Origin of the sequence: Bacillus sp. CD3-5 (assembly GCF_006349665.1) — a bacterium.
GTDB classification, from domain to species: domain Bacteria; phylum Bacillota; class Bacilli; order Bacillales; family Bacillaceae_G; genus Bacillus_A; species Bacillus_A paranthracis.
The window spans coordinates 115,343-173,013 of the sequence record NZ_VEPX01000012.1 but is presented as its reverse complement, the minus strand read 5'-3'; the positions used below and the strand labels follow the sequence as shown (position 1 = coordinate 173,013).

General features: G+C 37.0%; 57 protein-coding genes, 1 tRNA gene, 1 other RNA gene, 1 riboswitch and 1 other annotated feature (2 of these 61 running past the window's edge). Of the genes, 17 read left to right on the top strand and 42 right to left on the bottom strand.

The features are described from left to right. Both FH036_RS21080 and FH036_RS21075 read right to left on the bottom strand, forming a co-directional pair. Positions 1–941, bottom strand: the 5' portion of a protein-coding gene (locus tag FH036_RS21080; protein ID WP_000346385.1) for an alanine/glycine:cation symporter family protein. Its footprint begins 499 nt before the window's first position; 941 of the gene's 1,440 nt are visible here — the first part of the coding sequence; its start codon is at positions 939–941; its stop codon lies off the left edge, out of view. Between the two features lie 333 nt (positions 942–1,274). Next, complete coding sequence (locus FH036_RS21075) at positions 1,275–2,705, bottom strand: alanine/glycine:cation symporter family protein (RefSeq protein WP_001022920.1); 1,431 nt, start codon at positions 2,703–2,705, stop codon at positions 1,275–1,277. Between the two features lie 300 nt (positions 2,706–3,005). On the opposite strand from FH036_RS21075, the gene FH036_RS21070 reads away from it, so the two are divergent. Beyond that, positions 3,006–3,644, top strand: coding sequence for an NAD(P)-dependent oxidoreductase (locus FH036_RS21070; protein WP_139896197.1), 639 nt, complete (start codon positions 3,006–3,008; stop codon positions 3,642–3,644). A gap of 42 nt (positions 3,645–3,686) precedes the next feature. On the opposite strand, the gene FH036_RS21065 is transcribed toward FH036_RS21070, so the two are convergent. The 4 genes from FH036_RS21065 to FH036_RS21050 all read right to left on the bottom strand — a co-directional run bounded on the left by FH036_RS21065 (position 3,687) and on the right by FH036_RS21050 (position 10,494). Beyond that, on the bottom strand, positions 3,687–6,884 hold the full coding sequence (locus FH036_RS21065) for a putative mucin/carbohydrate-binding domain-containing protein (RefSeq protein ID WP_139896196.1): 3,198 nt from the start codon (positions 6,882–6,884) through the stop codon (positions 3,687–3,689). 568 nt (positions 6,885–7,452) lie between these two features. Beyond that, positions 7,453–8,370 (bottom strand): thioester domain-containing protein, encoded by a 918-nt coding sequence (locus FH036_RS21060; RefSeq protein ID WP_001022521.1) that lies wholly within the window; start codon positions 8,368–8,370, stop codon positions 7,453–7,455. 105 nt (positions 8,371–8,475) lie between these two features. Beyond that, the gene (locus FH036_RS21055) at positions 8,476–9,315 is read right to left on the bottom strand and encodes an aldo/keto reductase (RefSeq protein WP_044791157.1); all 840 of its coding nucleotides are present in this window, start codon (positions 9,313–9,315) and stop codon (positions 8,476–8,478) included. Between the two features lie 15 nt (positions 9,316–9,330). Beyond that, positions 9,331–10,494, bottom strand: coding sequence for an MFS transporter (locus tag FH036_RS21050; protein ID WP_180358390.1), 1,164 nt, complete (start codon positions 10,492–10,494; stop codon positions 9,331–9,333). A gap of 372 nt (positions 10,495–10,866) precedes the next feature. On the opposite strand from FH036_RS21050, the gene FH036_RS21045 reads away from it, so the two are divergent. The 3 genes from FH036_RS21045 to FH036_RS21035 all read left to right on the top strand — a co-directional run bounded on the left by FH036_RS21045 (position 10,867) and on the right by FH036_RS21035 (position 13,309). Beyond that, the gene (locus tag FH036_RS21045; protein ID WP_000760470.1) at positions 10,867–11,214 is read left to right on the top strand and encodes a winged helix-turn-helix transcriptional regulator; all 348 of its coding nucleotides are present in this window, start codon (positions 10,867–10,869) and stop codon (positions 11,212–11,214) included. 431 nt (positions 11,215–11,645) lie between these two features. Then, positions 11,646–12,086 (top strand): DUF1641 domain-containing protein, encoded by a 441-nt coding sequence (locus tag FH036_RS21040; RefSeq protein WP_001115309.1) that lies wholly within the window; start codon positions 11,646–11,648, stop codon positions 12,084–12,086. A 44-nt stretch (positions 12,087–12,130) separates the two neighbouring features. Next, entirely contained in the window at positions 12,131–13,309 is a 1,179-nt protein-coding gene (locus FH036_RS21035; RefSeq protein WP_000043204.1) for an NAD(P)/FAD-dependent oxidoreductase, read from the top strand. Positions 13,310–13,597: 288 nt separating this feature from the next. Here FH036_RS21035 and tyrS read toward each other — a convergent pair whose 3' ends face one another. The 5 genes from tyrS to FH036_RS21010 form a co-directional block, all read right to left on the bottom strand. Continuing rightward, positions 13,598–14,857, bottom strand: coding sequence for a tyrosine--tRNA ligase (gene tyrS, locus FH036_RS21030; protein ID WP_001021109.1), 1,260 nt, complete (start codon positions 14,855–14,857; stop codon positions 13,598–13,600). A gap of 52 nt (positions 14,858–14,909) precedes the next feature. After that, positions 14,910–15,125 (bottom strand) — a binding site (T-box leader). Positions 15,126–15,221: 96 nt separating this feature from the next. Next, the gene (murB, locus tag FH036_RS21025; RefSeq protein WP_001057090.1) at positions 15,222–16,139 is read right to left on the bottom strand and encodes a UDP-N-acetylmuramate dehydrogenase; all 918 of its coding nucleotides are present in this window, start codon (positions 16,137–16,139) and stop codon (positions 15,222–15,224) included. Positions 16,140–16,529: 390 nt separating this feature from the next. Beyond that, a complete protein-coding gene (locus FH036_RS21020; RefSeq protein ID WP_000573649.1) occupies positions 16,530–16,925 on the bottom strand; it encodes an SET domain-containing protein in 396 nt (131 codons plus the stop codon). Between the two features lie 166 nt (positions 16,926–17,091). Further along, positions 17,092–18,594: a DUF4077 domain-containing protein gene (locus FH036_RS21015; protein ID WP_139896194.1), complete on the bottom strand. Its 1,503-nt coding sequence runs from the start codon at positions 18,592–18,594 to the stop codon at positions 17,092–17,094. Positions 18,595–18,619: 25 nt separating this feature from the next. Continuing rightward, positions 18,620–19,678: an endonuclease/exonuclease/phosphatase family protein gene (locus FH036_RS21010; RefSeq protein ID WP_139896193.1), complete on the bottom strand. Its 1,059-nt coding sequence runs from the start codon at positions 19,676–19,678 to the stop codon at positions 18,620–18,622. A 217-nt stretch (positions 19,679–19,895) separates the two neighbouring features. Continuing rightward, a riboswitch (Fluoride riboswitch) is annotated at positions 19,896–19,955 on the top strand. Between the two features lie 54 nt (positions 19,956–20,009). Here FH036_RS21010 and crcB (FH036_RS21005) point away from each other — a divergent pair. Beyond that, positions 20,010–20,414 carry a fluoride efflux transporter CrcB gene (gene crcB / locus FH036_RS21005; protein WP_139896199.1) on the top strand — a complete coding sequence of 135 codons (405 nt, stop codon included), beginning with the start codon at positions 20,010–20,012 and terminating at the stop codon, positions 20,412–20,414. After that, complete coding sequence (gene crcB, locus FH036_RS21000) at positions 20,411–20,767, top strand: fluoride efflux transporter CrcB (protein WP_000568594.1); 357 nt, start codon at positions 20,411–20,413, stop codon at positions 20,765–20,767. Before crcB (FH036_RS21005) ends, crcB (FH036_RS21000) begins: the two co-directional genes overlap by 4 nt. A gap of 28 nt (positions 20,768–20,795) precedes the next feature. Here the strand turns inward: crcB (FH036_RS21000) and FH036_RS20995 are convergent, their stop codons facing one another. From FH036_RS20995 to FH036_RS20970, 6 genes are all read right to left on the bottom strand, one after another. After that, positions 20,796–21,035: a DUF3947 family protein gene (locus tag FH036_RS20995; protein WP_000980951.1), complete on the bottom strand. Its 240-nt coding sequence runs from the start codon at positions 21,033–21,035 to the stop codon at positions 20,796–20,798. Between the two features lie 138 nt (positions 21,036–21,173). Then, on the bottom strand, positions 21,174–21,380 hold the full coding sequence (locus FH036_RS20990) for a DUF3955 domain-containing protein (protein ID WP_001995599.1): 207 nt from the start codon (positions 21,378–21,380) through the stop codon (positions 21,174–21,176). A 190-nt stretch (positions 21,381–21,570) separates the two neighbouring features. Beyond that, positions 21,571–22,764, bottom strand: a complete 1,194-nt coding sequence (locus FH036_RS20985; RefSeq protein WP_139896192.1) for an MFS transporter — start codon at positions 22,762–22,764, stop codon at positions 21,571–21,573. A gap of 5 nt (positions 22,765–22,769) precedes the next feature. Beyond that, positions 22,770–24,317 carry an ABC-F family ATP-binding cassette domain-containing protein gene (locus FH036_RS20980; RefSeq protein ID WP_139896191.1) on the bottom strand — a complete coding sequence of 516 codons (1,548 nt, stop codon included), beginning with the start codon at positions 24,315–24,317 and terminating at the stop codon, positions 22,770–22,772. Positions 24,318–24,753: 436 nt separating this feature from the next. Then, positions 24,754–25,269: a spermidine N1-acetyltransferase gene (speG, locus tag FH036_RS20975; RefSeq protein ID WP_000076830.1), complete on the bottom strand. Its 516-nt coding sequence runs from the start codon at positions 25,267–25,269 to the stop codon at positions 24,754–24,756. Positions 25,270–25,425: 156 nt separating this feature from the next. Beyond that, positions 25,426–26,031, bottom strand: coding sequence for a PadR family transcriptional regulator (locus tag FH036_RS20970; protein WP_014481787.1), 606 nt, complete (start codon positions 26,029–26,031; stop codon positions 25,426–25,428). A gap of 94 nt (positions 26,032–26,125) precedes the next feature. Here FH036_RS20970 and FH036_RS20965 point away from each other — a divergent pair, with 94 nt between their 5' ends. After that, entirely contained in the window at positions 26,126–27,286 is a 1,161-nt protein-coding gene (locus FH036_RS20965) for an MFS transporter (protein ID WP_139896190.1), read from the top strand. Beyond that, positions 27,286–27,615 carry a DUF1516 family protein gene (locus tag FH036_RS20960; RefSeq protein ID WP_000933661.1) on the top strand — a complete coding sequence of 110 codons (330 nt, stop codon included), beginning with the start codon at positions 27,286–27,288 and terminating at the stop codon, positions 27,613–27,615. The genes FH036_RS20965 and FH036_RS20960 overlap by 1 nt, the downstream gene beginning before the upstream one ends. A 182-nt stretch (positions 27,616–27,797) precedes the next feature. On the opposite strand, the gene psiE is transcribed toward FH036_RS20960, so the two are convergent. From psiE to FH036_RS20890, 14 genes are all read right to left on the bottom strand, one after another. Further along, positions 27,798–28,202: a phosphate-starvation-inducible protein PsiE gene (gene psiE / locus FH036_RS20955; protein ID WP_044790911.1), complete on the bottom strand. Its 405-nt coding sequence runs from the start codon at positions 28,200–28,202 to the stop codon at positions 27,798–27,800. A gap of 49 nt (positions 28,203–28,251) precedes the next feature. Continuing rightward, on the bottom strand, positions 28,252–29,214 hold the full coding sequence (locus tag FH036_RS20950) for a nuclease-related domain-containing protein (protein WP_044790912.1): 963 nt from the start codon (positions 29,212–29,214) through the stop codon (positions 28,252–28,254). 445 nt (positions 29,215–29,659) lie between these two features. After that, complete coding sequence (locus FH036_RS20945; RefSeq protein WP_000590067.1) at positions 29,660–30,412, bottom strand: iron ABC transporter ATP-binding protein; 753 nt, start codon at positions 30,410–30,412, stop codon at positions 29,660–29,662. Then, positions 30,409–31,473: an iron chelate uptake ABC transporter family permease subunit gene (locus FH036_RS20940; RefSeq protein WP_000631130.1), complete on the bottom strand. Its 1,065-nt coding sequence runs from the start codon at positions 31,471–31,473 to the stop codon at positions 30,409–30,411. The genes FH036_RS20945 and FH036_RS20940 overlap by 4 nt, the downstream gene beginning before the upstream one ends. Beyond that, positions 31,470–32,486 (bottom strand): ABC transporter permease, encoded by a 1,017-nt coding sequence (locus FH036_RS20935; RefSeq protein ID WP_000042069.1) that lies wholly within the window; start codon positions 32,484–32,486, stop codon positions 31,470–31,472. The genes FH036_RS20940 and FH036_RS20935 overlap by 4 nt, the downstream gene beginning before the upstream one ends. A 19-nt stretch (positions 32,487–32,505) precedes the next feature. Continuing rightward, positions 32,506–33,519 carry a siderophore ABC transporter substrate-binding protein gene (locus tag FH036_RS20930; RefSeq protein WP_139896189.1) on the bottom strand — a complete coding sequence of 338 codons (1,014 nt, stop codon included), beginning with the start codon at positions 33,517–33,519 and terminating at the stop codon, positions 32,506–32,508. A 414-nt stretch (positions 33,520–33,933) separates the two neighbouring features. Beyond that, positions 33,934–34,611, bottom strand: coding sequence for a response regulator transcription factor (locus tag FH036_RS20925; protein ID WP_001250246.1), 678 nt, complete (start codon positions 34,609–34,611; stop codon positions 33,934–33,936). Positions 34,612–35,004: 393 nt separating this feature from the next. Then, positions 35,005–35,359: a transfer-messenger RNA gene (gene ssrA / locus FH036_RS20920) on the bottom strand. 126 nt (positions 35,360–35,485) lie between these two features. Beyond that, positions 35,486–35,953, bottom strand: a complete 468-nt coding sequence (smpB, locus tag FH036_RS20915; RefSeq protein ID WP_001123905.1) for an SsrA-binding protein — start codon at positions 35,951–35,953, stop codon at positions 35,486–35,488. Positions 35,954–36,400: 447 nt separating this feature from the next. Beyond that, entirely contained in the window at positions 36,401–38,821 is a 2,421-nt protein-coding gene (rnr, locus tag FH036_RS20910; RefSeq protein ID WP_000391103.1) for a ribonuclease R, read from the bottom strand. A gap of 142 nt (positions 38,822–38,963) precedes the next feature. Next, positions 38,964–39,704, bottom strand: a complete 741-nt coding sequence (estA, locus tag FH036_RS20905; protein ID WP_000761976.1) for a carboxylesterase — start codon at positions 39,702–39,704, stop codon at positions 38,964–38,966. 155 nt (positions 39,705–39,859) lie between these two features. Beyond that, positions 39,860–40,093, bottom strand: coding sequence for a preprotein translocase subunit SecG (gene secG / locus FH036_RS20900; RefSeq protein WP_000557262.1), 234 nt, complete (start codon positions 40,091–40,093; stop codon positions 39,860–39,862). Between the two features lie 94 nt (positions 40,094–40,187). After that, positions 40,188–40,880 carry an LrgB family protein gene (locus tag FH036_RS20895; RefSeq protein ID WP_000034948.1) on the bottom strand — a complete coding sequence of 231 codons (693 nt, stop codon included), beginning with the start codon at positions 40,878–40,880 and terminating at the stop codon, positions 40,188–40,190. After that, positions 40,877–41,245: a CidA/LrgA family holin-like protein gene (locus FH036_RS20890; RefSeq protein ID WP_139896188.1), complete on the bottom strand. Its 369-nt coding sequence runs from the start codon at positions 41,243–41,245 to the stop codon at positions 40,877–40,879. The genes FH036_RS20895 and FH036_RS20890 overlap by 4 nt, the downstream gene beginning before the upstream one ends. A 275-nt stretch (positions 41,246–41,520) precedes the next feature. On the opposite strand from FH036_RS20890, the gene FH036_RS20885 reads away from it, so the two are divergent. After that, a complete protein-coding gene (locus FH036_RS20885; RefSeq protein WP_001125028.1) occupies positions 41,521–42,471 on the top strand; it encodes a nucleoside hydrolase in 951 nt (316 codons plus the stop codon). Between the two features lie 51 nt (positions 42,472–42,522). On the opposite strand, the gene eno is transcribed toward FH036_RS20885, so the two are convergent. From eno to FH036_RS20840, 9 genes are all read right to left on the bottom strand, one after another. Then, a complete protein-coding gene (eno, locus tag FH036_RS20880; RefSeq protein WP_000103957.1) occupies positions 42,523–43,818 on the bottom strand; it encodes a phosphopyruvate hydratase in 1,296 nt (431 codons plus the stop codon). A gap of 30 nt (positions 43,819–43,848) precedes the next feature. Continuing rightward, on the bottom strand, positions 43,849–45,378 hold the full coding sequence (gene gpmI, locus FH036_RS20875; RefSeq protein WP_001231150.1) for a 2,3-bisphosphoglycerate-independent phosphoglycerate mutase: 1,530 nt from the start codon (positions 45,376–45,378) through the stop codon (positions 43,849–43,851). Further along, positions 45,375–46,130: a triose-phosphate isomerase gene (tpiA, locus tag FH036_RS20870; protein WP_001231036.1), complete on the bottom strand. Its 756-nt coding sequence runs from the start codon at positions 46,128–46,130 to the stop codon at positions 45,375–45,377. The genes gpmI and tpiA overlap by 4 nt, the downstream gene beginning before the upstream one ends. A 32-nt stretch (positions 46,131–46,162) precedes the next feature. After that, the gene (locus FH036_RS20865; RefSeq protein WP_001036342.1) at positions 46,163–47,347 is read right to left on the bottom strand and encodes a phosphoglycerate kinase; all 1,185 of its coding nucleotides are present in this window, start codon (positions 47,345–47,347) and stop codon (positions 46,163–46,165) included. Between the two features lie 139 nt (positions 47,348–47,486). Next, positions 47,487–48,491, bottom strand: a complete 1,005-nt coding sequence (gene gap / locus FH036_RS20860; RefSeq protein WP_000161231.1) for a type I glyceraldehyde-3-phosphate dehydrogenase — start codon at positions 48,489–48,491, stop codon at positions 47,487–47,489. Positions 48,492–48,517: 26 nt separating this feature from the next. After that, a complete protein-coding gene (gene cggR, locus FH036_RS20855; protein ID WP_001258187.1) occupies positions 48,518–49,546 on the bottom strand; it encodes a gapA transcriptional regulator CggR in 1,029 nt (342 codons plus the stop codon). 135 nt (positions 49,547–49,681) lie between these two features. Further along, the gene (locus tag FH036_RS20850; protein ID WP_000869738.1) at positions 49,682–49,927 is read right to left on the bottom strand and encodes a glutaredoxin family protein; all 246 of its coding nucleotides are present in this window, start codon (positions 49,925–49,927) and stop codon (positions 49,682–49,684) included. 9 nt (positions 49,928–49,936) lie between these two features. Continuing rightward, entirely contained in the window at positions 49,937–51,244 is a 1,308-nt protein-coding gene (rpoN, locus tag FH036_RS20845) for an RNA polymerase factor sigma-54 (protein WP_138320764.1), read from the bottom strand. A 258-nt stretch (positions 51,245–51,502) separates the two neighbouring features. Continuing rightward, positions 51,503–51,578: transfer RNA gene (locus FH036_RS20840), tRNA-Arg, on the bottom strand. A 205-nt stretch (positions 51,579–51,783) separates the two neighbouring features. Between FH036_RS20840 and FH036_RS20835 the strand changes: the two genes are divergently transcribed. From FH036_RS20835 to clpP, 8 genes are all read left to right on the top strand, one after another. Then, the gene (locus FH036_RS20835; RefSeq protein ID WP_000216166.1) at positions 51,784–51,990 is read left to right on the top strand and encodes a DUF1657 domain-containing protein; all 207 of its coding nucleotides are present in this window, start codon (positions 51,784–51,786) and stop codon (positions 51,988–51,990) included. A gap of 93 nt (positions 51,991–52,083) precedes the next feature. After that, the gene (locus tag FH036_RS20830) at positions 52,084–52,569 is read left to right on the top strand and encodes a YhcN/YlaJ family sporulation lipoprotein (protein WP_001228544.1); all 486 of its coding nucleotides are present in this window, start codon (positions 52,084–52,086) and stop codon (positions 52,567–52,569) included. 29 nt (positions 52,570–52,598) lie between these two features. Beyond that, positions 52,599–53,075, top strand: a complete 477-nt coding sequence (gene spoVAC, locus FH036_RS20825; protein ID WP_000095407.1) for a stage V sporulation protein AC — start codon at positions 52,599–52,601, stop codon at positions 53,073–53,075. After that, the gene (gene spoVAD, locus FH036_RS20820) at positions 53,076–54,092 is read left to right on the top strand and encodes a stage V sporulation protein AD (protein WP_000938952.1); all 1,017 of its coding nucleotides are present in this window, start codon (positions 53,076–53,078) and stop codon (positions 54,090–54,092) included. Next, a complete protein-coding gene (spoVAE, locus tag FH036_RS20815) occupies positions 54,089–54,439 on the top strand; it encodes a stage V sporulation protein AE (protein WP_000575919.1) in 351 nt (116 codons plus the stop codon). The genes spoVAD and spoVAE overlap by 4 nt, the downstream gene beginning before the upstream one ends. A gap of 9 nt (positions 54,440–54,448) precedes the next feature. After that, on the top strand, positions 54,449–54,655 hold the full coding sequence (locus FH036_RS20810; protein WP_000215900.1) for a DUF1657 domain-containing protein: 207 nt from the start codon (positions 54,449–54,451) through the stop codon (positions 54,653–54,655). Positions 54,656–54,675: 20 nt separating this feature from the next. Further along, positions 54,676–55,545: a DUF421 domain-containing protein gene (locus FH036_RS20805; protein WP_000018910.1), complete on the top strand. Its 870-nt coding sequence runs from the start codon at positions 54,676–54,678 to the stop codon at positions 55,543–55,545. A gap of 241 nt (positions 55,546–55,786) precedes the next feature. After that, the gene (gene clpP, locus FH036_RS20800; protein ID WP_001049162.1) at positions 55,787–56,368 is read left to right on the top strand and encodes an ATP-dependent Clp endopeptidase proteolytic subunit ClpP; all 582 of its coding nucleotides are present in this window, start codon (positions 55,787–55,789) and stop codon (positions 56,366–56,368) included. 502 nt (positions 56,369–56,870) lie between these two features. Here the strand turns inward: clpP and FH036_RS20795 are convergent. Both FH036_RS20795 and whiA read right to left on the bottom strand, forming a co-directional pair. Further along, positions 56,871–57,119, bottom strand: coding sequence for an HPr family phosphocarrier protein (locus FH036_RS20795; protein ID WP_000250306.1), 249 nt, complete (start codon positions 57,117–57,119; stop codon positions 56,871–56,873). 23 nt (positions 57,120–57,142) lie between these two features. Continuing rightward, positions 57,143–57,671 carry the 3' portion of a DNA-binding protein WhiA gene (gene whiA, locus FH036_RS20790; protein WP_000006561.1) on the bottom strand. 422 nt of this gene lie beyond the right edge of the window, so the window shows 529 of its 951 coding nt (coding positions 423–951); its start codon lies off the right edge, out of view — the gene reads right to left on this strand; the stop codon is at positions 57,143–57,145.

Sequence of the window (57,671 nt, the reverse complement as noted above, 5' to 3'; positions counted from 1 at the left end):
CAAATTAATAATGTATCTGTAAATACCCCTAAAGTTTGAATGAAACCTTGTTTAACTGGGTGCGTTACGTTTGCAGTCGCTGCTGCGTTCGGCGCACTACCCATACCTGCTTCATTTGAGAATAATCCGCGTTTTACCCCTAATAAAATCGCAGCACCTAATCCTCCGCCTACTACTTCCTTAATTCCGAAAGCATGTAAGAAAATTTCTTTAAATACATACGGAATTGCCGTAATGTTTGTTACAACAACGAATAATGCTACTGCTACATAAATAATCGCCATCACTGGAACAATCATTTCAACCGCGCGTGCAATTCGCTTTACTCCGCCAAAAATAATAACTGCAAGTAAACCAGCCATTACAAGACCTACTAATCTACTATCTGTTTTGAATGCCCCATCAAAAGCAGCTGCTACAGTATTAGATTGTACAGCGTTAAAAATTAATCCGAAACTTACTGTTATTAATACAGAGAAAATAGCTCCAAGCCAGCGCTTATTTAAACCCTTTTCCATATAATACGCTGGACCACCACGGAACGTATTCCCATCTTTCACTTTATAAATTTGCGCTAATGTGCTCTCGACAAATGCAGAAGCACCCCCAATTACCGCGATTAACCACATCCAAAATACTGCTCCTGGACCACCTGCTGAAATTGCAATAGCTACACCAGCTAAGTTACCAGTACCTACACGAGAAGCTGTACTCATACAAAAAGCCTGGAATGATGATACACCACTCTTCTCTTTTTGTGCTTTCCTCGTTTTCGAACTCGCCCCATCCCCAAGCAATCGAATCATTTCACCGAAGTAACGAACTTGGACAAATTTCACACGAAATGAAAAGTAAAGTCCTAACCCAATTAACATCGCAATAATGATATATGACCAAAGGACATTATTTATATCCCCAATTACCTTAGCTAAAAAATCCATAATTGCATTGCCCCCTCTTCCTAACAATAAGAAAATTATATTCTAAAAACTCTTAGTAATCAAGAACTTTATGTTAGGTTTTCTAACACGAGTAAGTTAACTTACTTAACACATGTGTTTTTTTACGCAAAATTATAACTAGTACGCGCATTTATCCAATACTAAATCACTCATCCTATGTGACCAGCCATACCTTTAAGACAGTACGTTCCCTACAAATAATATGAGAAATGAACAAACAAAATTATATTAATAATTCACCCTCACCCTTTTCATCCTTTACTACAACAAAAAAGGCGAGCATCGAATTCAACTCGATGCTCGCCTTTTCATTTACACTGCTTTTTCTTTATCAGTTACCGCTGACTTATCCCAACACTCTGTATTCGTTAAACCAGGAATAGAATCTGCACGGAAGACTGGATCTTTTCCTTGTTTCTTTTGCCTTACATAGTCTGCCAATGCCGCATACGCAAATCGGCCAAGAAGTGTAATCGCAATTAAGTTTGTGATTACCATTAGACCCATAAATAAGTCTGCCATATTCCATACAACTTGAAGCGTCGCAACAGAACCGAATAATACCATTCCCACTACCGCAATACGGTAAATTGTTAACCAAGTTTTACTTTGTTTAATGAATTCAATATTTGTTTCACCATAATAGTAGTTTCCTAAAAGTGAACTAAACGCAAATAAGAAAATAATAATCGCTAAGAAGCTACTTGCCCATGGGCCAATTTGTGAACTTAATGCATTTTGTGTTAGTTCAATACCTTCTAAATTCGTTGCTTTATATGCACCAGAACATAGTACGATAAATGCTGTTGATGTACATACTAAGAATGTATCTACTAATACGCCAATTGTTTGAATAAAACCTTGTTTTGCTGGATGCGTTACATCAGCTGTTGCTGCCGCGTTCGGCGCACTACCCATACCTGCTTCGTTCGCAAATAATCCGCGCTGAATACCATATTTCATCGCAGCACCGATACCGCCACCTACAGCTGAATCTAAGCCGAATGCACCTTTAAAGATTTCTGTAAACACATCTGGTATTAAATAGAAGTTTTTAATGACAACGAAAATAGCTACCGCAATATAAATAAGCGCCATTGGCGGAACAATCATTTCCGACATACGTGCGATACTTTTTACACCACCAAAAATAATAACTGCAACTAATACAGCTAATACAATACCAACAATATAACGTTCTAAACCAAATGCATTTTTAAACGCTAATGTAACTGTATTTGCTTGTACTGAGTTGAAAATTAAACCGTAACTAACTGTAATAAGAATAGAAAACCAAATTCCCATCCAACGTTTATTTAAACCTTTTTCCATATAATAAGCAGGACCACCACGGAAGCCACTACCATCTTTTACTTTATAAATTTGGGCAAGCGTACTTTCTACAAAACTTGAAGACGCTCCGATAATCGCAATCACCCACATCCAAAATACTGCGCCAGGTCCTCCCATAGAAATAGCTAACGCTACACCAGCTAAGTTACCGATACCAATACGAGCTGCTGAACTCATACAAAACGCTTGGAAAGAAGATACACTACCTTTTTTACGCGTCTTTCCAGTTAATCCATCACTCATTAATCGAATCATTTCCCCTAAATGAGTAATTTGTACGAATTTCAATTTAATAGAAAAATAAAGACCTAAACCAATTAACATCGCAATAAGAATATATGACCAAAGAATTGTATTTGTTGATGAAATAAATTGTTCTAAAATATTCATACAATTAACCCCTCCTTTTCTCCATAAAACGAATTATATTTAAAAAACATTCAAAAATCAACATTTTTCGACAATTTGCAATTTCCAAATATTAGCCAAGCTCGCAGTAACAATCTCGTTATGACTACCCTCCCTCTAACTGTGCATACTAAAACAAAAAATAAATTCACAAACAACACTATTGACAAAAATACCAACATGTAACTATAATGATTACAACAAGTTGTAACAAACTTAATTACAACACATTCATTCACTTTCAGATATACACTTTAACAAAACACTTTGGAGGGATTTATTATGAAAATCGGAATTATCGGAGCAACTGGTAAAGCAGGAAGTCGTATTTTAAAAGAAGCATTGGATCGCGGACATGAAGTAACTGCAATCGTAAGAAACGCTGCAAAAATTACAGAAGAAAACGTAAAGGTTTTAGAGAAAGACGTATTCGCTCTTACATCTAATGACTTACAAGCATTCGACGTAGTTGTAAATGCATTTGGCGCTCCAGCAGGCGAAGAACACCTTCACGTAGATGCAGGAAACGTACTTATTGAAGCGATGAAAGGTGCACCTAACACAAAATTACTTGTAGTCGGCGGCGCTGGAAGCTTATTTGTAGACGAAGAGAAAACAACACGTGTATTTGAGACGCCAGGTTTCCCAGGTGAATACCTTGCAACAGCTCAAAACCAAGGTAAAAACTTAGAAATCTTGCAACAAACTAACGATATTACTTGGACATTCATCAGCCCTTCTGCACTATTTGCATTAGGAAAACGCACTGGTTCTTACACAGCTGGAAAAGATAATCTTCTTGTTAACTCAAAAGGTGATAGCTACGTAAGTTACGAAGACTTCGCAGTTGCGGCACTTGATGAAATCGAAAATCCAAAACATGTAAACGAACGCTTCACAGTAGTATCTGAAGCTGAATAATAAAAAAGCTCGTAAAACGTTATGTTTTACGAGCTTTTTCTATTATTGTACTTGTTCTAAACCATTCGGAGTAATCTTGAAGGAAATTTCTTTAAACTTCTTCGCATTCCCTTTTCCAACTAGCTCATTCTTATTATACCAATTCAACCGATCTGACTCCGCATGATACACTTTCAACACATCACCGTACTCAAACATTGCTCCGTTTACTTGTTCAGCAAACTTCCTCGAAGTTTCCTGTCCTTCTGCTGTTACATGCTTTTTCTCTTTACCATTTGAATCATAAAGCGTAAGACCTATATACTGCTCATTTACAAATCGATAATGGATTGTCTCATCTGTAAATGTTGCATGTAATTTCTTTTCTCCATGATTTAGCGTAACGATTGAACGGGTTATATTAGATACACCTTGATACACTACGCTATCTCCGTATGTTACTTCCATAGGAACTTCTGTCACCTTTTTATTTCCAAAACGATCTTTCGTTTCTACTCTTACTGTTTGCTTACCAATTGTTGTTGTATCTGGTTTCCCTACAAAACCTACTACTTCTCCATCATTCACTTCAACAAACTTCTTCGCGTCTAACGTTTCGCTATCTGTTCCGATTACTACTTTTTGTGGAACGGCTTTTACTTCTTGTTGCGTCTCGATTCTCTCAAAACCTTTTGCTGTTACTTTGAAGAATAGTTCTTTTGCCCCTTTTTTCTCACCTTGGCCAGCAAAGTTATTATTTTGATACCATTTTAAGCGGTCTGGTTCTGCATGGAATACTTTCACTACATCTCCATACTCAAACTGCAGTCCATTCACTTGCTCTGCAAAGTTCTTTGAAGTTTCTTGTCCTTCTGCTGTTACATGCTTTTTCTCCTTTCCGTTTTGATCATATAACGTGATTCCCATGTATTGTTCTTTATCAAAGTATTCATGAATTTGTTCATCCATATCAGTCGCATGTAATTTCTTCTCTTCATGCTTTAATGTTACCACTGACGCGATTTCATTGTTATATCCTACATATGCAATACTATCTCCATATGTTACTTCTAACGGTACTTCTGTTACTTGCTTATTTCCAAACATATCTTTCGTTTCTACCTCTACTGTTTGTTCACCAATCTTTGTTGTGTCTGGTTTCCCTACAAAACCTACTACTTCACCGTCTTTTACTTCAACAAAAGCTTTTGGATTTAACTTCTCAACGTCTGTTCCTACTACTACTTGTTGTGGTTTAGCCGTTATTTCTTGTAAACTACCTTTTAATTCAAAGCCTTGTGGAGTAATCTTAAAGAATTTTTCTTTTTTATTTTTAGCCTTCCCTTGATCTACAAGTGTGTTATTTTGGTACCACTTCAGACGATCCGGTTCTGCATGAAATACTTTTACTACATCACCATATTCAAAAGCCAATTCATTTAGGTCCATCGCAAATCTTTTTCCAGTTTCTTGTCCTTCTGCTGATACACGTTTCTTTTCAATTCCATTCCGATCATATATCGCTAAGCCCATATATTCTTCTTTCTCGAAACGGTAATGTATTTTATTATTAGTAAAGTTTACATTTAATTTTTTTTCATTGTGTCGAAGCGTCACTGTCGACATTACATCATTTGAAAGTCCTTGAAAAATGATACTATCACCATAAATCCCATTGACTTGGACAGGAATTGAATTTTTATTTCCCTTCTCATCCTCAATTTCTACTAATACTTCCTGTTTTCCATCCTCTAATTTAGACCATGTAATCTTACCTGTTACTTTTACATTCTCCCCTAAATTTTGAACAAGTTTACTTGCTTCATTCTCATCAGACTCTGTACCAACTACAAGGTTTTTCACCTCATTAGCAGGTTCACCATACGGAACCTTATACGGTTCAACTTGCTTCTCACGAATATCATTACTATCTGTAGCTTTCCAGATTTCCTTTTCTAATTTAGGTAAATTTAATTTTTCTATTTTCTCTCTAATATCATCATTTGGTGTTAATCCCCATTCCTCAAAGAAAGGAATTAAATTTTGCCCTGCCACTTGCGATGTCATATAAATAAATAGCTGCTTTTTCTCTTCATCAGAATGAGGCATTTCACTCTGAGGTAACAAACGATAGGCTTGATGTAATCTAGGATAAAAATGTTCTCCATAAACGACATTTAATTGCCAAAACATTGTAAGAGGATTAATGTCATCAATGAATCTTTCTGCTTTAGGTTTCTCTAAATACTCAAATGAGTTTTTATAGTGCTCATCCATTTCTAATTGATTCCCTAACGCCTTTTGAACAGCTAATGAGTAAATATTCACTGTAACTTCCCTTACTTTAGACCACTTCCAAGGTTCTTGCTGATGTAAATGTCCAACTTCATGCCATGGTCCCCAGCCATCCTTTTCAAGCACCTCTATATCTAAAACTCTATTCATTGCCGTCGGGATATATCCTGTATGATAATTTTTCGCGAACATAAAGTCACCTTCAGCAGGCTTCCGCTTCTCAACAAACTGAGCATAATGAATTGGAGATTTTGCAACCCCAACACCGTCCTCAGATAATCCTGCTACTGCATTTTCTATTCGAATAATCTTATCATGCAATTCCATTAACTCTATCGGGTTTGTTTTTTTCATAAACTTTTGTATAGAGCTCGGACTAGCAGTAATTAAACTTCTCTCACCTTTTAATTCCACTGCATAAGGATCCTTATATTTTTTTAACATTTCATCCCAATCTTTTTTCGTATGCTTACCTAAAATAAATAAAGGGAAATGACTACCACCATTCGTAACTGAAGCTGTTACTTCTCCTTCATTATTCATATTGTAAAAATATAAAATACCGCCTCTTGGAGATGAAATAATATTTTTCCCTGGTTTTAAATCAAACTCTTCTGGGTCCTTTTCATCATAAGATCTCGTTCCTATGAAAGCTTGAATAGGCTGCGTTCCTTTTATGTCAATTGTAATCTCTTCATTTGGCTCTGCATAAATTCCAGTTGGTTCATTCGCAGAAAGCTTCCAACTAACTCTTAAACGTTTATTTTCTTCATCCACGCTACCTTTACCAGGCAACTGAAATACTCTCTGCTCAAATTTATTCTCTGTAACCTCTTCTAATTTCCCACCTTTATTTTCTTCCAAAGGTGCTGCATATCCTTTCGATGCTTCGAAAGCTACTGGCGATAATAATGTAGATATACATATTCCAGCCACTAATACCCTACTCGTCTTTTTCTTCGACATAATCTGTGTCCCCTGTTCCTTTATTTAGAAAAAACATCCTATATATTCATTTAATAAAGCATCCTATTATCTTCATAAAAACATTTAATGAATAGACTAACACCTCGCGCACCTGTATCAATTACTACCGCATTCCTCTCCATGTATTCGCTTTCTTACATTATAAAATTTTTATGTACTGTATCCTCCTCACTTCTCTCTATTTGTGATGAGTTCTCTCTACATAAAAAGAGAATAGTAAAAGATATATTTCAGTATTGTCATCTATACATCTAAAGTTGCAAATAACAACAGAACCTTACATTTTCTTCATATATGACCATCTATAGGTAGTTTTTTCAACTGAATTTTACACGCTTTACACTTTGTTTGATAGCCTTTCCAATCAGAATAATGTTACAATTTTGTGAATACAATCTATTAATCGTAACGTTAGAATTTTATTATATTTATATTATTCCAAAATGAAGTTTACGCTATACAAATAGTGTTATTATCTTTCATTTAATTTTCCTGATATAATTTTCAGTTCGTAAAAAAAGCATTGGCACACGCCAATGCTTTTTCGTTATCTCTTTTGATTCGGTTTATGTGGTTCATTCGGAGTATGTGGTTTATTATTATCATGACCATTTCCTTTTTTCCAACTCACTGATAACTCCGGACTTGTTTCTTCTTCACTGCGCTCAAGTAATACGACTGCATTTTGAATTGTCGGTGTACCTTTATGTGCAATCCCTTGTAGCTTCGTTAATTTCCCGATTACCTTAAAGCTAAATCCACCAGCTGGTGTTTGTTTCGGAATTAAAATGCGGAACTTTTCCCCTACATTAAATTCTGTTTTTGATTCGCCTTTTTCATTTACAAATTTCGCTCCCACTGGTGCACCTGTTGCTTGCACTTTATACGTTCCGCTTTTTGCATTTGTTTCTACTGTATATAAGCCTGTTTCAAAGAAATCATTTTTTAATACTGCTTCTTGTTCTTCTGTAGGAGTTACACTCATTGTAATTTCTTGTAACTCTTCACTAGCACTTGCTTTTGCAACGATATCTTTCGTTACCTTTTCTACATTTTTATTGCGGAAGTCTAAATCATTAATATCGATTTGTTTTAACGCATTCCATACTGCAAGCTGCGTTGCATAATGAGCTTCTCTCCAATCAGAAACACCTAATTCTTGCGGGCTCTTTTGTGGATATCCATTCAATAATACGCGGTACACGTTAATATCCACTTTCCCCATTTCCGGTAAATCTTGACCGCTTGGAGATTTTAAATCTACATTTAAGCAAAAAGCAATTTTGCCATCTGCCGTTTTAATAAGCTCTGTTCGGATTGGTTTCTTCTTAGACTTACTATAACTCCAATCCATTTGATACTTTGTATGGTCCATAACTTCTGCAAATGCTTTTTGAAGTGGGAATAACACAAATAAAATACTTAAAAACATAGCTAAAAGTTTGAACGATTGCTTTATATTCATGTTTACAGCCCCTTATAACAAACTTGATATTAAGTAGTATTTATTTAGAAACTATTTTTATGCAAAAAAGAGTGCTTTTACGCACTCTTCTTTCTTACCCTAATCTTAGAAATCGAAGTTATCAGGATCTGGACCAACGCGGTGATTTTGATTTAACGCATCGATTTTTTCCATATCTTCTTTCGTTAATTCAAAGTTAAATACATCAGCATTTGCAATGATGCGGTGTTCTTTCGTTGATTTTGGAATTGTAATTACTCCATTTTGAAGATCCCAACGTAAAATCACTTGCGCTGTTGTTTTGCCGTGTTTCTCAGCAATTGCTTGTAATGTTTCGTTATCTAATAATTGACCTTGCATTAATGGTGACCATGCTTCCATTTGAATACCTTGTTCTTTACAGAAAGCTTGTAATTCTTTTTGTGTTAAACGAGGGTGGTATTCTACTTGGTTAATCATTGGTTTAATTTCTGCATCTTTCATTACATCTTGTAAATGATGGATTTGGAAGTTACTTACACCAATTGCACGTACGCGCTTTTCTTTATAAAGTGTTTCTAGCGCTCTCCATGTATCTTTATACTTTCCTTCTACAGGCCAGTGAACAAGATATAGATCTAAATAATCTAGTTCTAATTTCTTTAAGCTTTCTTCATATGCAGCAAGTGTCGTTTCATATCCTTGATCCGAATTCCACACTTTTGAAGTAATGAATAAATCTTCACGAGAAATGCCTGCTTCTTTTATACCTGCGCGAATTCCTTCTCCCACAGCTTTCTCATTTCCATAAATCGCAGCTGTATCGATACTACGGTATCCTGCTTTAATCGCAGATTTCACAGCTTCTACAAGTTCCGGTCCATCTTCTACTTTAAAAACACCTAAGCCGAACCAAGGCATTTCTACACCGTTATGCAATGTTGTTGTACTTTGTAAATTTTTCATTATATTTTCTCTCCTTTATTTCACTCGATCTCTTTTTTCTAATGTCATACTCCACGCTGTTAAAATAACAGCAGCTACTACCATAAGACCACCTACCCAAGCAGTATGGATTAATCCTAACGAATTCGTTACAAGGCCACCTATATAAGAACCTAAAGCGATTCCTCCGTTAAATGCGGCAATATTAATTGCTGAAGCAACATCAACCGCACTTGGAACAAAGCGCTCTGCCAATATAACTACATATACTTGTAGCCCCGGAACATTCATAAATGCGAATAGTCCCATGAAAATAATTGTGATAAATCCAGCTACTTTAAATGGCGCTGTAAATGTTAAAACAAATAATATAATCGCTTGAATTAAGAACATGTAAAATAGCGCTCGAATCGGATTATGATTCGATAATTTTCCGCCGACCATATTCCCTATCGCAATGGCAATTCCATACACTAATAAAATGATCGTAACCGTACTTGCTTCAAATCCTGTTACTTCTTGTAATAGCGGTGATAAATACGTAAATGTTACAAATGTACCGCCATATCCAAGTGCAGTAATAATGAAGACAAGTAATAGTCTTCCATTTTTAATTAGTTTGAATTGATCACGAAACGATACAGGTACACCATTTTTTAAATTAGATGGGACTAGTATGCTGTTTGCGATAAAAGCAATAATTCCAATTACGACAATCGCCATAAATGACGCTCTCCAGCCAAATTGTTGACCGATAAACGTTCCAATTGGTACACCTGTAATAGTCGCAACTGTTAATCCAGTAAACATAATCGCAATGGCGCTAGCACGTTTATTCTCTGGGACGATTGCGGCCGCAATTGTAGATCCTATCGACATAAACACACCATGTGCAAATGCAGATACAATTCTTGCGATAATTAATATAGTGAAGCTTGTTGCTACTGCCGCAATACCATTACCAATAATGAAAATAACCATAATCCACATTAATAATGTCTTTCTCGACATACTAGCCGTTAGCGCTGTTAAAACAGGAGCTCCTACTGCCGCACCTAATGCATATAGGGAAACAGTTAAACCAGCTGTTGTAACCGAAACATTTAAATCTTTTGAAATGGATGGTAATAAACCGACACTAATAAATTCGGTTGTACCAATCCCAAACGCACTAATTGCTAGTGCTAATAAAGCAAACATACTTCTTCGATTCGTCTGAACTTCCGAAGATGGTACTGTATATGAACTCAATTGAATTCCTCCTTATTGCAAGAAATCCAATCATAATAGTGCGATAAAAAGGCCCTTCTATCTTCTAAAAATATATTTAATCTCTACAAATGCTATTATGAATGGTTTCATTCTTTTTTTGAAGAACGCACTTTAAAGTACGATAGGCACCAAAAAGTAACATAGTCACTTTTTAGTACCGTACTACTCATTTGCCTCTTACATGTGCTATTATGAAACATATTTAACATGATAAAAAGTACGTACTTTAAAGTGCTATAGGTACTAAAAAGTAACATTTGTATGACTTAGCTTACTTTACTCACAAAAGGAGGGCTTTATATGAAGAAATACAATATTCCTGTAGAGGCGACCTTAGAAGTTATCGGCGGAAAATGGAAGGTTGTTATCCTTTGTCACTTAACGAAAGGTACAAAGAGAACGAGTGAACTAAAACGTTTAATGCCTGGTATTACACAAAAAATGTTAACACAGCAATTACGTGAATTAGAAGACGACGGCGTTATTCAAAGAAAAGTATACAATCAAGTCCCACCAAAAGTAGAATATTCTCTTACTGATTACGGTTGGTCTTTAGAATCCATTCTTGATTCTCTTTGTTCTTGGGGCGAATGCCATCTTGAAAAAGAAGGTAAGACATCGATGTTAATAACAGAAGGTGAACAATAAAAAAAGGAAAAAATGAACATAAATTTGTCCATTTTTTCCTTTTTTTATTTGTATATACGTACATTTCTAAGCTTAACAAAATAATTTATGCGCTTTCATGCCTTGGCAGTACTACGTTATACACGTAATATCAAATAATTAGGAATCATTTTTATGTTAACATAGGTGTATATAGTATATAATATAGGATATATATTATATACACTTTCCGGTAACGGAGCTTTTCCATTATGCGGACAAGCCATGTATCGGACAGTTCATAAATAATAGGTAGGACATTATGGTTTTGGGTTTATGATTTCAGCTTACTTGCTGACATAAATTTAAAGGCATTTTATTGTGTTTTGTGAAACTTTGTATAAAGTTTCGCAAACGTTTACTATCTTACCTATCAAAAATAAGAGTATTGCTATCGTAAAGGAGAATTGGAGATGCCAGAAACTATGACTCAAACAAAGCCAGAACAAGAAACTGTACAAATTTCTGCTAGCCAAGGACAACTTGATGTACTTGATCAGTTGTTAAAACCTGAGGTACAAGAATCATTAACAACACTAGTAGAACAGCTTCCAAAATTAACTGAGCTTGTTAACATTTTAACTAAGTCTTATGACTTCGCTCAAACTGTTGCTACTGATGAAGTATTAAAAAGCGACACTGTTGGTGCAATCACAGAGCTTGTAGAACCTGTAAAAGATACAGTGAAAAGCATGGCTGCTACTGCGATCGAAGCGAAAGATCGTGCTGACGAAAGCAACGAAGTTATCGGCCTATTCGGTCTTTTAAAATTACTAAAAGATCCACAAGCACAAAAAATGTTCCGCTTTGTGAACGCATATCTTCAAATTAGTGCAGAACGTAACAATAAATAAGTTAACTTATAACAACAATTAGTAAAGACGGGGGATATCATACTATGTCAAAACAAATTGTCATCTTAGGCGCTGGTTATGGCGGTCTTCTTGCCGCTTTAAACGTACGTAAATATTACAGCAAATCAGAAGCACAAGTTACAGTGATTAACCAATACCCAACACACCAAATTATCACTGAACTACACCGCCTTGCAGCTGGTAACGTGTCTGAGCAAGCAGTTGCAATGCCACTTACAAAGCTTTTCAAAGGTAAAGATATCGATCTAAAAATCGCAACAGTTGAGTCATTCTCAGTTGATAGCAAAGAAATTAAACTAGCTGGTGGCACTACTTTATCTTACGATGCACTTGTAGTTGCTTTAGGAAGTAAAACTGCTTACTTCGGTATTCCAGGACTAGAAGAAAACAGCATGGTATTAAAATCTGCTGCTGATGCAAACAAAATCTACAAACACGTTGAAGACCGTATTCGTGAATACGCGAAAACGAAAAACGAAGCTGATGCTACAATCGTAATCGGTGGTGGCGGATTAACTGGCGTTGAGCTAGTTGGTGAGCTTGCTGACATTATGCCTAAACTTGCAAAAAGCCACGGCGTAAATCCAAAAGAAGTGAAACTTCTTCTTGTTGAAGCAGGTCCAAAAATCCTTCCAGTATTACCAGACCACTTAATCGAACGTGCAACTACTAGCCTAGAAGCACGCGGCGTTACATTCTTAACTGGTCTTCCTGTAACAAACGTTGCTGGCAACGAAATCGACTTAAAAGACGGTCAAAAACTTGTTGCTAACACATTCGTTTGGACTGGTGGCGTTCAAGGTAACCCACTAATCGGTGAATCAGGTCTTGAAGTAAACCGTGGTCGTGCAACAGTTGATGCATACCTACAATCTACTTCTCACAAAAATGTATTCGTTGCTGGAGACAGCGCTGTTGTCTTCGCTCCAGACGGACGTCCATACCCACCAACTGCACAAATCGCTTGGCAAATGGGTGAGTTAATTGGATACAACTTATACGCAGCACTAGAAGGCAAAGCATTCGAAGAGTTCGCACCTGTAAACTCTGGAACACTTGCTAGTCTAGGACGTAAAGATGCTGTTGCTACAATTGGAGCAAGCAATACTCCACTTAAAGGCTTACCAGCATCATTAATGAAAGAAGCAAGTAACGTTCGTTACTTATCACACATTAAAGGTCTATTCAGCTTAGCTTACTAATCTGAATATAAGCCCGAATCATGCCCAGCATGGTTCGGGCTATTTTTATCCGTAATTTTCTCTAACTTATTTATTCGGCAAAAAAATTATATACCCTTTAAATTTATCTAAATATACTGACTTTTTTATAATGAAAGCTGTCCCGTTCGGAACAGCTTTATTGACGCTTTTTGTCGGTAAATCGATATATCGAGAAAATCGCTAATATATTTCGAAAATCGCCGATATAATTCGAGTTACGGTCGATATATTCAAAAAATCGCCGATATAACTTTTAAACCTTCTTCATTATCCTAACTTCACAAGGCTGTAGTTCTTCTTCCCTTTACGAATAATAATGAATCGTCCGTCAAATGAATTTTCTACCGTAACATCCGTACCTACATCCGTTACTTTTTCGCCATTCATAGAAATAGCTCCGTTATTAATATCTTCACGTGCTTGTCGTCTAGATGGTTCAATTCCTAAATCAACTAGCCATTCTACGATGTTTTTCGTCTCTTTTGAAGACTGGAATGTTGGCATTTCTTTAAAGCCTTGCTCAATTTCATCAGCTGTTAACGATTTAATATCTCCGCTAAATAACGCTGCTGTAATTTTCACAGCTTGTAGCAATGCTTCTTCTCCATGAACGAATTTCGTCATTTCTTCCGCTAATACTTTTTGTGCTTCACGTTTATGAGGCTCTGTTTCTACCTTCACTGCCAATTCATCGATGCGCTCTTTCGTTAAGAACGTAAAGTATTTCAAGTATTTAACGACATCACGGTCATCTGTATTCACCCAGAACTGGTAAAATTCAAATGGTGTTGTTTTTTCAGGATCAAGCCAAACCGCACCACCTGCTGATTTACCAAACTTCGTACCATCTGATTTCAATAGTAACGGAATCGTCAATCCAAATACTTTTGCTTCATGCCCTTCTAACTTACGAATTAAATCTAAACCACTCGTAATATTTCCCCATTGGTCACTACCGCCAATTTGCAGTTGAACATCTTCTTTCGTGTATAAATGATGGAAGTCCATCGCTTGTAAAATTTGGTACGTAAATTCTGTGAAAGAAATTCCTGTATCTAAACGACTTGCTACGATGTCTTTTGCTAACATGCTATTAATGCTAAAGTTTTTCCCGTAATCACGTAAAAACTCAATAATATTTATTTCATGTGTCCAGTCGTAGTTATTTACCATCTTCACTTCGCTATTTCCACCAAAATCAAATAGCTTTTTCATTTGCGCTGTTAATGCATCCACATTATGCTGAACTACTTCTAACGTTTGAAGTTGACGTTCTGATTGACGTCCACTCGGATCACCAATTGTTCCTGTTGCTCCACCAATTAAAATAACTGGATGATGGCCGGCTAATTGAAATCTTTTCATCATCATAAACGGAATCAAATGACCGATATGCATACTATCCCCAGTCGGGTCAACCCCGCAGTATAGCGAAATCTTTTTCTCTTCTACTAGCTTACGTAAACCTTCTTCGTCAGTCTGCTGATTAACAGCACCGCGCCATTCTAATTCATCAATGATATTCATCTTTTGTCATCCCCTTTATTTTTTTAAAAACAAAAAATCCCTATGTCTATGACATAGGGACGATTATTCACCGTGTTACCACCCAGTTTGTATAAATAGCATAGCTACTCATACCACTCTTAGCAATAATATCGATTGCCAATCCGCTTAGCATTACCTAAGATACTCCAGAGTGTAATTCGCAAGTTTGTTTGTGCTAGGTTTCAGCATCCCCTAGCTCTCTCGTTAACAGTGACAAACTGCTACTGGGCTCTTTCAACGTATGTTATTTGTTAAATTATTAGCCATTATATTGAATTGAAAACAAATTGTCAACAATACCCAAATATTATTTTAAAATAATTCGCAGCTTTATACGTATATGTTATTCTTTATCTTCTCCAATAATCCTTACTTCACGCTCTAACTTCACGCCAAATTTCTCTTCAACTGTTTTTTGTACGAAGTGAATTAAATCGATGTAATCTTGTGCTGTTCCGTTATCAACATTTACCATAAATCCAGCGTGTTTTAAAGAAACTTCCACTCCACCAATTCGCTTACCTTGTAGCCCTGATTCTTGAATCAATTTACCAGCAAAGTTATTTGGTGGGCGTTTAAATACGCTACCACATGAAGGATATTCTAGAGGTTGTTTTGACTCACGTTTAAACGTTAAATCATCCATTTTTGCTTTAATTTCTTCATATACACCTTCTTCAAGTTCAAATCTTGCTTCAAGAATAATGTAATGGTTGTTCGCAAATACACTCTTACGATATCCAAATTCAAATGCTTCTTTCGTCAAAGTACGTAGCTCTCCATCACCTGTCATTACAACAGCTTCTGTTAATACATACGAAATTTCACCGCCGTATGCACCTGCATTCATATATAATGCTCCGCCAACTGAACCTGGAATACCACAAGCAAACTCAAGACCCGTTAAGTTATGGTCTAACGCAATACGTGATACGTCAATAATTGCTGCACCGCACTGTGCTACAATTGTCGTTCCTGTTACAGTAACACCTGTAATATGAATTAAACTTACTGTAATCCCGCGAATTCCACCGTCTTTAATAATGACATTCGAACCGTTTCCTAAAAACGTAACTGGAATATTATATTTGTTAGCATATTTAATAACTTCTTGAATTTCATCATAATTTGTCGGTGCAACGAACACATCTGCTTTTCCACCAACTTTAATATGCGTATGATTCTTTAACATTTCATCTTGTTTCACATGACCTTCAGGCAATACCGTACTTAAATATTCATAAACCTCTTGCATATTCATTTTACGATTCCTCTATTTCTATATTCTTTTTATCCCGTTATACGGGCCCATAATATCCCCACGTACATGAAATGAACCTAAAGTGGTGGATACAGTGTACCCAAAATCAATTCGAGACACCTATAAACCTCTTAATTTATAAGAGGTGCCACTCATATTAAAATATATATTGCATAATAAAGCAACCCAAATGGGCTACTAAACTTGACATGTCATCAGAAAGACAACAATTTGTAAAATATATTACTTTTTCAAAACACTACCCTTCAGTATCTTACTATACCACACGAAAATAAAGTGGTATTTTTTTGTAATCTTTACTTTATTTTCATCAATAAAAAAGATGCCTTTACCTATGTAAAAGCATCTTTTTTCATTACTTATTTTAAATTACTTTTCGTTCTCTTCTTTTTCTTTATCAAACCATAGCAGTTCATCGTTATCCACTTCACCATTATAATTGATTAAAATTTCTTCTCCTGCTTTTATATCTTTATAAGCATAGAAGTTAAATGTATGATTCTCAAAGACAATATCATACGTCGCATTCGGTGTATATGAATGATTGAATAACATACCGTATCCTAAAAGGATTGCCGTATGATTAATCCCATACTCAAATGCGTAGTCAGCAAGTAATGTTTTCTCAATGTGTTCATGCTGTTCATTCGGATAAGAGATAACTGGCGCTGCGTGTATCAACTCACCTTTTTTTATATCACGAGTTGCAAATACACCTCTATTAAATTCTCCATCACTAAGTTCAGAAGTCTTAACTTCGATCATATGCGTCACCTATTTAATTCTTTCTTTGAAGTATTTTAATTCCGCTATTAGCTGAATTTTATCTCCTTAAGCTTGGCAGAAAACGAGCAGAAAAGCAATTAAAATCCGAGCAAGTCTTCTTTTAAATGAAAAAAGAGCACAGACGTTGTACTCTTTTTAAGTGATATTACTTTTCTAAAATATCTTCTAACAATTTCACTTGCTCGCTAACAGTATGTAATGTCTTCACTGATGTATCATTTCGATGCTTTTCTTCTTCCACACTTGCTAACACTTCTTCTGTCGCCGCAGAAGTTTGCTGGATTACATTGGAAGCATGTGTAACATCCTTTACGATATTCGTCGTTTTAACTTGAAAATTTTCTTGATGACCAACAATCTCTCTCATTACATCATTAATTGCATCAATAAACTTTCCTAAATCCGTTACATTTGTTAAAACACTTGCTAGCATTTCGTTACACTCTTCTTGTACTCTTTCTGATTTCTCTACCTGCACTTCTACCTTACTTGCTTGATTACTAAACTCTTTCAAAATCCCTTGAATTCTTCCCGCAGAACGATTCGATTCCTCAGCAAGCTTTAATACTTCATTCGCTACAATAGCAAATCCTTTTCCATGTTCGCCTGCTCTTGCAGCTTCAATATTTGCATTTAAAGCTAGTAAACTCGTCTGACTTGAAATATTTGTTATTACATCTACAATTTCATTAATTTGCTTCGATTGCATCATTAAATCTCTAAATATAATTCCTGATTGTGAAACAACATCATTTAAACTTCTCATATTCGCTTCAAAATTTCGTAGAGTATGTACACTACCCTTTGAAATTTCTAAGCTTTCATCAACACGAATCGATGCATTTCTTACTTGAGAAATGATTTGTTCAATATTCCCCTCCATATCATTCAATACTTCTACCGAACGATGCATCATCTCTGATTGTGATTGCGTACCAACTGCTACCTCTTCAAAAGCGAAATTGATTTCACTCATCGACTCCATCGATGTATTCATATTTTGTCTTAAATAATTGAAATTACGATCTAGTTTTACAACCGTTTCCTCAATAAGTCTTTGCGTTTCTTCTAATTCCTGAGCTTTTCTCATTACTTCTTGCTTCTCATCACTTAAACGAGCTAGCAAGTTAGAACCAATTTTCGTGACGCCCCACATAGCGATTGTTACGATCGCTAACAAGCTTGCGAAGTTTGCAGCTTCAGATGCAGCTGTATAAGCAAAAAATTGCTCTGGCCAATAACTACAAAGAATAAATGTGATTACAACTGCCACTCCGCCTAGAATTACAACGAGGCGTTCACTTAAATAAATAAGTGAAACGGCTAGTGTAAAATAGACCATTTGAAATACAGCTGGGCTTTCATTAAAAGCTTGTACCATAATGAAAGACATCATAAGCAACATAAATGTCATGATATATTTATACGTCGTTTCCATGCTTTTTATAAAAGTAAGAAGTGTTCCAAATACAACGACAGAAATGCCACAAACCCAAAACGCGATTGCTCTCTCTGTAAAAATATATCCGTAATACCCAATTGCGATGATTCCAAGGAAGAAACTACAAATTGTAATAAACAGCAATAAATGATTTTTCTGTGATTCTTTCTCAAGGTTAGAAAAACAAGTTTTCTTTAACCATTCCATATATAGTCCCACCTTCTGCACTTAATTACTTCAGCTTAAATACCGCACTCACTGGGTTATGATCACTATTTTCAAACTTTAAATCTTTTCCTTGCACATTTACAATCTCAACATTCGGTGAAACGATAAAGCCATCAATAATCGTGACGAAATTTTCACCTTCTACATATTTCTTTACATCATCTCTCACAGTCATAACAGACGGGTCTACAGCCCATTTAAAGCCACCATCAGTAAAGTCCTTCGGTAACTCTACTAACCACTCAGGACGCTCCTTCACAAACTTCGGATCACTTAATTGAACATCAGAAACTAATTGATTCCAATCTCCGCCCATTATTACGTAATCACCATTTTTATAATGCTTGTTCATATATTCTTTTAAAAACTCTACTTGCTGTTTTCTAATTTTCCCGCCTTCATCGTACGCAGACAAATGTAAGTTTACAAGTCTAACATGCTTTCCATTATTAACAGGGATTGTATGTTCAACAATCGCCCGATCTAAATCAAATAAACGCTTTGGCCAAGGCTCCATTCCAGGAAGCTGGAATCTCTTCGCTTCTTGAACAGTGTATTTAGAAAACGTACTTAATCCAGCCTCCGCATATCCCATTGGACTTGTAACTGGAACGGGAACCCATTTTGTATCATAGTTCTTCCCGAACGACGAAGCATAATCAGGTAATCCTTTTTTCAAAAACTCATGCTCATTCACATCAAATGATCGCATTGATTTTATATCGACTTCTTGTAATAACGCAAAATCACTATTCTCATTTTGTAAAAACGAAAGCATACTCTTTAAGTTCGTTTCCGTTTGCGCTTTACTGCTTGAACCAGATCCCTTTCCCCCATCCATAAAGAAATCTTGATCCTTATCTAATCCAGCATATCCAATATTAAATGTTGTAACTTTAAATTCATTTCCTGTCGCTAATACGCGCTCTTTATTATTTTCCACCTGCAAACTTATAACATCAGCAGGCTGTTCTTTAGTAAGTGTCATATACGCTAAAAAATCACCTACCACTCCCACCCCAACTAAAATACATATAAGTACTATTTTTAATAATTTCTTCAAATAAACGCCCCTTTTCTAAAACACACAACTTAATTATCTTTATTTTCAGTTAACTAAAACTGAATGACAGACATAACAAATATTTTATCATATCAAAAACCTTATATCACTATATTTAGTTTATAAACAATAACTCTTGCTCTTACATTATCAAAAATACAAAATCCCCTAACTCCTTCACTGGAAATCAAGCGTAATGTTTAGTACACTATATGTAATAATCATAGGTGATGGAGTTCGCCATAAACGCTACTTAGCTAATGACTCCTACCAGTATAACTACTGGTAGGAGTCTATTTTTTTGAGCAAGCTATTTAAAGAGGTGAGAAAATTGATTTATATTATGATCGGCATTGCCGGTATATTAGGAGTCCTTTCTCGTTATTATTTAGGTCTTACTATTCATGAATTTTGGCATCATACATTTCCACTAGCTACATTACTTATTAACTTAGCCGGATGCTTCTTACTAGCTTGGCTGACTACGTATATCGCTAAGCTCAACAACTTACCTTCAGATGTAATCACAGGCATCGGGACAGGATTTATCGGTTCTTTTACGACGTTTTCAACATTTAGTGTAGAGACTATTCAATTGATCAATCATTCTGAGTGGAGCATAGCCTTCTTATATGTATCATGCAGCATACTTGGTGGCCTCATTATGTCTGGACTTGGCTATACATTAGGTGATTTCTTACTTAAGAAACATCTTACGGAAGGTGATCACTTATGATAGAAGCTTTATTAGTAGCAACAGGAGGATTTTTCGGTGCGATTACACGATTTGCAATTAGCAATTGGTTTAAAAAAAGAAATAAGACTTCCTTTCCAATTGCTACATTTCTCATTAATATAACAGGAGCATTTTTACTCGGATATATAATTGGCAACGGAGTCACTACAGGTTGGCAATTATTATTAGGTACTGGATTTATGGGTGCCTTCACGACATTTTCAACGTTTAAACTAGAATCTGTTCAGCTTCTCAACCGTAAAAACTTTAGCATATTCCTTTTATACTTAAGCGCTACTTACATAGTGGGTATCCTCTTCGCATTTCTTGGAATGAAGCTAGGCGGAATATAAAAAAGCGACTCTTATTAGTCGCTTTTTTCTATAAGAAATAAGTCCCCCCATATGGTATGGAAAAGAAAGTAGCTGGATACACATCATAATGTACAACTTGCATCGGAGGCTGTGAGTACGACATATACTGCCCTTGCATCATTTGTGCAAAATATGCTTGTTGCTGCATTTGAATCACTTGATTCACAGCATGGATAGTTCCCTGTGCCCCAGCCAAAGTAATAGCTGCTCCTATTCGTCTATCATTATAAAAATAATGATTCATCATGATTCAACTCACTTATTATTTTTCTTCCATATTATATGTTTCTATTTCATAGTAGGTGTTTTAGCTCATAAAATTCCATTTGCCGTAAGCTAATAACCTATCAGGCTGGCCCCACAGACTAAAGTTCTATTTTGTCTATTACTGCTTTTTCAACTTCGAAGTAATAACTTCAAATAGTAATACACCAATACCACTCAAGAACAATACATAACTTATCGGTACTAGGAAAAAGAAAGGCTCTACAAGCAAACCATTATCCGCTATTTTACTAGTTGCCCCGTGCATTAATAAACAAGTAACTCCTAACGATAGCAGTACGATAGCTAATAAAAATTTATTTTTCATAATATATTCTCCTTTAACTTCATAATTCATTTATTTGTATTCCTTTTTACTACCATCATAATAAATTCAATAAAACTATAAGTCAATATTTTTTTATCGTTTTTCAATAAATGATTATTGATTTGTAATTAAAACAAAAGGTTTATGAAGCACCTTAAATTGCCTCACAAACCTTTTTAATCATGAATATTTACACTTCAAACCTCTTACTTACTACAACATATATCGCACATAACAGCACGAATATCCCAGCATAAATTAACAAAATTTCTACACTAAACATATCAGCCAATGGGCCAAATAGTATCATTCCTAAAGGAAGGGCGCATGAATTAGCGATTTGTACAAGACTAAACATTCGTCCGTGCATGGAAGTTTCTACTTTTTCCTGCAATAACACGTTAACCGGTGTATTGAAGCACGGCATTGTTATACCAATTAAAAAGTTACATACTAAATACATAATAAATACCGGAGCGATCCCTAGTCCAATCATAAGCAGTCCATATAACGCACAAGCTAGCGCTGTTGTATGCATACGATTACGGAAACCACCCCACGCTGCAATCAATATGCCACCAGCTGCCGCTCCCGCACTAAAAGTCATCTCACTAGCAGTAAGTCTCCACATTTCTGCACCGAAAGAACGGGTTACCATTAAAGGTGTTAAAAAGGCAGCTGGACTTATTAAAATCATGACGATAATCAATAAAACGATTAGCCTTTTAATAAATACATTTTCTTTTAAATAAGAGAATCCTTCTTTAATTCCTTGTAAATTAGATTTTTGCTTATCCTCTACATTCGCATGTCCTTCCACCTGAATAATAAACATAATACTAATTCCAATCATAGCCGTAATGACATCAATAAAAAATGTTGTTTCAATGCTGGAAATAGAAAGAATCGTCGCACTTGCTGCTGGAGAAAGAAACATAATTAAAAATGTAATACTGCTATTTATTCCATTTACTTTCATCAGATACTCTTTCGGAACGATTTGCGGAATTAATGCATTCACAGCTGGCGTTTGTACTCCTGTTCCAGCTGAACGAATGAGTAACACAATAAAAAGTAACCAAATACTTTTATATCCTGTTAAGAATAGAACTGCTAAAACTAACGTAGCAATTGCTATAACCCCGTCTGATAACATAATCATTTTTTTACGGTCGTAACGATCAATCCAAACACCTGCCAATAAAGAAATTGCGATTTGTGGTATGAAACCGCAAACAGTTGAAATGGTCAACATCATCCCCGATGATGTTGTAAGGGTGATATACCATATAATCGCGTATTGCACGAGAGAGGAACCGAACAACGAAATCGTTTGAGCGGTCAAAAATAATATAATTTTCGTTTTCCAATTGTTTTCACTCATACGTTTCACACCCCCTTAACTAATCCCGTCTCTATATGAAAGATGCTATCTGCCCAATCAAGATAAAAACTTGCTTCGTGAGATACGAGTATAATGCTACCCTTAAACTTAATTAGTGCCTTTTGCAAAGCTTCCTTCGCTTCTGCATCTAAATGGTTTGTCGGCTCATCTAAAATTAAGAAGTTACAAGGTGATAGTAATAATCCGCACAGTTTCACCTTCGATTGTTCACCACCACTTAACGTACGAATTTCTTGCGAAACGTGCGTATCCTTCACACCACATGCAGCTAAATGATGGCGTATTTCCTTCCTATTCAGTTTAGGAAACTGTTCTGAAATAATTTGAAGCGGCGTTAAAGAATCATTGCTCCAATTTAAATCTTGCTCATAATATCCAATCTTTATTTGCTCTGAAAAGTGAAACTCTCCAGAAATACTAGCAATATTTCCAACGATTGTTTTTAACAAAGTAGATTTCCCTACTCCATTGAAACCTGTAATCACAAGTTTTTTCCCACCCATTACTGAAAAATTCAACTTTGGTAAGAGAGCAAAATCGTAACCAACTTCAAGATTATTTACTTCCAGAACTGTCTGAACTGAAATGGGAAGTTCCCGAAAATGAATAGACGGTTTATGAGTAAAACTTGGTGGCGCAATTCTTTCCATACGTTGCAACTGCTTTCTACGTCCCTGTGCTATTTTTGAATTGACCCCAGCAATATTTCTACGAATATACTCCTCCGTTTTTTCAATTTTCTTTTGTTGTGCATAATATTGACGAATATAATCTTTTCGCAAATGCTCCTTTTGTCTTACAAAATCCGAGTATTTTCCGTAATACTTCTTCACCGTTCCAAACTCTACATCACATATACAAGAAGTCACTTTTTCTAGAAAATCAAAATCATGAGACACGACAATAAACGCCCCTTCAAAATTCATTAAATAATTAGCAAGCCATTCAACATGCTCTTTATCAAGAAAGTTTGTCGGTTCATCTAGTAATAAAATAGTAGGCTCTTCTAATAAAAGCTTTGCTAAAATTACCTTTGCCCGTTGTCCTCCGCTTAATTCACCAATAATACGCTCCATCCCAATAGCATCAATACCTAAACCAGCTGCCACCTTGTTTATTATGCTATCTACTGAATAAAAACCGCAAGCCTCAAGCTGCTCTTGTATTTCAGCTGCTTTCAATAGTTGATTCTCATCTCCAGTCATCGCACTTTCTTCATATAACTTATTCATTCTCTTTTCCATTTCAAACAAATCATAAAAAGCTCGTTTTAAATACTGTGAAATAGTATAGCTCCCATCAATTTCTGCATATTGATCAAGATGTCCAATCTGAATATTAGGTTGCCACTTAACACTCCCCTTATCAGAAATAATTTCCCCCACCAATATTTTCAGTAACGTACTTTTCCCTGCACCATTCTGTCCAACAATTCCCATATGCTCCCCTTTATGCAAATCAAAAGAAGCATTTTCGTATAATACTTTATCTATAAAACTATGTGATAAACTTTCAACTTTAAGTAAACTCATTTTTATTCCTCTTTTCCTGAAATTAAAAAAAGCAGAGAGATAGCGTCATTCGACACTAGCCCTCTGCTTCGTGGTTTTTTCCATACTAATCCAATTTACAGTAAAAGCTCATTGGAATAATATACACAAAGGGCCATAGACAAAGCATTGTCTATGGCCCCTTAATCTATTTTATACATCAGCTAAATAACCATAACGAAATAAGCATAGGTAGACTATACTTTTTTCAAAAATTATTCAGCCGATGAATATAGGGGATTTATACCCCTTGATTAAGCTCCGTACAACGCTTCACCGTATACATTTGTGCGGAGCAAAGTTTTCTAATGAGTTTTACAAATTTTATATAAAGCATATTCTGCACCTTCCTTAATACTTAAAAGGGATTTTAGCATACAGTTTTACGAAGCGTCAACATTACTTCCGAATCTTTCAACTACTTGTTTTCAAAATATTGCTTCTGAAACATACACATTCTTATTGCATTATGATAGTTACCATCAACGAAAAACTCATCGATAAGCTCACCTTCTACCATAAACCCAACTTTTTTATAAACATGTACTGCTTTTTCATTTTCCTTATCCACAACTAAATATATTTTATGCATATTTAATACAGAAAAAGCGTAATCCATCGCTAAACGCGTCGCATCCACTGCATAACCATATCCTTGATAATTCGGATCAATAATGATTTGGAATTCCGTTCTACGGTGAATATAATCGATTTCCACTAACTCAACCAATCCAACCATTTCATTATCTTTTTCAACGATAAATCGGCGTTCACTTTGATCATGTATATGTTTATCGTATAAATCTTGCAGCTCCACAAATGCCTCATACGGCTCTTCAAACCAATACGACATAATATGTGCATTATTATTCAGTTCGTGTACAAACTTTAAATCTTCTCGCTCTAATGGACGCAATTTCAATTCCTGACTCATTTCTATAACCTCCAAGTAAAAGAAACCTCTTCACTTAATTTCTCAATTTTTTTCAATTTCAAACGCCCTAATTTCATTGTAAAGTCTCAAGTGACTTTAAGGTCAAGATATAAAAAAAGTAGTGCAAACTTATGTGTGCACTACTTTCTCTTACTCTTACTCTTCTTCTCGTAATGTTTCTAACACTTCAATTGCCCATTCACACCAGTCGATGTACATTTTTGAATACCTTATTCCATATTCAACAGTAATATACTCTCCGATCACCTGTTTACGAATAGACGACTGATCCGGAAAACTATAATCTTTCCATTTTTGAGTTTCCCGCATTACATGTGTTTCTCTATCAATTACCTTCTGTAATAGTGAAATAGCTTCACTTACTGAAATAACATTAAAACTTGAGGCTTTTAATAAAAACTCATCCTTTATACGTTGAGGCTTCGTTTTCGAATGAATAATCCATTCAACAAGAGCCTTTTCGCCCTCTTTCGTCAAAGAATATATTTTTTTATTTGGACTTCCTTCTTGATAAATATATTCGAACGTAACCAGGTTATCCTGCTCCATTTTTGATAATTCTTTATACACTTGTGAATGACTTGAATTCCAAAAATAAATGAGTTGTTCTTGAAAAGTATGATACAAGTCATAACCAGTTTGTTCTTTTTTTGAAAGTAGTCCAAGTAATGCATAACGAATAGACATTCTAAATTCTCCTAACTGGACTTTTAAATTATGAATAATTTGTTTCAATTTCATTATATCGATTGTACTCCTTTTAATAAACCATTATCATAACCATATGACTATTTAGTCATATGTCATTTAATTAATAAGAGTAAAGGAGGATATGATGAAAAGGAATATAGTTCCGTTAATGATCGTTCAATTTTTCATCTTTTTAGGATTCGGTATGATTATCCCTGTTCTACCAGAAATCATTACAAATTTACATGTGCCGTCGCATCATTTAGGAATGCTGTTATCTTCTTATTCGCTCGCTTCATTCTTAACAGCTCCACTTTGGGGAAAGATTTCTGATCGAGCAGGTCGGCGTCCTGTACTACTAATTGGCATACTCGGGTATTCCATTAGTTTTTTCTTAACAGGTTTACTGATTAATAATTTAACTGGCTTATACATCGCAAGAAGCCTAAATGGATTGTTTGCCGGTGCATTATACACCGCTGCAACAGCTTCCATTGTCGATATGACAAATGAAACTGAGCGTAATCGTTATATCGGAATGATGGGTGCTTGTATCGGGATGGGCTTTATTGTCGGTCCAGCAATTGGCGGGATGCTAAGCCATTTTGGAAATGCAGTTCCGTTCCAAATTGCTAGCAATCTTCTTGTCATTTTATTTCTCTATACATGCTTTACTTTTAAAGAGAGTTTAAACAATGCAGGTGAAAAAAATGCGGGAAATCCATTTAAAAAGTTTATTCATTTACCAGCTTCATCAATCGGCTTGTTTTTCATTACTTTCACAATTTCTATGGCATTAGCTGGGTTAGAAGGTACCTATCAACTATTTGGCAAACAAGCAATCGGCATTACACCATTACAAATCGGCATAATCTTTTTAGCAAGCGGCCTAGTAGATGCATGTATACAAGGTGGACTCATACGCTACATTCGTAACGGAGATGAAAAACGCTACATTATAATCGGACAAATCATTTCTGCAACAGGCCTATTTTTAATCCCTTTTATTACGAACTTACTATGGGCCGGCATTTGTTTATCCATCTTCACAGCTGGAAACGCGCTCGTACGAACTTGTACTCTATCCTTTTTAACAAAACAAGTAAAAAGCGATCACGGTACCATTTCAGGCTTAAATTATTCATTTGATAGTTTAGGAAGAATTATCGGACCAATATTTTTCACAATGATATTTACATCACAAGGGGCAGTATCTTTCATAGTAGGAGGCATGATGACGATGCTTTCTATCGGATTCGTAATCCTATTTTCAAAAAATCAACATACATACGGGAGTGAACTATAATGCTTAATATGTTTTATCAAATTCACGCGGGATCATGGGCAATTCTTATCATCTTATTTATTATGAGTTACATGCTTAACAAACAAGAATTTACACTGTGGGGACAACGTGCCTTTTATGTTCTTATGCTAGGTTCAGGAATTGGAATGGTAGTCATTAAAAACTTCCCTGTCATTTCTATGATAAAAGCTGTATTCGCTCTTATCCTTATTATGTCGATGGAAATCCTCGTAGCAAGGAAAAGAAGAGGACAAACTCATACGTTATGGTGGGGCGTATTCGCTATCACGTTCATCGTTATTTTATTAATTGGATTTCATATTATATAAAGTGAAACTTTAATCAGTGGGGTTTTGTTTATCCCCCACTGATTATTAGTTGAACCAATCGGGCTTTTACGGGCAGTTGATCCCCCACCTAACTTCTTTGCTTCCTCTGAATTTTGAGATGGGGGTCTTACTGCCCGTTAATGCGGGATAAAGTAAAAACCCCTAGATTTAGGGGTTTTTTGCTACTCTTTTCTCAAATCTCTCATATTTGATATGTATAAAGCAACGACTAAAACGAGAATGGATCCCGCATATAACAACGTCTCCATCGGTTCCTCATGAGATACAATAATTAAACGAATTAACGCCGTAATTCCGATATAAATGAAATAACGTAACGGAAAATGATAATTCGACTTAAAATACTTAATAATCAATGCGATGAACTCGAAGTATAAGAAATAGACGATAATACTTTCAACTAACTTATATGACGTATACTTCTTCGCTGAAAATATGTATTGAATAAAAGTAATCGTCTCATTAATTAAAAAAATAGATAAGACAATGGATAATATAATTAACGCTATGTTTAATATCCACTGTAAAATGCTTGCGATAAAATGATCAATATTAAACGACTTCATGTTTTCTTTTAGCTCCCCTTCGTGTAGGTATTCATTTATTATAGCAAAATTATAATTGGAGGTGGGTTAAATCATATTTCCGACCTTTGTTGGTGCCGGTATGGGGGATGTTCATTGTTTGGAGGAGTCTTTTGACCGCACAACTAGATTGCATATTAAGAAAGTCCCTCAATTTACTATTAGTAGTTATCGTTCCAAACAGAAGTGTGTAGTCTTGTAAAGCACGTAAATGAGCATGTTTAGACGTACTATTACAGTTTGAGCAACGCCATCCCTGTTTTTCTTTTAACATTGCTATTATAAAACATTCCTCACACTGCACGCCCTTTAGCAATTCCTCTTTTTTCACTTTATATTGAGCAAGAATATTTTGTCGCTGTAAAGAATGCCCATTCATAATTTTATTTATAAACCCATTTATATCGCTAACCACTTTTTCTTTATATTGATTTTTAATCTGTTTTATTTTATTAGGTAAATTTGCGCTGTGGATAATTTTACTAGAAAGTATTTCATCTGAAGTTTTAATAATTGTACGAGGTGAACTAATTACAATGAGGGATTCAATTGGAAGATTATATATACCATGTAGACTCAGCCATTTTTTCAGCTGCATCTCTTGCCGTTTTATTTGTAAAAATGGATCTGGAAAACCTTCTTCCAAGGTGCCATCTGATATTCTAATGAGCTGATTAAACTTGGCGTCGAAGATTAATGTACCAACAATATTTTTTATTTCAAGAAAAAGAAGAAAACATGAGGAAACTATGAGGGTATCAATTTGAAAATAATGTTTCTGATCAAACAACCTAATATCATGTAAAATACTGTATTCCGTTTCGGGTAAGAAACTAAGTGGATATTCAATCGACTGCTCTCCTTTATAGCCGGCCATAAATTTCGCTAGATTTTCAACCACCACATTTCTTTTTGAATGATGAGCAGGCAATCTTCTCAGTAGAGCTTCTAATTGGAGCAAATGTACAGGCATTTTCCGCTCTTTCACAATCATTTTTATCCCCCTCCAAAATATATCAGCGATTTTTCAAATATATCAGCGCAACTCCAATTATATCGGCGATTTTCGAAATATATCAGCGCAACTCCAATTATATCAGCGATTTTCGAAATATATCGACTTACCGACAAAAACCGACACAACAAACACTCATAAACATTATATCACCACACCGAAAATCGCACTGTAAGCATAATATTAATCCCCCCTCTTGATTACGACATTTTAAAAACGGTAAAATAACATTCACCGTATGTAAAAGAGCTTTTTTATAAAGTGAACTTTAATCAGTAGGGGGCTTACCGCTCGTCAAATAGTGGAATAAATGCAACCTCATATTGTGAGCGCTCAAAGCGTCACCAATAAATATCACAGGCAATCGTACAAAAAAGCTGCTGCCTATAAAATACAGGCAGCAGCTACAGTATACATTTTCTAACTAATAAACGGCGATTGGCCCATAAGGACCATTAATAATCTCTATTTTTGTTTCAAAAATATCCGTCAAAAGTGTTGAGTCCATAACCTCTTCTACTGTTCCAAAAGCAGCAATTTGTCCATCTTTCATCGCACAAATTTTATCAGAGTATTTAGCTGCAAAATTTATGTCATGCATGACAGTCAAAATTGTTCTTCCAAATTCATTAGCCGCACGTCTCAAATGTTCCATCATTTGAACAGAACGAGCGACATCCAGATTATTTAGCGGCTCGTCCAAAAGTACATATTCAGTCTCTTGGCACAATACCATCGCTACATATGCCCTTTGTCTTTGCCCACCAGAAAGCTCATCTAAATATCTATTCTCTAAATTAGTTAAATCTAGGAAGTCGATATATTTAGAAATGATAACTTCATCCTCTTTCGTTAACCTTCCCTTTGAATAAGGAAAGCGCCCAAATCCAACTAATTGTCTAACAGTAAGCCTCGTTACAAAATGATTTTCTTGTCGCAATATAGTCAAAACTTTTGCTAAGTCTTTTGATTTAGATTCAGAAACATCCATATTTGCTACCTGGATTTGACCTTCGTCCATATCTAAAAGTCTTCCAATCATCAAAAGTGTCGTAGACTTTCCAGCGCCATTTGGTCCAATTAAAGAAGTAAAGCCTGCTTTTGGTATTTCAATATCCAAAGGTCCTATTTTCACCTTATCAGTATAGAACTTTTTAACATTATCAATTTTTATCATAAAGCCCTCTTCCTTAAAACTATAGTTAAGAATATGATTCCACCAAATAATTCAATAATAACTGATACTACACCTTGAGCATTGAATACATGATACATTAAGAAGTATGCACTCGTCATAATCAAAAATCCTATAGCAAAAGCCATTGGGAAAATATATCTATGATCATAAGTTGCCGCCGCCTGATAACTCAAAGTTGCCACTAAAAAGCCGTAGAACGTAAGTGGTCCAATTAGAGCAGTTGAGATAGACATTAAAATAGCCACTAATACAAGCGTATAAATTACACTAGGTTGATATTTAACTCCAAAAGAAGTAGCAACATCCTTCCCTAGTGACAAAACATTCAAATTCTTAGAATGAGCAAAAATCAATACTGCTACAACTATAATCATAGGAATTACAATAGGAAAGTATGCAGGATCTGCATGATTCACAGAACCAAATAATTTCGCTTGTAAAATATCAAACTCTGAAGGCGCAAGTAGCTTTCTCATGAAAGTTGACATAGAATTCAGTCCAGTGCCAATAATAATTCCAACTAACAGCATAAGTTGTAAATTTCCGTATTTACCAGAAAGTAACCATCCATAAAGTATCAAGCTCATGAGGACCATAACAACGACTTGAAATAAAAACGATCCAATTCCATTAAAATTGATTAATGCACTAGCACCAAAGAAGAATATTGTACTCGTATGTATCGCTGAATAAAGTGATTCAAAACCTAAAAGCGAAGGAGTAATAATCTTATTGTTCGTAATAGATTGGAAAGCAACTGTCGACAAGCTATGGCAAACTGCCGCAATAATCATTGCAACAATAGCTACTATCCTTCTCTTAACAACTGGGATAAAAGAAGGGGAATCTATCGGAACTGGATTGTTATACACTAAAAGTCCGTATGAAGAAAGGAGGCCTAACGCAATCAATGTTATCAGTACAATCCAATAGCGTCTTGCTTCCTTCTTAGAACGAAAAGCACTAGCTGATCTACTTTCATTATGAAGGCTAGAATCGACTTCGACATTTTCTTTATTTCTATAATCTAATGTGATCATCGCAGCCTCCTTGGTTTTCTTTTTCTCAATAAAATAGTAATAAACACGACTGCTCCCACTGATGCAAGTATTAAAGAAACAGGTAGTTCAAAAGGTTTTATAATTGTTCGAGAAATGATGTCACAGGCAGTTATTGTTCCCATTCCGATCACACACACCCAAGGTAAATTACTTCTAAGATCATCACCTCTAAACATGGAAACAATATTTGGAACAATTAATCCCAAGAAAGGTAAGTTTCCAATAACAGCTGCAACAATTCCAACTGCAACAGAGATAAGGCCAGTCCCAAAAAGAACAATTCTATTATAATTAACTCCAAGGCTTGTTGCGACATCTTCCCCTAGTCCAGCTAGAGTCAATCTATTCGCATACATAAAAATAAGCAAAGTAACGATAACAATCAGCCATAAATATTCATATCTTCCCACCTGAATGTTAGCAAATGAACCTACAAACCAAGTTTCAATACTTTGCGTCATTTGAAAAAGAAGTCCCATAAAAGTAGACACTGCAGAAATAACGGCTCCAAGCATCAATCCAATAATCGGGACAATTAAAGACGAACGAAGCTTAACTCTTCTTAAAAATAGAAAGAAAATCATAGTTCCTATAAAAGAAAAAATGATTGCACCAGTCATTCTTTGAACTAAAGTCGGGGCAGGAAATAGTAAATACACAAAAAGCAGGCCTAAGCCTGACCATTCAATTGTCCCCGTTGTAGTAGGTTCAACAAAACGATTTTGTGTAATAAGTTGCATGACGAGCCCTGCCATCGCCATTGCAGCTCCAGTAAGCATTAATGCCACTGTTCTCGGAACACGAGTGATGAAAAACATCTCCATTCCGTCCTCTTGTCCACGTATATCATAAACGCCAGTAAACAGTGATATAATCCCTAAAATTATAACAACTATAACCGCTATTATAAAAGGTTTTGTCCATATTTTATTGTGATTATAAAACTGGGGTTGAGAAATATTCTCAACCCTAGAAATCATATTTTTTGACACTGTTTCGTGCTCCTTTACACTACTTAGCTAAAGTTTTTGCGATATTTCCAAATAACTCTATATAAGTCTGAATTGATTCATTTGTGTAAGTATCTGCTGGTGCATAAATAACTTGTTTCTTAGAAACAGCAGTTGTGTTTTGAAGAGCTGGTGATTTAGAAATAACATCTTGAGCAGGAGCTGACTTAGCTGCATCAGATGTTGCAGCATCACGATCTAATACGAAAAGCCAATCAGGATTTGTTTGTGCGATAGCTTCAACAGAAACGTCATCACCTTTATGACCTGCAGTAGAATTAGCAACTTCTAATGCTGGAGTCCAACCGAAAATTTCATACATAGGTCCCCAAACGCGACCAGAGTGCGGTGCAGCAAAGCCAATATTTCCACCAGTAACGATAACACTCATAACTTTATCTTTTCCGTTATAAGCAGCTTTTGCTTTTTCAATAGATTTATCAAAATCAGCTACTAATTTTTTAGCTTCTTTATCTTTATCAAAGATTTTTCCTAAAGTAACTGTAGAGTCTTTAAGCCCTTTTACTAAGTTTTCACCTGGCTTAGTAGCTTTCTCAGAAACATCAACATTAAGATCAATAACAGCTGCATTTGGAACTAATTTTTTGATTTCTTCGTAATGGCTAGCAAATCTTTGACCAACGATTACAAGTTCAGGGTTTGCCGCTGCTATAATTTCAAGATTTGGTTCGCGGTGATTCCCAATATTTTTAACTGTTTTATCATTTTTATACGCTGAATCTGCAGGCATAATATCCTGTGGAGCAGCCGCTAATTTAATTCCCCAATCAGCTAAAGTTTCAAACGTTCTATTATCTAAAGCAACTACATTCTTTGGATTTACAGGAACAGTAACCTTTCCATGAGCATCAGTGATTTCAACCGTTTTTGGCTTATCACTACTATTATCTTTAGTAGCTTTCGAAGTTTCTTTACCTGAATCTGAGCAAGCTACTAACATTAAAGTGAAAATTGCTAGAATACTTACTAATTTTAAAAGCATAGTTTTTTTCATACGTATACTCCTTATTATGTAATTTAGTTCGAAAATGATAACATCGATAGATTAAATTAGACAGTAACTTTTATGTACCCAAACTGCTATTGATAATCATTTTCATTTGAACATCCTGTAAATAAGTATAGTCATTAATTCTGTGAAAATCTTGTGAATGGTGTGAATTAATAAAACCAAGCATAAATTAAATATGAAAAGTAACATTTGAAATCCAGCATGTTGACTAACTATGGTTTTCCCTACAAAACCGGCTCATTAATAGCTAATATTTTCATAATCCCTCGCCTGATAGAAATATACTTTTTACATCTTTTCATACTTCTCAAAAACTATTTGATTATTGATTTAAAGAAAAAAACGAGTAAAACTAAATGAAACGTTTTACTCGTTTTTTCTATTATCTTATTTCTATCATTCAATCATTGAATAACCTCTACCATGTATCGTTTGAATATATCTGTCTTTCTTCTCACACTTTAACTTTTTTCTTACATATCCAATATATAAGTCTACTACATTTGGATTTACGACTACGTTATGTCCCCAAACTTGGTTCAAAAGCATTTCACGGCTCAATATTGTATTTTTATTCTTAATTAAAAATACAAGTAAATCGTACTCGCGCTTAGTAAGTGAAAGATTTTTACCACCTTTTTTCACAATATTGCTAGATGCATCAACAAAAAGATCTTTAAACTGAAAAAAGGTTGTCTCATGTTGCTGGTTACAGTCACTTCTCCTTAAAATAGCTTGCACCCTTGCTACTAGTTCTTCTTTCGCAAATGGTTTTCTTATATAATCATCAGCTCCTGCTTGTAACCCTGCCACGCAATCCTTACTAGAAATATTGTCAGTCACAATAATGATCGGTGTCATTTTAACAAGTCGTATTTGTCTGCAAATTTCTGGCCCGGATATGCTTAATGAATCCCAATCTAATATGATAATATCCCAATCTTGTTCATATATTATATTTAAACCTTCGTTTTCATTGTGAAGTTTTAAAATGAAATGGCCTTCTTCCGTTAAACCGCTTACGATTTTCTTTGCTAAAGACCGTTCATTTTTAATTACTAACACCTGCCTCACCGATGGTTCACCTCTACTTCAATATAACTTAGTTAGATAAAAAATTATTTAAGATTTATAAATATTAAATCCCTAAAAAATCCATTCAAACAGCTTATTAGGAGAACTCTATATAATCTTACAATAGGTATGTATAGAAACACAAAACATATTAAGATTTGAATAAAATGATTTTATTAATAGAAACTCACCAATTGGGCGTTTACCAGCAGCTATAGTATCTACCTGCTTATCATTAATAACCACTTCTTCCTTTTCTGTTTCAGGGGTACCGGCTCATCCCCATCAACTTAAGCAGTTTATAAAACCACAAAACAAAAAGAACCATAACCTCACCAAACTGGCAAAATTATGGTTCATATCATACAAAATAAAAAACCACCAAATATGTATTGGTGGAGACGGTGGGAGTCGAACCCACGTCCAAAAATATCGGCACTTAAGCTTCTACGAGTGTAGTCGATATATTAGCATTTCGCGAACTCTTCAGCCTATCGACAGGCTTCCAAGTTGCTAGTCTGATTGTTCTCTTCCTTCGCCCTCAGACGGCGAACTCCGGCGTAGTCCACTTAGTTTGAGTCCCTTACCCTACCACATGGACGATGGAGGGAGGAACCTTTAGTGCAATTAAGCAGCTAAAGAAAGATTGTTTTGTTTGCCAATTATAGGCTTTGACGTTTTAACGAGGCCGATCCCCTCGACTCGCAACCTAAGCTCGAACTATCCCTGTCGAATCCGTAACGTCCCCATGATAAAAATGGAGCATACGAAGAAAATATCGTGATAGCTACTAAGAGCTGTTTTTCAATGTGCAACAACCTTACATAAGTTATTATAACATACGCGCGCCGTTTTACAAATGTAAATATCTGTATTACATCTTTTGGCGATCACGGAACGCGCGTGCAATTTCACGTTTAGCTTCTTTCTCTTTTAAATCATGACGCTTATCGTATTGTTTCTTACCTTTTGCTAAACCAAGTGCCATTTTCGCAAATCCATTTTTCAAATAGATTCTAACTGGAACTAGTGCATATCCTGTTTCTTTTGAAGCACCAGCTAACTTCTCAATTTCTTTTTTATGAAGAAGTAACTTTCTCGTGCGAAGCGGGTCGTGGTTGAAACGATTCCCTTGTTCGTACGTACTAATATGCATATTATGAACCCATACTTCACCATTATGTACACGTGCAAACGCATCTTTCAAGTTCACGCGTCCAGCGCGAATCGACTTAATTTCCGTTCCTTGAAGGACAAGCCCTGCTTCGTATGTTTCTTCGATGAAATAATCATGAAATGCTTTTTTATTTTGTGCAATAACCTTACCTGAACCTTTTGGCATATAACGTCCCTCCTCTATTTTTACTATTGTAACAAATGTTACTAAAAAGCGAAAGTGGCTCGCTTAGAATCTTTGGACATTGGAACTCCCGACAGAGAAGCGCTTTTTGCTTCGTCCGAGGGAGTGAAATGGCCAACAGATTCTAGCCACTGGAGCTGGATTATACAAAAAGCGAAAGTGGCTCGTTCAGAATGTGAGGTGGATGGAGCTTCTGACCTTGAGGCGCTCTTTGCCTCTCGGGAAGAAGCGAAGCCGCCGAACATTCTAGCCACTGAAGCTGGATTCCAACAAAAAGCGAAAGTGGTTCGCTCAGAATGTGAGGTGGATGGAGCTTCTGACCTTGAGGCGCTCTTTGCCTCCCTGAGAAGAAGCGAAGCCGCCGAACATTCTAGCCACCAACAAAAAAGAAAAAGCCTCGCTTTTCATCAAAGCGAAGCCATCCTTTTCTTACTTACGCTTTTTCTTCTTCTTCTTGAATCCTGGTACGTTTTCGAAGAATGCTTTTTTCTTCTTACCGTTACCATCTTTTTTCCCTGGTTGGCTAGCGGACGCGGATGCAGATCCTCTTCCTTTACCTTTGCCACCACGGTCAAATTTTCTACCTGTGCCACGTTCTCCGCCGCGCTCATTACTACGCTCGCTACGTCCACCGCGTTTCTTTCTGCCTGTTCTTGGCTGTTCGATAACGACTGGGCGGTCTTTGAACTTACGACGAGGCGTACCTTTCATGCCAACGATTTCAAAGTCGATTGCACGCTCGTCTTTGTTTACGTTAATAACGCGAATTGTGATTTCGTCACCGATGCGGAATACGTTACCTGTACGTTCTCCGATCATTGCGAAATGCTGCTCATCATAACGGTAGTAATCATCCGTTAAGTAGCTAACATGTACAAGACCTTCAATTGTATTTGGAAGCTCTACGAATAAACCGAAGTTTGTTACAGAGCTAATCATACCGTCATACTCTTCGCCAATCTTATCAAGCATATATTCTGCTTTTTTCAGTTCGTCTGTTTCACGTTCTGCTTCAACAGCACGACGTTCCATATTAGAAGAGTGCTCTGCAATCTCAGGTAATTTTTCACGCCATTTTGCTTGCGTTTCATTATCGACTTTACCGTTAATGATGTATTCACGAATTAGTCTATGAACAATCGTATCTGGGTAACGACGAATTGGCGATGTGAAATGTGTGTAGAACTCAGTTGATAAACCAAAGTGACCTAAACTTTCTGCATCGTAACGTGCTTGCTTCATAGAACGAAGCATTACTGTTGAAATAACTACTTCTTCAGGCTGCCCTTGAACCATTTCAAGAATTTGTTGCAGCGCGCGAGGATGCACTTCATTCGCACGTCCTTTTACGGCATACCCGAAGTTCGTTACAAACTCGAAGAAACGCTCTAGCTTATCTTCTTTCGGATCTTCATGGACACGGTACATGAATGGTACGTTCATCCAGTGGAAGTGCTCTGCTACTGTTTCGTTCGCAACAAGCATAAATTCTTCAATTAACTTCTCTGATACAGAACGATCACGCATAACAACGTCTGTCGGTTTTCCTTCTTCATCTACTAATACTTTCGCTTCTTTAAAGTCAAAGTCGATTGCACCGCGGCGCATACGTTTTTCACGTAGGATTTGTGCTAATTGACCCATTTCTTTAAACATCGGTACAAGCGGCTCATAGCGTTTAATTAATTCTTCGTCCTCATCTTCTAAAATGCTTCTTACGTCAGCATACGTCATACGCTCTGTCGTTTTAATTACACTTTGGAAAATCTCGTGCTTTACAACATCACCTAAATTGTTGATTTCCATTTCACAAGATAACGTCAGACGGTCTACTTTCGGATTTAATGAACAAATACCATTAGATAGACGATGTGGAATCATCGGAATTACACGGTCAACAAGATACACACTCGTCGCTCTCTCCGCTGCTTCTACATCAATTGGAGAACCTTCTTGAACGTAATGGCTTACATCCGCAATGTGAACGCCAAGCTTGTAGTTACCGTTCTCAAGCTTCGTTACTGTAACAGCGTCATCTAAATCTTTCGCATCTGCACCGTCAATTGTTACAATCATTTGGTCACGTAGATCACGGCGATCTTTTAAATCTTCTTCTGAAATCGTTTCTGGTACACTGTTTGCATGTTCCATCACTTCTTCAGGGAACGCTAAAGGTAAGTGATGTTTATGAATGACAGATAAAATATCTACTCCTGGATCATTTTTATGACCTAGAATTTGAATAACTTCACCTTCTGCACTTAAACGATTCTCTGGATAGCTCGTAATTTTCACAACTACTTTATGACCTTCTACAGCGCCCATTGATGCGCTTTTTAATACGAAAATGTCACTTGTCCAGCGTTTATTGTCAGGTATAACAAATCCAAAGTTTTTCGATTCTGTATATGTACCAACTAATTCTTTCGTGCCACGCTCTAAAATGCGTACAATGGAACCTTCTTGACGCGAACCACTCGATTGGGAACTAAGGCGTGCTAATACTGTATCGCCATGAAGTGCACCGTTTAATTCTGTAGGTGGGATGAAAAGATCATCATCTCCTGTTTTCTTCTCGTCTGGTACAACGAATGCAAAGCCACGTGCATGTCCAATTAACTTACCACGTACTAAATTCATCTTTTCAGGAAGACCGTAACGGTTGCTACGAGTACGAATAACAAGTCCCTTTTCTTCCATCGTTACAAGTGCCTTTACGAAATCTTTAAAGCCCTCAGAACCTTCAATCCCAAATGCCTCTTCTAACTCTTGTATCGTTAGCGGTTTATACGCTTCTTCTCTCATAAATAATAACAACTTATCAATATGTTCTTGTATGATTTCTTCCAAGCAAAAATACCTCCTTTAAAACCTTATATTATTTAGTGTATCCGAAAGATAGGGGATGTATAAAGCGAAACTTCAATACTCCCCTTATGATTTTTACAGTTTTCACAAAAAATTCCTTATGAAAAAAAGAGGCAACTAGATCTTACCAATCTAGTTGCTCCAAGAAGTTATATACATCCTCATGTAGCTCGTCACGCTGCTTATCAAGTGTAATGACATGCGTAGAGTCTTCATACCATTTAATGTCTTTTAACGTTGATTCTACACCGTTATAAATAATGTTCGCACTATCTGTATTAATCATTTCATCATGACGCGCTTGTACAACAAATGTTGGGGCATAAATCATGTCCACATTGTTACGCACGTCAGCAATTAATTGTTGTAATGCTTTTAATGTATTCATCGGTGTCTTTTGGAATTCCAACATTTCTTGCTCAATTTGCTCTGGTGATTTTTGCTCACGCTTTTTATATTCGCGGGCATATGCCAATATACCTTGGTACATCGTTTCTTCACTCTTAATATACATCGGTGCACACATTGGCACTACACCTAAAACCGGTACTGTATAACCTAATTTTAGAGAAAATACGCCGCCAAGTGACAATCCAACGACAGCAATTTTCTCAAAGCCTTTATCTTTTAACAGCTGATATGCCTCTGTTACATCTTGCCACCAGTCTTCAGGACCTGTATGAACAAGCTCTTCTGGTGGTACACCGTGCCCTTTATAAATTGGAGCATGACAAGTGTAGCCTTTCTTTTCTAAGAAACGCCCTAACATACGTACATCAGCTGAGTTTCCTGTGAATCCATGTAGTAATAAAACAGCGCGGTCTCCACCTTCAAATGTAAATGGTTTCGGAGATGCTAATTTCATCATGTATTTCTCCTCTTTCTCTTCTGTAATCTAGTCGTATTCTTTCTATATCTAGTGTACCATATTTATATTTCCATAATCTAATTAGAAACTTTTTTCAAATAACAAAAAAGAAGAACCATTAGAATAATCTACTAACGCTTCTTCTTTCAATTCTATAAGTTTAAGTACGTAACACCAATTGTTAATGCGAAGAACAATACAGCTAAAACAATTGTAATACGGTTTAATACCGCTTCAATTCCACGTGCTTTTTGCTTACCAAATAATTGCTCTGCACCGCCTGAAATTGCACCTGAAAGGCCTGAGCTATTACTAGACTGCATAAGTACCATAACAATCATTAAAATCGATACAATAATAAGTAAAACAGATAATAACGTATGCACTTGGCGTACCTCCTACAAAGATTCAGTTATTGTAACTGTAGCATAAATTCTATAGAAAAGCGAGAGCTATAAGGTTGCTCTCGCTTTTCTTCCATTACATGAACATCATTGCAAATAGCGGCCCGAGCAAACATGTCAAAATCGCTGTTAATGTCATTGTTACCGATCCAATAACACCTTCATGTTCATTATTTTTCATCGCTCTCATCACGCCCATAATATGAGAAGCACATCCAAATCCGATACCTTTACCAACTGAGTTTGTAACGCGGCTCCATTTTAATAAAAGCGGGCCGGTAATCGTTCCAGTAATACCTGCAATAACAACGAAAGCTGCTGTTAATGACGGTACACCACCTACTTGCTCTGAAACACTCATCGCAACCGGCATTGTCACCGACTTTGGTAAAGAAGATAAAATTAAACTTTTATCTGTTCCCATAAGTGACGCAATAGCAAAGTCACTTGCAATGGCAACTGTTGTACCTACTAGTACCCCGCCGGCAATCGGTACAACATATTTTTGAAGAACGTGACGTTGTTTATAAAGAGGAATTGCAAATGCTACAACACCGGGTCCGAGCAGCTTTGCAATCCAGCCACCACCACTTTCCATATAATGTTGATACGGTATATCAAGCACGATAAATAGGAAAGCCATTAATCCTGTTGCTACAAGCATTGGAATGGTGAATGGTGTTGGAAATACTTTATAGATTTTTTTAGATAATTGATATAATAGCACCGTAAAAAGAACCCAACCGATTCCGATTAATATTTTGCTCATCGCGACTCTCTTTCCTTTCTATTCGCAAGATATTGTCCTGTATGTCCTGCGACAATAATAATTAAAAATGTACTCGCTACAACTGTAATGAAAAGAGAAATTCCTTTACTCATAAAAAAAGCACCGTAATTCATTAGGCCAAGCGTTGGCGGAATTAATAAAAACGGCATAATAGCAACGAGTGTTTCTGCTCCTAAATCGAACCATTTCACTGGAAGAACTTTTAGGCTAAGTAAAACAAGTAAGAAGAACATTCCAATCAAACTTCCTGGGATCGGAATATTTAACATTTCTTGTACCCAAGTTCCAACCATATAAAAAACGTAAAGAGCAGCAATTTGGACAAGAATCTTTGTAAATTTCATGTTCATCATCCCTCTTGTTTATACGATCTTCTGTTAATATCTTTATCATAGTATAAATTGTAAAAAGCTGCAATTTATCAACTTGACAGCAAAAAACGCCTATGTTATACGCTTACAACCTTGATATGACTACATTTTCAAGAGGGAATTAAGTCAAAAACCTTGACCTAATATAAGAAGTTTTTATTTTCTGAATTTTAAAGGTTATTATTTCAATAAAATAATCTTTTTACCTTTAAGCTTACATATATATAAACAAGATAGGTGGTGAACATATGCCCAAAAAAGTTCTTATTTTTTGTGATCCTGGCATTGATGATACGATGGCTCTCCTATTAGCGTTCTTTATCGATGAAATAGAAATCATCGGCATTGTTGCAGATTACGGCAATGTTCCAAAAGAGATGGCCGTACAAAATGCTCATTTTCTTAAGAATGAAACAAGGAATAGAAATATTAAGATATTCGGTGGTTCAGAACGCCCTCTTACTGGTGCCCCGCCTGCTTTTTTTACAGAAGTACACGGGAAACAAGGGCTTGGGCCAATTATTCCAAATGGGAATGTGACTAACGGAGAAATGGAGAATTTCTTTGAAGTGATTCCTCTTATTGAACAGTATAAAGATGAATTAATCATTGTAAGTTTAGGAAGACTTACCTCTCTAGCAATTTTATTTATCCTGTGCAAACAGTTAATGAAACAAATTAAATCTTACTACGTAATGGGCGGTGCCTTTTTACATCCTGGTAATGTCACCCCTATTTCTGAAGCAAACTTTTATGGCGATCCTACTGCCGCTAATATAGTCCTTCAATCCTCACCTAACATGTACATCTATCCATTAAACGTCACCCAATATTCCATCATTACACCAGAAATGGCTGAATATATTGAAGCAAAAGGAAAAGCCCCACTCGTCAAACCGTTATTCGATCATTATTACTACGGCTATTATAAAAATGCTCTACCACATTTAAAGGGTAGCCCCTTCCATGACACAATGCCAATACTCGCTTTACTTGATAACTCTATGTTTACGTATCACAAATCCCCTATCGTTGTCATGACAGAATCCTCTGCACAAGGAGCAAGCATAGGGGAATTTCGTTCTTTAGTGAACCAAAAGCCATTTATTGATTGGCCGGGTCATCAAATTGCAATTGATTTCGATTATAACCGTTTCTTTAAACATTTCATGTCACTTATGACGGGGGAACAATTTTAGCATAAAAAAAACAGACCGTGATTTCTCACGGTCTGTCGTTATTTTCTACAATTATCGTTTGATGTTATAGAAAGATTTGATACCATCGTAAACAGCGATTTCGCCTAGTTCGTCTTCGATGCGTAATAATTGGTTGTACTTAGCAATACGGTCAGTACGGCTCATAGAACCAGTTTTGATTTGGCCAGCGTTAGTTGCAACTGCGATGTCAGCGATTGTAGCATCTTCAGTTTCACCAGAACGGTGAGATACAACTGCTGTGTAACCAGCACGTTTAGCCATTTCGATAGCTTCGAAAGTCTCAGTTAAAGTACCGATTTGGTTAACTTTAATTAAGATTGAGTTAGAGATACCTTTTTCGATACCTTCAGCAAGTTTTTGAGTGTTAGTTACGAATAAATCGTCACCAACTAATTGTACTTTGCTTCCAAGACGCTCAGTTAATAATTTGTGACCATCCCAGTCGTTTTCGTCTAAACCATCTTCGATAGAGATGATTGGGAAGTCTTTGCAAAGCTCTTCGTAGAAATCAACCATTTCTGCAGAAGTTAAGCCAGTACGGCCTTCGCCTGCAAGGTCATATTTACCAGTTTCTTTGTTGTAGAATTCAGAAGAAGCAACGTCCATTCCTAAGAATACGTTCTCGCCAGCTTTGTAACCAGCTTTTTCGATAGCTTCGATGATTACTTCTAATGCTTCACGGTTAGAACCAAGGTTTGGAGCGAATCCACCTTCGTCACCTACTGCAGTGTTAAGACCTTTGTCATGTAATACAGCTTTAAGTGCATGGAATACTTCAGCACCCATACGGATTGATTCTTTGAATGTTGGAGCACCAACTGGTAAGATCATGAACTCTTGGAAGTCTACGTTGTTATCAGCGTGAGAACCACCGTTGATGATGTTCATCATTGGAGTTGGTAATTGTTTTGCATTGAATCCACCAAGGTAACGGTATAATGGAAGACCTACGAAGTCAGCTGCTGCGTGAGCTACTGCCATAGATACACCAAGGATAGCGTTAGCGCCTAGTTTACCTTTGTTTGGAGTGCCATCTAATTCGATCATAGCACGGTCGATACCAGCTTGGTCAGTTACGTCGAAACCAACGATTTCTGGAGCGATAATTTCGTTAACGTTGTTTACTGCGTTAACAACACCTTTACCAAGGTAACGAGACTTGTCACCGTCACGTAATTCTACTGCTTCGTGTTCACCAGTAGATGCACCACTTGGTACGATAGCGCGTCCGAAAGCGCCGCTTTCTGTGTAAACTTCTACTTCTACAGTTGGGTTACCACGAGAGTCAAGGACTTCGCGAGCATAAACATCAATAATTGTTGACATAATAAATTCTCTCCTTTTTATATAAGCAAATTATTTAATAATTGTTTTACCTGTCATTTCTTTCGGTTGCTCAACACCAAGAAGTGTAAGCATAGTTGGAGCGATATCACCTAAGATACCACCTTCACGTAATTCTACGTCGTTCTTAGTAACAATGAAAGGAACCGGGTTAGTTGTATGAGCTGTCATTGGCTCTCCGTCAGAAGTTAATTCTTCGTCAGCATTACCATGGTCAGCAGTAATAAGTGCCACACCATCTTTTGCAAGAATCGCTTCTACAACTTTTCCTAAACATTCGTCAGTTGCTTCTACTGCTTTAATCGTTGGTTCCATCATCCCAGAATGGCCAACCATATCACAGTTCGCAAAGTTAAGAATGATAACATCATGTTTATCATTTTCGATTTCATTTACTAAAGCGTCCGTTACTTCGTAAATGCTCATTTCAGGTTTCAAGTCATACGTTGCAACCTTCGGTGAGTTAATTAAGATACGCTCTTCTCCTGGGAATTCAGCCTCACGACCACCGCTAAAGAAGAATGTAACGTGCGGATACTTTTCAGTTTCCGCGATGCGAAGTTGCTTTAATCCCGCTTGCGCAACAACTTCACCTAAAGTGTTATCAAGGTTCATTGGCTTGAATGCCACGTAACCATCTACTGTTTCACTAAAGTGTGTCATACATACGAATTCTGGAATGTGAGGTACTTTTTCACCACGATCGAACTCACGGAAGTCTTCGTTTGTAAATACACGAGCAATTTGAATTGCACGGTCTGGACGGAAGTTATAGAAGATAACTGCATCATCATCATTGATTGTTGCAACTGGCGTGTTATCTTCGTTAACAATTACAGACGGCAATACGAATTCATCGTAGATACCATTTGCATAAGAGTCTTCTACACACTCTTCTGCTGATTTATAAGTAGGTCCTTCACCATTCACCATAGCACGGTAACATTTTTCTACGCGATCCCAACGCTTGTCACGGTCCATGGAGTAATAACGACCAGAGATAGTCGCGAATTGTCCTACTCCTGTTTCTTTAATTACTTCATTTGTTGCATCAATATAGCTTTGTGCTGTTTTTGGTCCAACATCGCGGCCATCTAAGAATGCATGAATGTATACTTTCTCAACGCCTTCTTTAGCTGCTAAGCGAAGAAGAGCAAACATGTGGTTCATGTGACTATGCACACCACCGTCAGAAAGTAAACCGAATAAATGAAGTGCAGTACCTTTTTCTTTTACGCTTTTAATTGCACTTTGGAACGTTTCGTTCTTATCAAACTCACCTTCACGGATTGCAACGTTTACGCGTGTTAAGCTTTGATATACAATGCGGCCAGCACCGATATTTAAGTGACCAACCTCAGAGTTACCCATTTGACCTTCTGGAAGACCTACTGCCTCGCCACAAGCTGTAAGCGTTGTGTGAGGGAATTTGTTCCAGTAACCATCAAAATTAGGTTTCTTAGCTTGTGCTACAGCATTCCCGTAAGTTTCTTCACGAAGTCCGAAACCGTCAAGAATAATTAGAGCTGTTGGCTTTCTCATTTTACCGCCTCCAGAAGACCTAAGAACGAAGCAGGCTCTAAGCTAGCACCGCCAACTAAAGCGCCGTCGATGTCAGATTGTGCCATGTACTCTTTAATGTTTTCTGGTTTTACGCTACCGCCATATTGAATACGAACAGCTTCTGCAGCAGCTGGAGAAACAGCTTCTGCAACAACTTTACGGATGTGCGCACATACTTCGTTTGCATCTGCAGAAGAAGAAGATTTACCTGTACCGATAGCCCAGATTGGCTCATAAGCGATAACAGTTGCTTTAACTTGCTCTTCAGTTAAACCTGCAAGTGCTTTTGTCACTTGACCTGCTACTAGATCAAATGTTTTTCCGCTTTCGCGCTCTTCTAAAGTCTCACCACAACATACGATTGGTGTTAAACCATGTTCAAATGCTGCGATAGTCTTTTTGTTTACTGACTCATCTGTTTCAGCAAACATTTCACGACGCTCAGAGTGGCCAAGTACTACATAGCCAACTTTTAAGTCGCTAAGTGCTACTGGGCTAATTTCGCCAGTGAATGCACCATTTTTTTCGAAGTGCATGTTTTGTGCACCTACTTGTAAATCAGTTCCTTCAGTCGCTGCTACAAGGCGCTCTAAGAATAGAGCTGGAGAGCAAACTACTGCATCAACAGCTGAAGCTGCTGGGATTTGACCTTTAACTTCCTCTACGAAGCTAACTGCTTCAGATAGAGTTTTATTCATTTTCCAGTTACCTGCGATAATTGGTTTACGCATGCTTTGCACCGTCCTTTTTCTTTGGCTGCTACTTATTTGTCGTTAAGACAAACTACACCTGGAAGCTCTTTACCTTCCATGAATTCTAATGACGCACCGCCGCCAGTAGAAATGTGGCTCATTTTATCAGCCATACCGAATTTTTCAACAGCTGCTGCAGAGTCACCACCGCCGATAACAGAGTATGTACCTTCTGCATCTGCTAATGCTTGTCCTACTGCTTTTGTACCTTGTGAGAATGGAGTCATTTCGAATACACCCATTGGTCCATTCCATACAACAAGCTTAGAGTTTTTAATTACATCTGCATAAATTTCACGTGTTTTAGGACCGATGTCCACGCCTTCCCAGTTAGAAGGGATAGAGTCGATACCAACGATTTTAGTTGTTGCAGTTTCAGAGAATTCCTCAGTGATTACAACATCAACTGGCATGTAGAAGTTTACGCCTTTTTCTTTTGCAAGTTGCATAAATTCTTTTGCTAGTTCAATCTTGTCGTCTTCACATAGAGATAGACCAATTTCATGACCTAAAGCTTTAACGAATGTGTAAGCAAGTCCGCCACCGATGATTAAGTTATCTACTTTGTCTAATAGATGACGAATTACACCGATTTTATCTTTTACTTTCGCACCACCGATGATAGCTGTGAATGGACGATCTGGGTTAGAAAGTGCTTTTCCAAGAACATCTAACTCTTTTTCCATTAGTAAACCAGATACTGCTGGTAGGTAGTCCGCGATACCTGCTGTAGAAGCATGAGCACGGTGAGCTGCACCGAATGCATCGTTTACGAAGATGTCAGCAAGAGCTGCAAATTCTTTCGCAAGTTCTGCATCGTTCTTTTCTTCGCCCGCATAGAAACGTACGTTTTCAAGAACTAATACGTCGCCTTCGTTCATTGCTGCAACCATTTCTTGTGCAACTGGTCCGAATGCTTCGTCTGCTTTTTTAACATCTTTACCAAGAAGCTCGCCTAAACGTGCTGCTACTGGAGTAAGACGTAATTCTTCTACTACTTGACCTTTTGGACGGCCTAAGTGGCTTGCTAAAATAACTTTCGCACCTTGCTCTACTAAATATTGAATTGTAGGAAGAGCTGCACGGATACGAGTTTCATCTGTAATTTTGCCTTCTTTCATAGGTACGTTGAAGTCAACGCGGCAAAATACACGCTTACCTTTTAAATCTACGTCACGAATTGATTTTTTGTTCATTGGATTTCCCTCCGACTACTAGTTAGGATTGACAAAACCCACTCAAAAGCTTAACACATTTGCTTTTAAAACGAAAGAAGAGAGAGAGGGAACAAACCCTCTCCCTCGTTTTGTCATTGATAACTTATATAATTAAGAATTAAAGACCTTTTGAAGTCATGTAAGCTGCTAGGTCTACTACGCGGTTAGAGTAACCAGTTTCGTTATCGTACCAAGAAAGTACTTTAACCATGTTACCTTCCATTACCATTGTAGATAATGCATCGATTGTAGAAGAAGCTGTACATCCGTTATAGTCGATAGATACTAATGGCTCTTCGCTGTATCCAAGGATACCTTTTAATTCGCCTTCAGCTGCTGCTTTGAATGCTGCATTTACTTCTTCAACTGTTACTTCTTTATCAAGTTCAACAACTAGGTCAACTAGAGAAACGTTAGCAGTTGGAACACGTACAGCGCCACCGTTTAATTTACCTTTAAGTTCTGGTAATACTAATGCTACTGCTTTAGCTGCACCAGTAGATGTTGGGATCATGTTTTCAGCTGCTGCACGAGCACGACGTAAATCTTTGTGTGGTAAGTCTAAGATTTGTTGGTCGTTAGTGTAAGAGTGAATTGTTGTCATCATTCCACGTTTTACGCCGAATTTTTCGTTTAATACTTTAGCGAATGGAGCTAAGCAGTTTGTAGTACAAGAAGCGTTAGATACTACGTTGTGGCTAGCTGCATCGTATTGTTCGTGGTTAACACCCATAACTACAGTGATATCTTCGTCAGAAGCTGGAGCTGAGATGATAACTTTTTTAACTGATCCACCTAAGTGTTTTTCAGCGTCTGCTTTTTTAGTGAAACGGCCAGTAGATTCTACTACGATTTCTACTCCGTAGTCGCTCCATGGTAATTGTGCTGGGTCACGCTCAGCGATAACTTTAATTTCTTTACCGTTAACAACGATGCTGCTTTCGTTAGCAGATACTTCTGCGTTTAAAGTTCCGTGAACTGTGTCATATTTTAAAAGGTGAGCTAAAGTTTTAGCATCTGTTAAGTCGTTGATTGCTACTACTTCTACCTCTGGGTTGTTAAGAGCTGCGCGGAATACGTTACGTCCGATACGTCCAAATCCATTAATACCAATTTTAGTCATTTGAATTTCCTCCTTGGGGGATTATATTAAAGGGTAATACCCTTTGTTAACTGTTTTGCTGCACCTTCATCTGTAATTAGAATTGAAGTGTGCCCTTGTTTAATTACAGCCTGTATTGCCTTTGCCTTTGAAGAACCTCCAGCGACTGCAACAACGTGAGATACATTTTGTAAATCCTCTAGTTGCATACCAACTGTTCTTACTTTATGAACAACATTTCCTTGTTCATTAAAGTAGTAACCGAAAGCTTCGCCAACTGCTTCGCTTGCCTGAATCTTTAACCAATCTGCTTCTGAAGTATTTCTGCGACGTGCCATTGTTAACGCATCACCTATTCCATGAATGACGATATTGGAAGATCGAATCAACTCAAGAACTTCTTTCACGGAAGGCTCTGTCACAATAGACGCATATGCTTCGCTGCTAACATGGTCTGGAACATACAATAAGCGATAATTACTCATCGTATTTTGCGCCATCTTGGCACAAATAGTATTGGCTTCTAACTCGACGCCTTCTCCAATTCCACCACGTGCTGGGACAAATAGCATATGTAAATCTTTGCAATCAAGCTGCATCATGTCCGCAACAGCAGCTAGCGTAGTTCCTCCAGCCACAGCAACGATATTATTCGCTGTCAGACGGTCTTTTATACAAGTCACACAAGCACGGCCCATCTCCAGTTTGACCCAAGGCGATTCATCACTATCACCAGGGACAACGAAAACTTCATCCAAGTCTAATGTTTCCTTAAGTTGCTTTTCTAAAACCTTTAACCCGGAAATTTCTTTCATAAAGTCTTCCAAAGCAAGAACTAAAGCTGTTCCTTCTTCTGTCAAAGTCATTCCAGAAGAAGCGACGTGAACTAAGTTTTGTTCTTTCAAAACTTGAACTTCACTTCGCAATACTCGTTCTGTCATACCGAGACTTGCTGATAAATTTCTTCTTCCAATCGGCTGCATAAGCCTAATGTATTGAAGAATTTGCATTCTCGTTTGCATAACAGGTAGCAGATCAGGTAATAATTTTTTTGTGTTCTGAATCCATGAGCGCATATCTTTTCTCCTCACTACATCGGTTCATTTTCCCTCATGGTCACTTTACGTCCCGTAGTGACATTTTGTGTCCCACATAGGTTAAAAAAATAATCCCTGCTACGTGTATTATTGTAACAGGAGATAGAAACTTATTCAACTCTTAACTGCATTCTTTATATAGTTTATTATGACACCTTTGTGAATGTTACCATATTCTACTTGTTTTCCGTCTATTTCTACAACCGGAATCATTAGATGATATTTTTCTAAAAGGTCATTATCTTCATATATATCTATTTCCTCAATTTGAAAAGAATATTCACATTGTACTTCCTGTAAAACTTGTTTCGCCTTCACACAAAGGCCACAATCATTTTTTGTATACAGTACAACTTTCATCTTCTTCACCTATCCGATTGTTTTTCGTAATGACGACGCTGGGATGTGCATTTGCTCTCTATACTTCGCCACTGTTCTTCGAGAAATAACGATTTCATGCTCTTCTTCTAATAATTTTGAAATCTTTTGATCTGAAAGTGGCTTTTTCTTATTCTCTGCCTCAACAAGCGTTTGAATAAATTGTTTTACACGCTTTGTAGAAACCGCTTCATCTTCAGTCGTCGAAACGGCATTACTAAAGAACGATTTCATCTCAAATAAACCGTGTGGTGTTTGCACATATTTATTTCGCGTTGCACGACTAATTGTCGATTCATGCACGCTTAACTCTTCTGCTACTTCTTTTAAAGCAAGTGGCTTTAAATACTCCGGACCTTTCCAGAAGAAATCACGTTGTTTTTCCATAATAATGGTCATCACTTGCAAAAGCGTTTGTTTTCTCTGTTTCAAACTACGCATAATCCACTGTACATGCTGATACTTTTCTGAAACGTAAGATGCTACTTCACTTTCACTATTATTAAGAAGCGCACTATATTCAGAATGAATTTCAATTCTCGGCATATTTCTCTCATTCATTTGTAAAACGAGACGATCGCCATCTTTTTTCACTGCCATATCAGGCACAATATAAAGTGGTTTATCAGAAGAAAACGCAAGACCTGGTTTTGGTTGTAATGACGTTATACAATTTACTGCATCCTGTAATTCTTCATTACTACACTTCAATACTTGAACGAGCTTTCTCCAATCTTTCTTCACGAAATAAGCGAAATGATCTTCTACAACCTCTTCTGCCAATCCATTCCGTCTTTGTAAGCGCTTCAATTGCAAGGTTAGACATTCCTGAATATTACGCGCTCCTACCCCTGCTGGCTCAAGTGATTGGACAAGCTCTACAGAACGGTCGACTACATGAAGCGGTGCGGAAAGGAGATTTGCTAACTCTTCATTCGTTTCTTGCAAATACCCATTTCCATCCATGTTCATAATAATGAAAGAAGCTACTTTTCGCTCTTCTTCCTCTATTTTATAATACTGTATTTGATTTAATAAATGTTGCTGAATCGTTATAGAATCCACACTGTAGATTTCCATCTGATTCTCGACTTGTTTGCTGGTACTTTTACTGTTGTTAGAGCTCTTTTTCTTCTCCCTCTCAAAACCACCTAACTCAATAAGGGGATTCTCTAACGATTGCTCATACAAAAACTCCGATAATTCTTGTACATTATACTGGAGCATTGTAATCGCTTGCCTTAACTCTTGTGTCATTGCCAAACGTAAGCTTTGTTCTTGTAAAAGACTTGCCTTCAAACTAATCTCCCCCTTGTTTCTATTGTACAATAAGTTTGGTAAAAGGAGAATGCTATCACAGACACCCATTCCAAAATATTATTAATTTATATGTATTAATGAGATTTACAACTTAAAACCGAAATTTGAATAATATTGAAAGAAAATAATAACGGAATTAAATTATAATCAAGTACTAATAGTAAATCTTATTATCAGATATAACAAGAGGGAAATAAAAAAGTCCTAACCTACAAAACGTAAGTTAGGACTTTTTGACGCGCCCAGAGGGATTCGAACCCCCGGCAGACGTGGTACCGGAAACCACCGCTCTATCCGACTGAGCTATGGGCGCATGATAATAGAAAACACTTCATTTTCTTCTCATAATAATAGCAATAAAATCCATCTAAATCAATAAAAATATCCCCGTAATCCTTTATGCCGCTTAGTTATGAGTATATTAACAAAGCACCCACCCCTAAATTTTCCAATCATAAATTCAACCCAACTCACAAATTATAATCTTTGAATTGATATTCCAAAGGGGGCTTCATTCAATGACTGTAATTACAAAATTAAAGCAAACTGTTTCTGGATTAAAAAGTGCACAAGCTAGCTTAGAGGGTTTCGCTCTTGATACGGATAACCAACAAGCTAAGCAACTTTTCCAAACAGCTGCACAGCAAACACAAACGATTATCGATTCTTTAAACCCACGCGTTGAAGAAGTCCAACAAGAAGAACCACAATACTCACAGCAATAACGGATTCGTCATGCTGTGAAATAGAAAAAGGATGATATGCAGTCATCCTTTTTCTATCACATTACATATTGCAATAGAAATGGAATGATAATTATGCGAAAACTCGGCCTCATAACCGCATTATTTGCCCTTCTATTTAGCTCTTTTACTGGATGTGATAATAGTCCTTTAGATAAAAAAGTGAAAGAAGAAGCGAAACGAACGGAGAAAGAAAAAGGCCCAAAGTTAACAAAGACGAGTACGGAATCCTTTAATCAATCTATATCACAAGGAGCGAAGAAAAGAGCTCTCGCTATGGATGAAATTATAAAAAGCACAGCAGTGAATTCAAACTTAGATCTCTACATAGCAGTTCTACCGGAGCATCACGAAAGGTTTGGATTAAAACCGCTGCGTAAAAAGCTTCAAAAGCAACTAAGTGATGAACACCCTACTTTCGATGTTCGTGTCAGTACAGATAAAAAAATCTTTATGTTACTCGAAAAACTCGAAAGAAAAATTAAGGAAAAAGAAGTATCTAAAGATGAAATTAATAAACAATTAAAATTCATTGGTAAAAAAATGGAGTCTAACACTTAACGCTTTTTAAAAGAAAAGGAAGGATTGCAATGTCTAGTAAAGATAAAAACTTAACCCCTGTACAACAGGAGTATAAAAAATTCGAACAAGAACGCGAACCGAAGCGTCCTGTCTTAAAAAACTGTATAAAAGCCTTTTTCGTTGGTGGTTTCATTTGCCTAATTGGGCAACTCATTTCTACTTTTTATATTACGTATTTCGATTTCACTGAGCGCTCAGCAGGGAATCCAACAGTAGCAACTCTTATTTTCATCTCGATGTTACTAACTGGGTTCGGCGTATATGATCGTCTAGGTCAATTTGCAGGTGCTGGGACAGCTGTACCTGTCACTGGATTTGGTAACTCTGTTGTCGCCGCATGTATCGAACACCGGACGGAAGGGTTTGTCCTTGGCGTTGGCGGTAACATGTTCAAATTAGCCGGCTCCGTTATTTTATTTGGTGTATTTTCAGCTTTCGTCATCGCACTTATTAAAACGATTCTCGTTCAATGGGGAGGGCTATAAATGTTACAAGGACACCGAACGTGGGTATTTGAAAACAAACCAGTTATCATTTCAACTGGAGTCGTTGGCGGACCGTTTGAAGCAAAAGGGAAAATCCCAGAAGACTTCGATATCCTTCATGAAGATTTATGGCTCGGACAAGATTCCTATGAAAAAGCACATAAAATTTTGTTCGAAGAAGCTTGTAGCCGCGCCACTGAAAAAGCAGAACTTCGTAAAGATGATATTCAATTTGTACTCGCAGGAGATTTAATTAATCAAATTACCCCTACAAGCTTTGCTTGCCGTACACTGGGCACTCCTTATCTCGGACTATTCGGTGCTTGTTCTACTTCTATGGAAGGTTTAGCACTTGGAGCAAGTATCGTAAATGCAAAAGGCGCAAAATATTTATTAACCGGGGCATCAAGTCATAACACCGCTGTAGAAAAACAGTTCCGCTACCCTACCGAATATGGTGGACAAAAGCCACCTACCGCGCAGTGGACAGTAACTGGAGCAGGGGCCGCTATTTTAAGTGATACTGGACACGGTCCTAGGGTAACGTCCGCAACAATCGGAAAAGTAGTTGATATGGGATTAACGGATCCGTTTAATATGGGAGGCGCAATGGCTCCAGCTGCCGTCGATACAATTGAGGCCCACCTACGCGAACGCCAAATTGACGCCTCTTACTACGATTTAATCGTAACAGGCGATCTTGGCCATGTAGGACGCGAAATTGCTTATGACTTACTACATAAACACGGAACGAAAGTAACGAGCGAACAGTTTCAAGATTGCGGGCTGCTCATTTATAGAGAAGGGCAACCTGTCATAGCTGGTGCTAGTGGACCAGGATGTTCCGCAACAGTCGTGTACGGTCATTTATTAAACCGGATGAAAAGAGGAGAGTTCAAAAAAATACTTGTCGTTGCGACAGGCGCTTTACTATCTCCACTTACATTCCAACAAGAAGAAACAATCCCGTGTATCGCTCACGCCGTTTCAATTGAATTCGGAGGTGCAACGCAATGATTTTTTTCTGGGCTTTCGTCATTGGCGGACTCATATGTGTAATCGGCCAACTTATGTTTGATGTCGGCAAACTAACACCCGCTCATACAATGGCAACACTCGTTGTTGCTGGAGCTATATTAGATGGATTCAATTTGTATGAACCATTAATTGACTTCGCTGGAGCTGGGGCAACCGTACCTATTACAAGCTTTGGTAATGCCCTCGTTCACGGCGCAATGGAAGAAGCTGCAAAACATGGCATCGTTGGCGTTATTACGGGCATGTTTAAAGTAACAAGCGCCGGTGTATCCGCAGCTATTATTTTCGGCTTCATCGGAGCATTGCTATTCAAACCGAAAGGATAAGGTGTTCGTATGACAGTTATCGCTAGCGTCAAAACCTGCCTTGCTAGTGTAAGGGGCGCTCAAGCAAGTTTAAGCTCCCTTTCACTACATTCACAGGACGCAGAATCAAAACGTGTATTTCATGAATGTATGTTAGAAATGGACAGCATCATCGCTGATTTACAAAATAGAGTTTCAGTATTAGAACGTGAAGAACCTCAATATAAAGGGTTTTAAGTAGACTGGAGGAAATGACTATGTCTCACCTGCCGGAATGGACACTTGTCATTCTTCGCTCTGTATTCATATTAATTATTTTATTCGCTATTACGAAATGGTTAGGGAAAAGACAAATCTCTCAGCTCTCCTTTTTTGAATACATAGCCGGAATGACAATCGGTGACATCGCTGCCCAAGTATCTACAGGGCTCGATTCAAAATTTTTTCACGGCGTCTTTGCAATACTCATTTTCGCTGTGGTACCTTTTTTAACAGGAATCCTTTCTTTAAAGAACAAAACAGCTCGGGACTTCTTTGAAGGGAAATCTACCGTATTAATAAAAGATGGAAAGATACTCGAAGATAACTTAAAGAAAGAAAAGTATACAAGTGACGAATTACTGGAACTTCTCCGTGGAAAAGATGCTTTCAGCGTAGCTGATGTTGAATTTGCTGTACTAGAACCGAGCGGAGAATTAAATGTATTACTAAAGAAAGATCGCCAACCACTCACAGCAAAAGACATCGGTTTAAAAGTGCCGAACGAAAAAGAACCACAAACTGTTATTATGGATGGCAATGTCTTAGATGAACCGCTATCCGCAAGTGGACATAACCGCGCTTGGCTACATGCTGAACTAGAAAAGCTCGGTGTTGTTATCGAAAATGTCTTTCTCGGTCAAGTTGATTCATACGGACAACTGACTATCGACATTTATAATGACAAACTACAAATGCCTTCTCCTCAAAACAAACCTTTATTATTAGCATCATTAAAAAAATGTCATGCTGATCTTGAACTATTTTCCTTAGAAACAAAGTCGAAATCAGCAAGCGAAATGTATAGTAAAAACGCGAAACAAATCGAAAAGATTTTAAATAAAGTAACCTATCTTTTAAAAGAATAGATATCGAAAGAACGCTTCAGTCAAAAGGCGTTCTTTTCTTTTTTTCTACAGTTTTTATAACGTTTAAATTTATGTAATTCGGTTATGATGTTGAAGATACATAAGCAGGGAATTTCAAAAACATAGCGAATATTTCATGGTACAACTACATATTTTTTTGATTTAAAGTGGTTTTGTTTGACCTTTATTGACCATAATTGTATTATAAGACTAAGAAAGCTTTATAAGGAGGAAATAACAGATGAATTTAATTCCTACAGTAATTGAACAAACAAATCGTGGAGAACGCGCTTACGATATTTACTCTCGACTATTAAAAGACCGCATCATTATGCTTGGTAGCGCAATTGATGACAACGTAGCTAACTCAATCGTTTCCCAGCTTTTATTCTTGGAATCTCAAGATCCAGAAAAAGATATTCACATCTACATCAACAGCCCTGGTGGTTCTATCACAGCAGGTATGGCAATTTACGATACAATGCAGTTTATTAAACCGCAAGTATCAACAATCTGTATCGGTATGGCTGCATCTATGGGTGCATTCTTACTTGCAGCAGGTGAAAAAGGAAAACGTTATGCACTTCCAAACAGTGAAGTAATGATTCACCAACCACTTGGTGGTGCACAAGGTCAAGCGACTGAAATCGAAATCGCTGCTAAACGTATCCTATTCTTACGTGAAAAACTAAACCAAATTCTTGCTGACCGCACAGGTCAACCACTTGAAGTACTACAACGCGACACAGACCGCGACAACTTCATGACAGCAGAAAAAGCTTTAGAATACGGTTTAATCGATAAGATCTTTACAAATCGTTAATAGATTTAAAGCGGAGGCGGCTCGTTCAGAATGGGAGGAGGATGGAGCTTCTGACAAAGAGGTGCTTTTTACCTCGACGGAAGAAGCGAAGCCACCGACCATTCTAGCCGCTGGAGCTGGATATAATTAAAAGCGGAGGCGGCTCGTTCAGAATCGCAGGGCGATGGAGCCCCTGATTCCGAGGCGCTTTTTGCCTCGAATGTAAAAGCGAAACAACCGCTGGAGCTGGATAGATTAAAAGCGAAAGCGCCCTATAACAGGGCGCTTTTTTTATATGCTGTTCTCCGCCCGTATACCCCACCTAGTATCAACCGAAATATATCGGCGATTTTTCAAATATATCGACCGTAACTCCAATTATATCGGCGATTATTTTAATATATCGACTTTTCGACACAACTTATCGACTTACCAACAATTCTCGACAAGAACGTACATCCCACATACCCCCACCAACAAGCCCCAAACAACAAAAAAGCTATCGCACATACGCGATAGCTTCTTATTGTACATATGCAGCTAATGCTTCTAAAGCCTCTTCTGCATCTGAACCTTCTGTTGTAATTGTTATCATGCTACCAGTTCCAATTGCTAAGCTCATAATCCCCATTATGCTCTTTGCATTTACTGTCTTCCCATCTTTTTCGATGAAAATATCTGCATGAAAGCGATTGGCCTCTTGTACAAACAACGCAGCCGGACGTGCTTGTAAACCGTTTTTTAATGAAACCTTAACTCTTTTTTGAACCACAGCTCCATTTCCCCTTTAACCTCTTATTTTTTTGCTACCGTTTCCCCCGCGCGTAATTTCTCTGCAATATCATCGATTTTACGCAAACGATGATTAATACCCGATTTACTAATTTTCCCCCCGGATACCATCTCACCTAACTCTTTCAATGTTACATCTTGATAATCTCTTCTTAATTGCGCAATTTCTCGTAGTTTATCCGGCAATATATCAAGACCAACCGTCTCATCAATATAACGGATATTTTCAATCTGCCTTAGCGCTGCACCAATTGTTTTATTTAAATTAGCTGTTTCGCAATTCACTAAGCGATTTACAGAATTACGCATATCACGTACGATTCGAATGTCTTCAAATCTTAAAAGTGCATTATGAGCACCTATAATATTTAAAAACTCTGTAATCTTTTCTGCTTCTTTCAAATACGTAATGTACCCTTTTCTTCTTTCCAACGTCTTACTATTTAAATCAAATCCGTTCATCAGTTCACATATAGCATCATTATGTTCCTTATATAACGAAAAGATCTCTAAATGATAAGATGATGTTTCT

Bases quoted from the DNA above. Each gene is read 5' to 3' on its own strand.
- FH036_RS21075 (WP_001022920.1), bottom strand. From the start codon at position 2,705: ATGAATATTTTAGAACAATTTATTTCATCAACAAATACAATTCTTTGG.
- FH036_RS21070 (WP_139896197.1), top strand. From the start codon at position 3,006: ATGAAAATCGGAATTATCGGAGCAACTGGTAAAGCAGGAAGTCGTATT.
- FH036_RS21065 (WP_139896196.1), bottom strand. From the start codon at position 6,884: ATGTCGAAGAAAAAGACGAGTAGGGTATTAGTGGCTGGAATATGTATA.
- FH036_RS21060 (WP_001022521.1), bottom strand. From the start codon at position 8,370: ATGAATATAAAGCAATCGTTCAAACTTTTAGCTATGTTTTTAAGTATT.
- FH036_RS21055 (WP_044791157.1), bottom strand. From the start codon at position 9,315: ATGAAAAATTTACAAAGTACAACAACATTGCATAACGGTGTAGAAATG.
- FH036_RS21050 (WP_180358390.1), bottom strand. From the start codon at position 10,494: ATGTTTGCTTTATTAGCACTAGCAATTAGTGCGTTTGGGATTGGTACA.
- FH036_RS21045 (WP_000760470.1), top strand. From the start codon at position 10,867: ATGAAGAAATACAATATTCCTGTAGAGGCGACCTTAGAAGTTATCGGC.
- FH036_RS21040 (WP_001115309.1), top strand. From the start codon at position 11,646: ATGCCAGAAACTATGACTCAAACAAAGCCAGAACAAGAAACTGTACAA.
- FH036_RS21035 (WP_000043204.1), top strand. From the start codon at position 12,131: ATGTCAAAACAAATTGTCATCTTAGGCGCTGGTTATGGCGGTCTTCTT.
- tyrS (WP_001021109.1), bottom strand. From the start codon at position 14,857: ATGAATATCATTGATGAATTAGAATGGCGCGGTGCTGTTAATCAGCAG.
- murB (WP_001057090.1), bottom strand. From the start codon at position 16,139: ATGAATATGCAAGAGGTTTATGAATATTTAAGTACGGTATTGCCTGAA.
- FH036_RS21020 (WP_000573649.1), bottom strand. From the start codon at position 16,925: ATGATCGAAGTTAAGACTTCTGAACTTAGTGATGGAGAATTTAATAGA.
- FH036_RS21015 (WP_139896194.1), bottom strand. From the start codon at position 18,594: ATGGAATGGTTAAAGAAAACTTGTTTTTCTAACCTTGAGAAAGAATCA.
- crcB (WP_000568594.1), top strand. From the start codon at position 20,411: ATGATAGAAGCTTTATTAGTAGCAACAGGAGGATTTTTCGGTGCGATT.
- FH036_RS20995 (WP_000980951.1), bottom strand. From the start codon at position 21,035: ATGATGAATCATTATTTTTATAATGATAGACGAATAGGAGCAGCTATT.
- FH036_RS20990 (WP_001995599.1), bottom strand. From the start codon at position 21,380: ATGAAAAATAAATTTTTATTAGCTATCGTACTGCTATCGTTAGGAGTT.
- FH036_RS20985 (WP_139896192.1), bottom strand. From the start codon at position 22,764: ATGAGTGAAAACAATTGGAAAACGAAAATTATATTATTTTTGACCGCT.
- FH036_RS20980 (WP_139896191.1), bottom strand. From the start codon at position 24,317: ATGAGTTTACTTAAAGTTGAAAGTTTATCACATAGTTTTATAGATAAA.
- speG (WP_000076830.1), bottom strand. From the start codon at position 25,269: ATGAGTCAGGAATTGAAATTGCGTCCATTAGAGCGAGAAGATTTAAAG.
- FH036_RS20970 (WP_014481787.1), bottom strand. From the start codon at position 26,031: ATGAAATTGAAACAAATTATTCATAATTTAAAAGTCCAGTTAGGAGAA.
- FH036_RS20965 (WP_139896190.1), top strand. From the start codon at position 26,126: ATGAAAAGGAATATAGTTCCGTTAATGATCGTTCAATTTTTCATCTTT.
- FH036_RS20960 (WP_000933661.1), top strand. From the start codon at position 27,286: ATGCTTAATATGTTTTATCAAATTCACGCGGGATCATGGGCAATTCTT.
- psiE (WP_044790911.1), bottom strand. From the start codon at position 28,202: ATGAAGTCGTTTAATATTGATCATTTTATCGCAAGCATTTTACAGTGG.
- FH036_RS20950 (WP_044790912.1), bottom strand. From the start codon at position 29,214: ATGATTGTGAAAGAGCGGAAAATGCCTGTACATTTGCTCCAATTAGAA.
- FH036_RS20945 (WP_000590067.1), bottom strand. From the start codon at position 30,412: ATGATAAAAATTGATAATGTTAAAAAGTTCTATACTGATAAGGTGAAA.
- FH036_RS20940 (WP_000631130.1), bottom strand. From the start codon at position 31,473: ATGATCACATTAGATTATAGAAATAAAGAAAATGTCGAAGTCGATTCT.
- FH036_RS20930 (WP_139896189.1), bottom strand. From the start codon at position 33,519: ATGAAAAAAACTATGCTTTTAAAATTAGTAAGTATTCTAGCAATTTTC.
- smpB (WP_001123905.1), bottom strand. From the start codon at position 35,953: ATGCCAAAAGGTTCAGGTAAGGTTATTGCACAAAATAAAAAAGCATTT.
- estA (WP_000761976.1), bottom strand. From the start codon at position 39,704: ATGAAATTAGCATCTCCGAAACCATTTACATTTGAAGGTGGAGACCGC.
- FH036_RS20895 (WP_000034948.1), bottom strand. From the start codon at position 40,880: ATGAGCAAAATATTAATCGGAATCGGTTGGGTTCTTTTTACGGTGCTA.
- FH036_RS20890 (WP_139896188.1), bottom strand. From the start codon at position 41,245: ATGAAATTTACAAAGATTCTTGTCCAAATTGCTGCTCTTTACGTTTTT.
- FH036_RS20885 (WP_001125028.1), top strand. From the start codon at position 41,521: ATGCCCAAAAAAGTTCTTATTTTTTGTGATCCTGGCATTGATGATACG.
- eno (WP_000103957.1), bottom strand. From the start codon at position 43,818: ATGTCAACAATTATTGATGTTTATGCTCGCGAAGTCCTTGACTCTCGT.
- gpmI (WP_001231150.1), bottom strand. From the start codon at position 45,378: ATGAGAAAGCCAACAGCTCTAATTATTCTTGACGGTTTCGGACTTCGT.
- tpiA (WP_001231036.1), bottom strand. From the start codon at position 46,130: ATGCGTAAACCAATTATCGCAGGTAACTGGAAAATGAATAAAACTCTA.
- FH036_RS20865 (WP_001036342.1), bottom strand. From the start codon at position 47,347: ATGAACAAAAAATCAATTCGTGACGTAGATTTAAAAGGTAAGCGTGTA.
- gap (WP_000161231.1), bottom strand. From the start codon at position 48,491: ATGACTAAAATTGGTATTAATGGATTTGGACGTATCGGACGTAACGTA.
- cggR (WP_001258187.1), bottom strand. From the start codon at position 49,546: ATGCGCTCATGGATTCAGAACACAAAAAAATTATTACCTGATCTGCTA.
- FH036_RS20850 (WP_000869738.1), bottom strand. From the start codon at position 49,927: ATGAAAGTTGTACTGTATACAAAAAATGATTGTGGCCTTTGTGTGAAG.
- FH036_RS20835 (WP_000216166.1), top strand. From the start codon at position 51,784: ATGACTGTAATTACAAAATTAAAGCAAACTGTTTCTGGATTAAAAAGT.
- FH036_RS20830 (WP_001228544.1), top strand. From the start codon at position 52,084: ATGCGAAAACTCGGCCTCATAACCGCATTATTTGCCCTTCTATTTAGC.
- spoVAC (WP_000095407.1), top strand. From the start codon at position 52,599: ATGTCTAGTAAAGATAAAAACTTAACCCCTGTACAACAGGAGTATAAA.
- spoVAD (WP_000938952.1), top strand. From the start codon at position 53,076: ATGTTACAAGGACACCGAACGTGGGTATTTGAAAACAAACCAGTTATC.
- spoVAE (WP_000575919.1), top strand. From the start codon at position 54,089: ATGATTTTTTTCTGGGCTTTCGTCATTGGCGGACTCATATGTGTAATC.
- FH036_RS20810 (WP_000215900.1), top strand. From the start codon at position 54,449: ATGACAGTTATCGCTAGCGTCAAAACCTGCCTTGCTAGTGTAAGGGGC.
- FH036_RS20805 (WP_000018910.1), top strand. From the start codon at position 54,676: ATGTCTCACCTGCCGGAATGGACACTTGTCATTCTTCGCTCTGTATTC.
- clpP (WP_001049162.1), top strand. From the start codon at position 55,787: ATGAATTTAATTCCTACAGTAATTGAACAAACAAATCGTGGAGAACGC.